This is a genomic window from Rhizobacter sp., assembly GCF_046595475.1.
Classification (GTDB): Bacteria; Pseudomonadota; Gammaproteobacteria; order Burkholderiales; family Burkholderiaceae_C; genus Rhizobacter.
In genome coordinates, this window is the sequence record NZ_JBKJOQ010000010.1 from 1 (window position 1) to 55354 (window position 55354).

53 protein-coding genes (1 of these 53 cut by a window edge) are annotated in these 55354 nt (G+C 65.9%); 30 read left to right on the top strand and 23 right to left on the bottom strand.

What is annotated here, in order from left to right; translation table 11 throughout:
* The 3 genes from AC30QB_RS01880 to purU all read right to left on the bottom strand — a co-directional run.
* The coding region (locus AC30QB_RS01880; protein ID WP_489544490.1) for a YheT family hydrolase at window positions 1-796 on the bottom strand (796 nt) is incomplete at its 3' end.
* 5 nt (window positions 797-801) lie between these two features.
* Entirely contained in the window at window positions 802-1218 is a 417-nt protein-coding gene (locus tag AC30QB_RS01885; RefSeq protein WP_489544491.1) for a YybH family protein, read from the bottom strand.
* Window positions 1219-1261: 43 nt separating this feature from the next.
* The gene (gene purU, locus AC30QB_RS01890) at window positions 1262-2167 is read right to left on the bottom strand and encodes a formyltetrahydrofolate deformylase (RefSeq protein ID WP_489544492.1); all 906 of its coding nucleotides are present in this window, start codon (window positions 2165-2167) and stop codon (window positions 1262-1264) included.
* Between the two features lie 132 nt (window positions 2168-2299).
* Between purU and AC30QB_RS01895 the strand changes: the two genes are divergently transcribed.
* Together AC30QB_RS01895 and AC30QB_RS01900 are read left to right on the top strand one after the other, a co-directional pair.
* Window positions 2300-2929, top strand: coding sequence for a sigma-70 family RNA polymerase sigma factor (locus AC30QB_RS01895; RefSeq protein ID WP_489544493.1), 630 nt, complete (start codon window positions 2300-2302; stop codon window positions 2927-2929).
* A gap of 2 nt (window positions 2930-2931) precedes the next feature.
* On the top strand, window positions 2932-3633 hold the full coding sequence (locus tag AC30QB_RS01900) for an anti-sigma factor (protein WP_489544494.1): 702 nt from the start codon (window positions 2932-2934) through the stop codon (window positions 3631-3633).
* On the opposite strand, the gene waaF is transcribed toward AC30QB_RS01900, so the two are convergent.
* The 7 genes from waaF to AC30QB_RS01935 form a co-directional block, all read right to left on the bottom strand.
* The gene (waaF, locus tag AC30QB_RS01905) at window positions 3609-4661 is read right to left on the bottom strand and encodes a lipopolysaccharide heptosyltransferase II (protein ID WP_489544495.1); all 1053 of its coding nucleotides are present in this window, start codon (window positions 4659-4661) and stop codon (window positions 3609-3611) included. The two genes, AC30QB_RS01900 and waaF, sit on opposite strands and share 25 nt — an antisense overlap.
* 4 nt (window positions 4662-4665) lie before the next feature.
* Window positions 4666-4875 (bottom strand): zinc-finger domain-containing protein, encoded by a 210-nt coding sequence (locus AC30QB_RS01910; protein ID WP_489544496.1) that lies wholly within the window; start codon window positions 4873-4875, stop codon window positions 4666-4668.
* 7 nt (window positions 4876-4882) lie between these two features.
* Window positions 4883-5806 carry a branched-chain amino acid transaminase gene (locus tag AC30QB_RS01915; protein WP_489544497.1) on the bottom strand — a complete coding sequence of 308 codons (924 nt, stop codon included), beginning with the start codon at window positions 5804-5806 and terminating at the stop codon, window positions 4883-4885.
* 67 nt (window positions 5807-5873) lie between these two features.
* On the bottom strand, window positions 5874-6260 hold the full coding sequence (locus AC30QB_RS01920) for a hypothetical protein (RefSeq protein WP_489544498.1): 387 nt from the start codon (window positions 6258-6260) through the stop codon (window positions 5874-5876).
* Window positions 6257-6517, bottom strand: coding sequence for a DUF6587 family protein (locus tag AC30QB_RS01925; protein WP_489544499.1), 261 nt, complete (start codon window positions 6515-6517; stop codon window positions 6257-6259). The genes AC30QB_RS01920 and AC30QB_RS01925 overlap by 4 nt, the downstream gene beginning before the upstream one ends.
* Window positions 6514-8367 carry a ferrous iron transporter B gene (gene feoB, locus AC30QB_RS01930; protein ID WP_489544500.1) on the bottom strand — a complete coding sequence of 618 codons (1854 nt, stop codon included), beginning with the start codon at window positions 8365-8367 and terminating at the stop codon, window positions 6514-6516. The genes AC30QB_RS01925 and feoB overlap by 4 nt, the downstream gene beginning before the upstream one ends.
* A complete protein-coding gene (locus tag AC30QB_RS01935; RefSeq protein WP_489544501.1) occupies window positions 8364-8615 on the bottom strand; it encodes a FeoA family protein in 252 nt (83 codons plus the stop codon). The genes feoB and AC30QB_RS01935 overlap by 4 nt, the downstream gene beginning before the upstream one ends.
* Before the next feature lie 237 nt (window positions 8616-8852).
* Here AC30QB_RS01935 and gntA point away from each other — a divergent pair, with 237 nt between their 5' ends.
* Genes gntA through AC30QB_RS01955 form a run of 4 tightly spaced genes read left to right on the top strand, consistent with a single transcriptional unit; the run spans window position 8853 to window position 12082 of the window.
* Window positions 8853-9545 (top strand): guanitoxin biosynthesis heme-dependent pre-guanitoxin N-hydroxylase GntA, encoded by a 693-nt coding sequence (gene gntA, locus AC30QB_RS01940; protein WP_489544502.1) that lies wholly within the window; start codon window positions 8853-8855, stop codon window positions 9543-9545.
* Window positions 9538-10149 (top strand): DUF1989 domain-containing protein, encoded by a 612-nt coding sequence (locus tag AC30QB_RS01945; protein WP_489544503.1) that lies wholly within the window; start codon window positions 9538-9540, stop codon window positions 10147-10149. The genes gntA and AC30QB_RS01945 overlap by 8 nt, the downstream gene beginning before the upstream one ends.
* Window positions 10140-10967 (top strand): GNAT family N-acetyltransferase, encoded by an 828-nt coding sequence (locus AC30QB_RS01950; RefSeq protein ID WP_489544504.1) that lies wholly within the window; start codon window positions 10140-10142, stop codon window positions 10965-10967. The genes AC30QB_RS01945 and AC30QB_RS01950 overlap by 10 nt, the downstream gene beginning before the upstream one ends.
* A gap of 2 nt (window positions 10968-10969) precedes the next feature.
* Window positions 10970-12082: a hypothetical protein gene (locus AC30QB_RS01955; protein ID WP_489544505.1), complete on the top strand. Its 1113-nt coding sequence runs from the start codon at window positions 10970-10972 to the stop codon at window positions 12080-12082.
* Here AC30QB_RS01955 and AC30QB_RS01960 read toward each other — a convergent pair.
* From AC30QB_RS01960 to AC30QB_RS01970, 3 genes are read right to left on the bottom strand one after another with little or no spacing between them, the layout of a single operon-like run.
* Complete coding sequence (locus AC30QB_RS01960; protein ID WP_489544506.1) at window positions 12064-12972, bottom strand: lysylphosphatidylglycerol synthase domain-containing protein; 909 nt, start codon at window positions 12970-12972, stop codon at window positions 12064-12066. The two genes, AC30QB_RS01955 and AC30QB_RS01960, sit on opposite strands and share 19 nt — an antisense overlap.
* The gene (gene radA, locus AC30QB_RS01965) at window positions 12969-14324 is read right to left on the bottom strand and encodes a DNA repair protein RadA (RefSeq protein WP_489544507.1); all 1356 of its coding nucleotides are present in this window, start codon (window positions 14322-14324) and stop codon (window positions 12969-12971) included. Before radA ends, AC30QB_RS01960 begins: the two co-directional genes overlap by 4 nt.
* Window positions 14321-14632, bottom strand: a complete 312-nt coding sequence (locus AC30QB_RS01970) for a DUF2917 domain-containing protein (RefSeq protein WP_489544508.1) — start codon at window positions 14630-14632, stop codon at window positions 14321-14323. The genes radA and AC30QB_RS01970 overlap by 4 nt, the downstream gene beginning before the upstream one ends.
* A 179-nt stretch (window positions 14633-14811) precedes the next feature.
* Here AC30QB_RS01970 and AC30QB_RS01975 point away from each other — a divergent pair, with 179 nt between their 5' ends.
* The 3 genes from AC30QB_RS01975 (at window position 14812) to AC30QB_RS01985 (ending at window position 18466) form a co-directional block, all read left to right on the top strand.
* Window positions 14812-16311, top strand: coding sequence for an aminotransferase-like domain-containing protein (locus AC30QB_RS01975; protein WP_489544509.1), 1500 nt, complete (start codon window positions 14812-14814; stop codon window positions 16309-16311).
* Between the two features lie 92 nt (window positions 16312-16403).
* The gene (locus tag AC30QB_RS01980; RefSeq protein WP_489544510.1) at window positions 16404-17030 is read left to right on the top strand and encodes a LysE family transporter; all 627 of its coding nucleotides are present in this window, start codon (window positions 16404-16406) and stop codon (window positions 17028-17030) included.
* Between the two features lie 179 nt (window positions 17031-17209).
* Window positions 17210-18466: an HD-GYP domain-containing protein gene (locus tag AC30QB_RS01985; protein WP_489544511.1), complete on the top strand. Its 1257-nt coding sequence runs from the start codon at window positions 17210-17212 to the stop codon at window positions 18464-18466.
* 46 nt (window positions 18467-18512) lie between these two features.
* Here the strand turns inward: AC30QB_RS01985 and arfB are convergent, their stop codons facing one another.
* The 3 genes from arfB to alr are packed head-to-tail and all read right to left on the bottom strand — an operon-like array spanning window position 18513 to window position 20723.
* The gene (gene arfB / locus AC30QB_RS01990) at window positions 18513-18917 is read right to left on the bottom strand and encodes an alternative ribosome rescue aminoacyl-tRNA hydrolase ArfB (RefSeq protein ID WP_489544512.1); all 405 of its coding nucleotides are present in this window, start codon (window positions 18915-18917) and stop codon (window positions 18513-18515) included.
* Window positions 18918-18921: 4 nt separating this feature from the next.
* Window positions 18922-19611 (bottom strand): hypothetical protein, encoded by a 690-nt coding sequence (locus AC30QB_RS01995; RefSeq protein WP_489544513.1) that lies wholly within the window; start codon window positions 19609-19611, stop codon window positions 18922-18924.
* A complete protein-coding gene (alr, locus tag AC30QB_RS02000) occupies window positions 19608-20723 on the bottom strand; it encodes an alanine racemase (RefSeq protein WP_489544514.1) in 1116 nt (371 codons plus the stop codon). The genes AC30QB_RS01995 and alr overlap by 4 nt, the downstream gene beginning before the upstream one ends.
* Window positions 20724-20898: 175 nt before the next feature.
* On the opposite strand from alr, the gene lplT (AC30QB_RS02005) reads away from it, so the two are divergent.
* Window positions 20899-22173 (top strand): lysophospholipid transporter LplT, encoded by a 1275-nt coding sequence (gene lplT / locus AC30QB_RS02005; RefSeq protein ID WP_489544515.1) that lies wholly within the window; start codon window positions 20899-20901, stop codon window positions 22171-22173.
* Between the two features lie 21 nt (window positions 22174-22194).
* Here lplT (AC30QB_RS02005) and AC30QB_RS02010 read toward each other — a convergent pair whose 3' ends face one another.
* Window positions 22195-23379 carry a sensor histidine kinase gene (locus tag AC30QB_RS02010; protein ID WP_489544516.1) on the bottom strand — a complete coding sequence of 395 codons (1185 nt, stop codon included), beginning with the start codon at window positions 23377-23379 and terminating at the stop codon, window positions 22195-22197.
* 164 nt (window positions 23380-23543) lie between these two features.
* On the opposite strand from AC30QB_RS02010, the gene lplT (AC30QB_RS02015) reads away from it, so the two are divergent.
* A complete protein-coding gene (lplT, locus tag AC30QB_RS02015) occupies window positions 23544-24821 on the top strand; it encodes a lysophospholipid transporter LplT (protein ID WP_489544517.1) in 1278 nt (425 codons plus the stop codon).
* A gap of 70 nt (window positions 24822-24891) precedes the next feature.
* Here the strand turns inward: lplT (AC30QB_RS02015) and AC30QB_RS02020 are convergent, their stop codons facing one another.
* Window positions 24892-25767: a hypothetical protein gene (locus tag AC30QB_RS02020; RefSeq protein ID WP_489544518.1), complete on the bottom strand. Its 876-nt coding sequence runs from the start codon at window positions 25765-25767 to the stop codon at window positions 24892-24894.
* 131 nt (window positions 25768-25898) lie between these two features.
* Between AC30QB_RS02020 and AC30QB_RS02025 the strand changes: the two genes are divergently transcribed.
* The 6 genes from AC30QB_RS02025 (at window position 25899) to AC30QB_RS02050 (ending at window position 34348) form a co-directional block, all read left to right on the top strand.
* A complete protein-coding gene (locus tag AC30QB_RS02025) occupies window positions 25899-26789 on the top strand; it encodes an EamA family transporter (protein WP_489544519.1) in 891 nt (296 codons plus the stop codon).
* Window positions 26790-26978: 189 nt separating this feature from the next.
* Window positions 26979-30005 (top strand): type VI secretion system Vgr family protein, encoded by a 3027-nt coding sequence (locus AC30QB_RS02030; protein ID WP_489544520.1) that lies wholly within the window; start codon window positions 26979-26981, stop codon window positions 30003-30005.
* A gap of 5 nt (window positions 30006-30010) precedes the next feature.
* A complete protein-coding gene (locus AC30QB_RS02035; protein WP_489544521.1) occupies window positions 30011-30946 on the top strand; it encodes a DUF4123 domain-containing protein in 936 nt (311 codons plus the stop codon).
* Window positions 30939-31445 (top strand): DUF3304 domain-containing protein, encoded by a 507-nt coding sequence (locus AC30QB_RS02040; RefSeq protein ID WP_489544522.1) that lies wholly within the window; start codon window positions 30939-30941, stop codon window positions 31443-31445. The genes AC30QB_RS02035 and AC30QB_RS02040 overlap by 8 nt, the downstream gene beginning before the upstream one ends.
* Window positions 31438-31980 carry a DUF3304 domain-containing protein gene (locus AC30QB_RS02045; protein WP_489544523.1) on the top strand — a complete coding sequence of 181 codons (543 nt, stop codon included), beginning with the start codon at window positions 31438-31440 and terminating at the stop codon, window positions 31978-31980. The genes AC30QB_RS02040 and AC30QB_RS02045 overlap by 8 nt, the downstream gene beginning before the upstream one ends.
* Window positions 31981-32014: 34 nt before the next feature.
* The gene (locus AC30QB_RS02050) at window positions 32015-34348 is read left to right on the top strand and encodes a T6SS phospholipase effector Tle1-like catalytic domain-containing protein (protein ID WP_489544524.1); all 2334 of its coding nucleotides are present in this window, start codon (window positions 32015-32017) and stop codon (window positions 34346-34348) included.
* Window positions 34349-34364: 16 nt separating this feature from the next.
* On the opposite strand, the gene AC30QB_RS02055 is transcribed toward AC30QB_RS02050, so the two are convergent.
* A complete protein-coding gene (locus AC30QB_RS02055; protein WP_489544525.1) occupies window positions 34365-35165 on the bottom strand; it encodes a response regulator transcription factor in 801 nt (266 codons plus the stop codon).
* Between the two features lie 130 nt (window positions 35166-35295).
* Here AC30QB_RS02055 and AC30QB_RS02060 point away from each other — a divergent pair, with 130 nt between their 5' ends.
* Window positions 35296-35781 (top strand): glutathione peroxidase, encoded by a 486-nt coding sequence (locus AC30QB_RS02060; RefSeq protein WP_489544526.1) that lies wholly within the window; start codon window positions 35296-35298, stop codon window positions 35779-35781.
* Window positions 35781-38618: a GDSL-type esterase/lipase family protein gene (locus tag AC30QB_RS02065; protein ID WP_489544527.1), complete on the top strand. Its 2838-nt coding sequence runs from the start codon at window positions 35781-35783 to the stop codon at window positions 38616-38618. The genes AC30QB_RS02060 and AC30QB_RS02065 overlap by 1 nt, the downstream gene beginning before the upstream one ends.
* A gap of 10 nt (window positions 38619-38628) precedes the next feature.
* Here AC30QB_RS02065 and AC30QB_RS02070 read toward each other — a convergent pair whose 3' ends face one another.
* Window positions 38629-39291, bottom strand: a complete 663-nt coding sequence (locus AC30QB_RS02070; protein ID WP_489544528.1) for a Crp/Fnr family transcriptional regulator — start codon at window positions 39289-39291, stop codon at window positions 38629-38631.
* Window positions 39292-39373: 82 nt separating this feature from the next.
* Here AC30QB_RS02070 and AC30QB_RS02075 point away from each other — a divergent pair, with 82 nt between their 5' ends.
* The 6 genes from AC30QB_RS02075 to AC30QB_RS02100 all read left to right on the top strand — a co-directional run bounded on the left by AC30QB_RS02075 (window position 39374) and on the right by AC30QB_RS02100 (window position 47931).
* Window positions 39374-40468, top strand: coding sequence for a DUF2332 domain-containing protein (locus AC30QB_RS02075; RefSeq protein ID WP_489544529.1), 1095 nt, complete (start codon window positions 39374-39376; stop codon window positions 40466-40468).
* Window positions 40469-40497: 29 nt separating this feature from the next.
* Window positions 40498-41694: an amino acid aminotransferase gene (locus AC30QB_RS02080; RefSeq protein WP_489544530.1), complete on the top strand. Its 1197-nt coding sequence runs from the start codon at window positions 40498-40500 to the stop codon at window positions 41692-41694.
* Entirely contained in the window at window positions 41691-45863 is a 4173-nt protein-coding gene (locus tag AC30QB_RS02085; protein ID WP_489544531.1) for an SNF2-related protein, read from the top strand. Before AC30QB_RS02080 ends, AC30QB_RS02085 begins: the two co-directional genes overlap by 4 nt.
* Before the next feature lie 136 nt (window positions 45864-45999).
* Window positions 46000-46257, top strand: a complete 258-nt coding sequence (gene bufA2, locus AC30QB_RS02090) for a BufA2 family periplasmic bufferin-type metallophore (RefSeq protein WP_489544532.1) — start codon at window positions 46000-46002, stop codon at window positions 46255-46257.
* Window positions 46258-46324: 67 nt separating this feature from the next.
* Window positions 46325-47161: an MNIO family bufferin maturase gene (bufB, locus tag AC30QB_RS02095; protein WP_489544533.1), complete on the top strand. Its 837-nt coding sequence runs from the start codon at window positions 46325-46327 to the stop codon at window positions 47159-47161.
* On the top strand, window positions 47158-47931 hold the full coding sequence (locus tag AC30QB_RS02100) for an HvfC/BufC family peptide modification chaperone (protein WP_489544534.1): 774 nt from the start codon (window positions 47158-47160) through the stop codon (window positions 47929-47931). Before bufB ends, AC30QB_RS02100 begins: the two co-directional genes overlap by 4 nt.
* A gap of 6 nt (window positions 47932-47937) precedes the next feature.
* Here the strand turns inward: AC30QB_RS02100 and AC30QB_RS02105 are convergent, their stop codons facing one another.
* The 3 genes from AC30QB_RS02105 to AC30QB_RS02115 all read right to left on the bottom strand — a co-directional run bounded on the left by AC30QB_RS02105 (window position 47938) and on the right by AC30QB_RS02115 (window position 50801).
* Window positions 47938-49569 carry a POTRA domain-containing protein gene (locus AC30QB_RS02105; protein ID WP_489544535.1) on the bottom strand — a complete coding sequence of 544 codons (1632 nt, stop codon included), beginning with the start codon at window positions 49567-49569 and terminating at the stop codon, window positions 47938-47940.
* A gap of 42 nt (window positions 49570-49611) precedes the next feature.
* A complete protein-coding gene (locus tag AC30QB_RS02110) occupies window positions 49612-50493 on the bottom strand; it encodes an Fpg/Nei family DNA glycosylase (protein ID WP_489544536.1) in 882 nt (293 codons plus the stop codon).
* 98 nt (window positions 50494-50591) lie between these two features.
* Window positions 50592-50801, bottom strand: a complete 210-nt coding sequence (locus tag AC30QB_RS02115; RefSeq protein WP_489544537.1) for a cold-shock protein — start codon at window positions 50799-50801, stop codon at window positions 50592-50594.
* Window positions 50802-51067: 266 nt separating this feature from the next.
* On the opposite strand from AC30QB_RS02115, the gene AC30QB_RS02120 reads away from it, so the two are divergent.
* From AC30QB_RS02120 to AC30QB_RS02140, 5 genes are all read left to right on the top strand, one after another.
* The gene (locus AC30QB_RS02120; RefSeq protein ID WP_489544538.1) at window positions 51068-52693 is read left to right on the top strand and encodes a peptide chain release factor 3; all 1626 of its coding nucleotides are present in this window, start codon (window positions 51068-51070) and stop codon (window positions 52691-52693) included.
* A 150-nt stretch (window positions 52694-52843) separates the two neighbouring features.
* Window positions 52844-53128, top strand: a complete 285-nt coding sequence (locus tag AC30QB_RS02125; protein ID WP_489544539.1) for a helix-turn-helix domain-containing protein — start codon at window positions 52844-52846, stop codon at window positions 53126-53128.
* Entirely contained in the window at window positions 53128-54378 is a 1251-nt protein-coding gene (locus tag AC30QB_RS02130) for a type II toxin-antitoxin system HipA family toxin (protein ID WP_489544540.1), read from the top strand. Before AC30QB_RS02125 ends, AC30QB_RS02130 begins: the two co-directional genes overlap by 1 nt.
* Window positions 54379-54496: 118 nt before the next feature.
* The gene (locus tag AC30QB_RS02135) at window positions 54497-54949 is read left to right on the top strand and encodes a DUF2214 family protein (RefSeq protein ID WP_489544541.1); all 453 of its coding nucleotides are present in this window, start codon (window positions 54497-54499) and stop codon (window positions 54947-54949) included.
* Between the two features lie 71 nt (window positions 54950-55020).
* Window positions 55021-55354, top strand: the start of a protein-coding gene (locus AC30QB_RS02140) for a 5'-methylthioadenosine/S-adenosylhomocysteine nucleosidase (RefSeq protein ID WP_489544542.1). The gene runs 671 nt beyond the window's last position; 334 of the gene's 1005 nt are visible here — the first part of the coding sequence; it begins with the start codon at window positions 55021-55023; its stop codon lies off the right edge, out of view.

A 55354-nucleotide genomic window follows, 5' to 3' on the forward strand; every position in this document is an offset into this window, starting at 1 on the left:
GGATGCGGATGCGATGCAGATGCGGCCTGGCCGAGGCGCGTGCGTAATAGTCGTCGGTGTTCCTGAAACCGTGCAGCGGCGCGGTGAAGACGTTGTCGAAGGCGTACAGGTCGCGCGCGGCCAGCAGCGTCTGGCGGTCGAACAGGCCCGGATGCTGCGCCAGCTTGGCCAGCGCACGCGGCTTCATCGAGCGCAGGAACATGCGCGTGTAGAGCTGCCGGTTCAAGCCGCGGCCGATGGCGTGGCCACCCGCGGCCAGGTCGATCGGCGAACTGACGGCGGCCAATGCGCTGACGGTGCGCGACGCGCTGGCGCCCGCTTCTTCGGCCCAGCGCAGCAGCGCATTGCCGCCGAGCGACACACCCACCGCGACGATGGGGCCGTGGTGTTTCTCGCGCATGCGCTCGAGCACCCAGCCGATCTCTTCATGGTCGCCCGAGTGGTAAGCGCGCGGTGCCAGGTTGAGCTCGCCCGAGCAGCCGCGAAAGTGCGGCACGGCATAGCGCCAGCCGTTCTCGCGCGCCCAGTTGGCAAAGGCGCGGGCGTAGTGGCTGGCGGACGAGCCTTCGAGGCCATGGAACAGCACCAGCAAGGGGCGGCTGATGGTGTCGTCGGAATGCGCCACGCTGAAGTCGACGTCGATGAAGTCTTGGTCGGGTGTGGTCCAACGCTCGCGCCGATACACGGGAGCCGGGCCTTGGTGGCTGCGCGCAAAGAGCGCCGGCCAAATGGTTTGCAGGTTGCCGCCGACCGGGCCATGGCCCAGGAGCCAGCGGGGGGCGCGGTAGTTCTGCATGTCGTCTAGTGCAATACGGAAGGCGTCTCGCCCACCTCTGGTAACTCTTGTGCCGAACCGGGGCTGGCGTGGTGCGCCACGAGGCGCCAGCCCAGCGTAGTTTTGATGTAAACGTTGGTTGCCAGCACATACGCCAGCTGCGGGCCTTCGTCGGTCAGCACCTGGATGCGCTCAACCACGCTGTGCACCGCGCAGGCGTGGGTGACGACGCGGCGCACGCGCTCGGGGTGGGCGTCGATCACACCGTTGGAAAACATGGCGTCGAAGGTAGCGCGTATGGCCGCTGAGCCCACCACGCGCGGGCCGTTGGGGTGCACGCAGCTGATGTCGTCGTCGTCCGACCACACGGCCATGAGCTTCTCGATGTCGCCGCGCTGCAGCGCTTCGTAGAACTGCGCCTCGGTGTCGTCGGATGACGCCATGAGAGCGATGTCAGGGGGTTTGGGCCGGGCCATGGGCAGGGCGTCAGAGGAAGATGACGGTCTTCTGGCCGTTGAGCAGCACGCGGTGCTCCACATGCCAGCGCACGGCGCGAGCCAGCACCATGCACTCCACATCGCGGCCGGCGGCGGTGAAGCCTTCGGCACTGAGCGAGTGGTCTACACGCGCCACGTCTTGCTCGATGATCGGGCCCTCGTCGAGCTCGGCCGTCACGTAGTGGGCGGTGGCGCCGATCAGCTTTACGCCGCGGTCGTGGGCCTGGTAGTAGGGCTTGGCGCCTTTGAAGCTGGGCAGGAAGCTGTGGTGGATGTTGATCGCGCGGCCCTTCAGGAAGCCGCAGAAGGCTGGGCTCAAGATCTGCATGTAGCGGGCCAGCACCACGAGGTCGATCTGGTGCTCGTTGACCAAGGCCTCGACCTGCTCTTCTTGTGCTCGCTTGGCGCTGGCGCTGGCACCCACCGGCAGGGGCAGGTGGTGGAAGGGAATGCCGTAGCGCGACGCCAGGTCGGCGAAGGTCGGGTGGTTGGACACGATGGCCGGTATGTCTACGTTCAGCTGGCCCGAGTGCCAGCGGTAAAGCAAGTCGTTCAGGCAGTGGCCGTGCTGGCTCACCATCAGCAGCAGCCGAGGTTTGCGCAGGCGGTGGTTGAACTGCGCCTGCATGCCGAACTGCTCGCGCACGCTGGTGAAGAGGTTGGTCAGGGTGTCGGTGCTGGCCAAATGCGGCGGCGCCTCGAAGTGCACCCGCATGAAGAAGAGGCCGGTACTGTGCACGCCGGTTTCGTCGGGCAGGTCACCGAACTGCTGTGAATCGAGGATGTTGCAGCCCGCCTGGTACAGCAGCCCAGCGACCGCGAAGACGATGCCCTTGGCGTCGCGGCAAGAAAGTGTGAGCACGAATTCGCGCTGAGGAGACACGGCAGAAGGCATGGGTGGAATTGTACGGAGGGGCTGTGTTGTAAGAAGTCTCATGCCCGAGCTGACCTTCCCGCCATCCCCTTGCTGCACGTTCTTGCCACCTAGAATGCCGCAGCGTGATTTCCATCACACCCCCACCCCGCCATGGCCGTTGATCTGCAAGATTGGAGCGAGCGCAGCCGAGAGCTGTCGCGCCTGCTGGGGCGTGCAGGCTTGGGGGACCGTGTGGCTTTTGCCCGCTTGTACGAGCTGAGCAGCTCGCATCTGTTTGCCGTCGTGCTGCGTATCAACAGAGACAGGGCGCAAGCTGAAGATGTGCTGCAAGAGGTGTATGTCAATGTCTGGCGGGCCGCGCAAAGCTTCGATGCAGCGCAAAGCCAGCCGCTGACCTGGCTCACCAGCGTTGCGCGCAACCGCGCGATCGACAGCCTGCGCCGCAAGGCGGCCGAGCCGCAAACCCAGCCCGCACTCATGAGTGCTAACGATGACGAGGAACGAGACGTGTACGACGACATGGCCGACAACGCACCCGGACCGCTGGCTCTCCTGAGCCAGGCCTCGGATGCGCGCGCGCTGACGCAGTGCATGCAGGGTCTGACGGCGCAACAGCGCCAGAGCGTGGCACTGGCCTTCTATGACGGGCTGAGCCATGCCGAAGTGGCCGAGCAGATGCGCCAGCCGTTGGGCACGGTGAAGTCGTGGGTGCGGCGTGCTTTGCTGTCACTCAAATCGTGCCTCGAAGGCGCTGTCGTGCGCGACATGCAATCTGAATAGCCATGGACTACAGCCGCCCCGAACTCGTTGACCGTCTGGCCGCCGCCTATACGGCCGGCACGCTGCGCGGGCCTGCGCGGCGCCGCCTTGTGTCGCTGATGCGCTCGCATGCGGGGCTGCGCACCGCCGTTCGTGAGTGGGAAGCGAGGCTCATGCCGCTGACCGCCAGCATCGCTCCCGTGCCACCGCCGCCGCGGGTGTGGAAGGCCATTGAGTCGCGCATCGCACCCAATCAGGCGGTCAAGCTTGTCCCCAAGTGGTGGTCGCAGCTGGCCGTGTGGCGGGCCATCTCGGGCGTGGCCACCATGGCCGCGCTGACGCTTGCGGTGCTGCTCGCCATCCCGCAGCCTTCGCAGCCACCAATCATCGTCGTGCTGACGCCCGCGGGTGGTACTGCGCCAGAGGGCGGCGTGGTGCCCGCCTCATTCGTGGCCAGCATCAGCGCCGATGGCCGCGCCATGGTCACCAAGCCGCTCTCCACCGTGTCGCTGCAAGCCGATCGCGCGCTGGAGCTGTGGGCGGTGCCGGCGCAGGGTGCGCCGCGCTCGCTGGGGGTGATCTCGGAGAAGTCGGCCACCGTGGTCAAGCGAGGCCGCGTGCTCGACAACACCGCGGCACTGGCCGTCACCCTGGAGCCACCGGGTGGCTCGCCCACCGGCGCACCCACCGGCCCCATCCTCTACTTGGGCAAGCTGGTGCTGTGAGCGCCTCGCTCGTCAGCTTGTACGGGGCTATGTCCACGCTGCAAGGTGTTGTCTAACGCGGTTTGTACGCGCGTGGCCGACACGCCCGTCAGGCAGCGGGTGTGGCCGAAGCGGCACACGCGGTCGAAGCAGGGAGTGCAGTCGAGCTGCAGCTCTTCTTTCAGCCACAGCACACGTGCCTTGTCGTTCAGAGGTGGCGTGTGCTCTGGGCTGGTGGAGCCGAACACGGCCACTTGCGGGACGCCGAAGGCGGCCGCCACATGCATCAGCCCCGAGTCGTTGCTGACCACACCGCGTGCAGCGGCGATGAGCGCCATGGCGTCGATCAGCGAGGTCTTGCCAGCGAGCACACGGCAGGCACCAGGGGCGGCCTGGGCGATCTCTTCGCACAGCGCGGCTTCCTTGCCGGAGCCCAGCAGCGCGATGGGCAAGCCGTGTGCTGTGTACAGCGAGCGCGCCAGCTCGGCGTAGTGGCTCGCCGGCCAGCACTTGGCCGGGCCGTACTCGGCACCGGGCGCAAATGCAAAGTAGCCACCCGGCGTGAGCGAAGCCGCGGTGGTGGCCTGCCGCAGTCTCGCATCGTCGAATTGCAGCTGTGGTTGCTCGGCCGCAGGCGCTGCACCTGCCAGCGCGCGGTAAAACGCCACCATCGGCGGCCGCCCGCCCGGGTTGGGCAGGCGCTGGTTCAGCAGCAGGTAGCGGCCTTCGCCGTGATAGCCCACGCGTTTCGGGATGCCCGCGAAGAACGGAATCAGCGCCGCCTTCAGCGAGTTGGGCAGCACATAGGCGGTGTCGAATCGGCCACGCAAGGTGGCAGCCATTTGGCGCCGCGCTGACCAGTCGAGCCGGCCATGTGCGAAGGGCAGCTCGATCACCTCTTCGACTTGCGGCATGGCGCGGTAGACCGGTGCGACCCAGGGCAGCGCAGCCACTGCGAGTTGCTCGCCGCGCGCAGCGAGCGCGCGCAGCAAGGGCTCCGACATCACCGCGTCGCCTATCCACTGCGGCGCGATGACCAGGCTCTTCATGGGTTCAGTGCCCGCCGTGGACCTTTTCGCCGGCTTTGAGGCGGTACTCAGTGCCGCAGTATGGGCACTTGCCGCTGCCCGTGGTCACGACGTCGATGAACACCTTGGGGTGGGTGCTCCACAGCGCCATTTTCGGGTTGGGGCAGGCGATGACACCGGGGCCCTGCAAGTCAGCGGCGGCCACTTCGATCACGGCTTGGGGTTGGTTGCTCATGGGGGTGTCAGACAGCGGTGAGCCATTCGGCGTACTTGGGGTTGCGGCCATTCACGATGTCGAAGAAGGCGCTCTGGATCTTCTCGGTGAGGGGCCCGCGCGAGCCCTGGCCGATCTCGATGCGGTCGAGCTCGCGTATGGGCGTCACTTCGGCGGCCGTGCCAGTGAAGAAGGCTTCGTCGCAAATGTAGACCTCGTCGCGCGTGATGCGCTTTTCCTTCAGCTCCAGGCCCAGGTCTTTGCAGATTGCAAACACGGTGTTGCGCGTGATGCCGTTGAGCGCACCAGCCGACAGGTCGGGCGTGTAGACCACGCCGCCCTTGATGACGAAGATGTTCTCGCCCGCGCCTTCGCTCACGAAGCCCGAAGCGTCTAGCAGCAGCGCTTCGTCGTAGCCGTCTTCGGTGGCTTCCATGTTGGCCAGGATGGAGTTGGTGTAGTTGCTCACCGCCTTGGCCTGCGTCATGGTGATGTTGACGTGGTGGCGCGTGTAGCTGCTGGTCTTCACGCGGATGCCGCGCTTGAGGCCTTCTTCACCCAGGTAGGCACCCCACGACCAGGCGGCCACCATCAGGTGGATGGTGTTGCCCTTGGGGCTGACACCGAGTTTTTCGGAGCCTATCCAGGTGAGCGGGCGCAGGTAGCAGCTCTCCAGCTTGTTTTCACGCACCACGGCGCGCTGGGCTTCCATCACTTGCTCCTGGGTGAAGGGGATCTTCATGCGCAGAATCTTTGCGCTGTTGAACAGGCGCTCGGTGTGCTCGCGCAGCCGAAAGATCGCGGTGCCCTTGGCCGTGTTGTAGGCGCGCACGCCTTCGAAAGCGCCACAACCGTAGTGCAGCGTGTGGGAAAGCACATGGATCTTGGCGTCGCGCCACTCCACCATCTCGCCATCCATCCAGATTTTCCCGTCGCGATCGGCCATAGACATGGCTGGCTCCTGTAATTCGTTCAAGAGCGCGATTTTAGGGACTTGGGAAGACGCCCTTGGGCCAGCGTCAGGTGTCGGGTGTTTCGGGTCGGGTGAGCTGCCAGCTTTGCAGCTTGGCACCCTCAAACACCAGCGTCACACGGCTGTGGCCGTCATCGGCCCAGGCCCAGGTCTCAGGCTGCTCGCTTATCTGGTGGCCCAGGCTTTCAGTCAGCGCGATCACCTGCATCAGTGTCATGCCGGTCTTCAGCTTCGCGTTGATCATCACGGCGCTGCCCACGTGGCCCTTGGGGGCCTGGGCGGCATTTTTCATGGCACGCAGCGCGCGGCTGAACTGCAGCAGCAGCCAGAACACGATCACCGACACCGCCATCACCACGCCCTGCCAGCCGTAGGCGCGCCAGCCCGCCGCCACGGCCACCACTGCCAGGCCCCACCCCACGATCGGGTTCATGGCTTGGGCTGGCGGTGGATGCGTATGGGCTGCGCAGCGCCCGCAGCCGGCTTGGGCCTGCCGGCGTCGCAGCCATCACAGCCGCAACCGGTGGGCGCCTTGGCGGCGCGGCGCACACGTGCAGCCAAGGCATCAGGCCAGGGCCAGTGCAGCGCGCGCTGGGCGAGGGCGCGCCGCAGCGCCGAAGGCATCAGCGTCCAAACCGCGTAACTGCTGCACGCGAGCACGATCAGGGCGACGACAAGGTTTTGAATCATGAGCCCAGCCACAAGGTGGTGCGGTAGGTGATGAACGAGGCCAGGTAGGCCAGCGCAAACATGTACGCAGCCATGATCAGCGGGTAGCGCCATGAGTTGGTTTCGCGCTTCACCACCGCCAGCGTCGACAGGCATTGCGGTGCAAACACGTACCAGGCGATGAGCGAGAAGGCGGTGGCCAGTGACCATCCGGCGGCAATCACCGGCGACAGCGCGTCTGCCACTTCACCCGTGGTGGCCGACATGGCGTACACCGTGCCGAGCGCGCCCACCGCCACTTCACGCGCGGCCAAGCCGGGCACCAGCGCGATCGAGATCTGCCAGTTGAAGCCTATGGGCGCAAAGACCACCTGCAAGGCTTGGCCCAGCTGGCCGGCCAGGCTGTATTGAATGGCAGGGCCGGTGGCGCCGTCGGGTGGCCCCGGGTAGCTGGAGAGAAACCACAGCACCACCGTCAGCGAGAAGATGATGGTGCCCACGCGGGTGAGAAAGATGCGCGCCCGCTCTGCCAGCCCGAGCAGCAGGTTGCGTGCATTGGGCCAGCGGTAGGGCGGCAGCTCCAGCATCAGGGGCTGGTAGCTCGACTTGGTCCACACCCGCTTGAGCAGCCAGGCCACGGCCATGGCAGACACCACGCCTGCCACGTACAGCACGAAGAGCGTGATGCCCTGCAAGTTGAAAATGCCCACCTTGCGTGCCGGCACGAAGGCGCCGATGAGCAAGGCATACACCGGCAAACGCGCCGAGCACGTCATCAGTGGCGCCACCATGATGGTGGCCAGGCGGTCGCGCCAGTTGGGGATGGTGCGCGTGGCCATGATGCCGGGGATGGCGCAGGCAAAGCTCGACAGCAGCGGGATGAAGGCTCGGCCCGACAGGCCCACCTTGCCCATTACGTTGTCGAGCAGGAAGGCGGCGCGGGGCAGGTAGCCCGAGTCTTCCATGATCAGGATGAAGAAGAAGAGGATCAGGATCTGCGGCAGGAAGACGATCACGCCGCCTACGCCGGCGATCACGCCGTCGACCAGCAGGCTGCGCAAGGGGCCGTCGGCCATCTGGCTGTTGACCCACCCACCACTGGCGGTCACGCTGTACTTGATGGCGTCCATGGGCAGGTTGGCCCAGGAGAACACCGCCTGGAAGATGAGAAACAGCAGCACCGCCAACATCATCAAGCCCCACACCGGGTGCATCACCGCGGCGTCGAGCTTGTGGTTGAAGCGCTTGAACTGCATGGCGCCGGGCGCCACCAGCGCCAGGATGCGGCGCACCTCGCGCTGCAGCTGGGCTGAGCTGGGGGCGGTGTCTGCGGCCACGGGCGCGGCCGGCCATGACGACTGCAGCTCCAGCTGCGCCAACAGGGCCGCGTGCCCGTGGTGTTGCACCGCCACCGTCTCCACCACCGGCATGCCCAGCTCGGTGCTGAGGCGGGGCACGTCGATCTTCAGGCCATTGGTGCGGGCCACGTCGGCCATGTTGAGCGACAGCAGCATGGGCCGACCCAGGCGCTTGAGCTCCAGCACCAAGCGCAGGTTCATCGGCAGGTTGGTCGCGTCGACCACGGCCACGATGGCGTCGGGCGCCGGCTCGTCGGCGCGCTGGCCCAAGACCACATCGCGCGTCACCATTTCATCAGGGGTCGACGGGGTCAGGCTGTAGGCGCCGGGCAGGTCGATCACTGACACCGTGCGGCCACTCTTGAGCGTGACAGTGCCGACCTTGCGCTCCACCGTCACGCCGGCGTAGTTGGCGACCTTCTGGCGCGCACCGGTGAGCAGGTTGAACAGCGCCGTCTTGCCGCAGTTCGGGTTGCCGACCAGGGCCACCCGCAAAGCCAGGGGGTCGCTCATGGCACCGACACCTCGACACACTGCGCTTCAATCTGACGCAAAGCGAACAAGGTTTCGCCGATCTGCACCGCCAGCGGCTCGCGCCCGCCCGGCCCGCGGCGCAGCACCAGCACCGGTTCGCCGGGCAAGAAGCCCAGCTCGCCCAGGCGATGCAGCATCTGCGCGTCGGCCTGTGGCGAGTGGGCTGTGACGGCCAGCACAGTGCCTTGAGTGCCGTTCGGCAGGTCAGACAAGCGGGGTGAGGGCATGGGCATCTGCGGTGTGCGAGATGCGAATGATAATGAATCTTATCCAACATTGCGCGCTTACCGCGCTTAGCCCCGTTGGCAAGATGTGCCAATCGGCACACAAGGCCCCGCCTCCAAGGGGGCGGGCCACCAGTTCTGCTTGTCCTACAAGCAATGGCGCATCCTGCTGGCAGGGCCGGCTTGCCCTAGCGCTTAACGTGACTTGCCAGTAACCACCGCCGTCTCAGGCTTTGCGCCATGGTGTCACCGCCCGCCTCAAGGCCAGACTCTTCGCTCGACATGCTCACGCGCCGCTTTAAGGCGTATGTGGACAGCGCCGCCTTCCCCTGCGTGGGTGCGCGCTCTGCCGTCCATTGCCAGCGTGCCCGGTTCCAGTACTACGGCCGTTTGGACAAGGAAGAAGGCGTGGCTCGCCTGTGCGACGACTTGGCAGCCTTTTCCCAAGAGTTTCCCGAGCCCGGGGACCAGCCGGCGAGCTTCATTGCCATGTTCGACGAAGGCGTTTCTTCCGAAGCCCAGTTCGAGCGGCTGATGTGGCGGCACCTGCAGCGCCTGCACGACCATGACCGCAAGGCGTTCGCCTGGAACGCCGCGGTGAGCGCCGACCCGGCGTCGCCCGAGTTTTCATTCAGCGTCGCCGGCCGCGCGTTTTTTGTGGTGGGGCTCAGCCCCGTGGCCTCGCGCATCGCCCGCCGCGCGCCCATGCCCTGCCTGGTCTTCAACTTCCACGACCAGTTTGAAAGCCTGCGCGCCAGCGGCAAATACCAAGGCCTGCAGCAGGTCATACGCAAGCGCGACACCGCGCTGCAAGGCGAGATCAACCCCGTGCTCGCGCGTCATGGCGACGCATCCGAGGCCAGGCAGTACTCGGGGCGGGCGACAGAGCCCGGCTGGCGCTGCCCCTTCCAGGCAGGAGCGCGCCATGGGTGAAGCGATCCTGAGCGGCGCGAGGATTGCCCCGCAAAGTGGCGCCTCGTTCAAGATCCGCCGCGGCGAATTGCTGCGGGTGTACGACCCCTGCGGTGAGCAGGTGGCCGACCTGTTTGCCTTCAAAGACGGCGACCTGGCCTGCAGCCTGTCGTCCGGGCGCAGCATTGACTACGCAGGCAAGATTTTTTTGTCGACGGGCGACGTGCTCTATTCCAACGACAGCCGGCCCATGTTCACCATCGTGGCCGACACCGTGGGCCGCCACGACTTTTTGCTCACCCCCTGCAGCCAGGAGATGTTCGAGATCTTGTACGGCTGCAAAGGGCATCACCCGAGTTGCTTTGAAAACCTGTGCCAGGCCTTCGAAGGCCATGGCGTGAAGCGCCAGCAGATTTCGACCACTTTCAACATCTTCATGAACGTCAAGGTGGGCGAAGACGGCAGGGTCAGCGTCGAGCCACCCACTTCCAAGCCGGGCGACTACATAGAGCTGCGCGCCGACATGGACATGGTGTGCGGGCTCACGGCCTGCTCGGCAGAGATGTCGAACAACGGCGCGTTCAAGCCGATCGACTATGAAATCGTGCAGCGGCCATGCAGCTGATATCGCCTTCTGCCGCTGCGCCGACCGTGCTGGCCGACACGATGTGCACAGCTGCACGGGCCGGGCGCCGCGCGGCGCCTACGGCCTCGTTTCGAGTGGGTTGGGCCACCAGCGCAGAAGAGGTGCGCGAGGCGCAGCGCCTGCGCTTTCGCATCTTTGCGACCGAGATGGGGGCTCGCTTGAACCCGACCCCAGGCGCACTCGCGGGTCACGACACCGATCCCTTCGACCCGTTCTGCGAGCACCTGCTGGTGCGCGCCGTGGGCCATGAGCGGCACGGCGAGGTGATTGCCACCTGTCGTGTGCTCACGCCCGCCGCGGCGCAGCGGGCAGGTAGCCGCTACACCGACCGCGAATTCGATCTGCAACCCGTTTGCGACCTGCTGCCTCGGGCGCTGGAGATGGGGCGCGTCTGCGTAGAACCAGCGTGGCGCAACGGGCTTGTGTTGATGGCGCTTTGGCAAGAGCTGGGCGGCCACATGGCCCACCAGGGCCTGGACACCCTGATTGGCTGCGCAAGCGTCAGCTACGCCGATGGCGGCGAGCTTGCTTGCTTCCTTTGGCACGACCTGAAGCAGAACCACCTCGTGCCCCTGGCGCAGCCTGTGCAGCCGCGAACGCCGTTTCGCCTGCGGGCGTGGGACCGCGCCGCACATCCCCCACCCGTGCCGGCGTTGATCAGAGGCTACCTGCGCTGTGGCGCCAAGCTGCTAGGCCCGCCCGCGTTCGACGCGTCATTCAACACGGTCGACTTTCCCATGCTGTTGCGCATCGGCGATCTGCCGCATCGCTACAGCAAGCGCATCTTCGGCAGCTGACCATGCCGCGCACCCTTTCTCCACCAGTCGCTTTGGTCGGCGCAGTCGGCGCTGCGGCAGTGCCTGCTCGCGCACGGCTGGGTACGCTGGAGCGGCTGCCCAAATGGCTCAACCTCGTGCCCATCGTGGCGCAATGGGTGTGGCTGTCACTGCGCCATCGTTCTGTCACGCTGCCTTCATCGGCCAACCCGCAGATCACCACCGGCGGCATGGTGGGTGAAGGCAAGATGGAATACCTGGAAATCATGGGTCAGCGGGCGCTGGCCGCCACGGCGACCACCACCTCGGTGGTGTGCGACGGCGCCGCGAGCCTGGTCGAGGCAGAAGCGGCGATGTCTGCCTGCGGCTTGGCCTACCCGATTGTTGTGAAGCCCGATCTCGGGTGGTGCGGTTTCGGCGTGCGCCGGGTGGACGACAGCGCCGCGCTCGCCCAGTACTTCGCGAGCTTCCCGCGAGGTGAGCGGGTGGTCATCCAGCGTTGGATCGACGAGCCGGGTGAGGCAGGCATCTTCTACATGCGCGACCCCGCAAACCCGGTGGGCCAGGTGATCGGCATGCTGCTGCGCCATTACCCCCGGGTGGTGGGCGATGGCGTGCACACGCTGGCGCAGCTTATTGCGGCCGACCCCCGCGCACGCCGCCTCGGCCGTGATGGCGCGAGCGAGGCCTGCTGTGACCTTGCCCTCGTGCCGCCCGCGGGGCAAGAGACGCGCATCGCCATCGTCGGATCGACGCGCGTGGGCGGTGTGTATGAGAACGGCAGTGGGTTCGTCACGCCCTCGCTGGTCGAGGCGATAGACGCCATTGCCCGCGACATGAAAGACTTTCATGTGGGGCGCTTCGATGTGAAATTCACCAGCCTCGCAGCGCTGGGCGCGGGCACAGGCTTCACCGTCATCGAAGTCAACGGCGCCGGCTCAGAAGCGGTGCATGCATGGGACCCACGCTTGACGCTCGCCCAGGCCTATCAAATCATTTTCGACAAGCAGCGCCGCCTGTTTGCCATTGGCGCCGAGATGCGTCGCCGTGGGCATGCGCCAGTCGGGTGGTTCTCGCTCGCCCGCCATCACCTGAAGCAACAGCGCTTGATCAGCCGCTACCCGCCGTCCAACTGAGCCCTCTGCTGACGGCGAGAGAGCCATGCCAGCGCCACCACAGACAGCAGGAACGGCGCCACGTTGTAGATCAACCGGTACAGCAGCAGCGCCGCCAGAAGGTCGGCGCGGCCCGCGCCTGACAACAGGGCCGTGATGCCCGCTTCGAAAACCCCGATGCCCCCGGGCGCATGCGCCAGCAGCCCCAAGGCCACGGCGGCGATGCACCCCACGGCAAACCAGGTGAACGGTGGCGCGAGGTCGGCGGGCAAGAGCACATACAGCGCGCCGATGGCAGCAGCGCTCTCAATGGCGCCCGTGCCCATGAGCATCAGCGCGATGCGGGCCGACGGCAGCGGTTGGTGAAATGAAAACAAGTTCAGCTGACGGGGGCCACCCGCCAGCCAGCACACGAGCCCGATCAACGCCAACGCAACGCCCAGGCCCGTGAGCAGAGAGCGCCCGGCGTGCAAGCCTTGCATCAGTTCGGCGCCGGCCAGCATGGTCAGGAAGCCGAGGCCCAGGGCCAGCCACGACAAAGACACGATGCGTGCCACTTCGGCGCCCGTGAGGCCCTGGCGCAGATAGATGCGCGCGCGCACCACGCTGCCGGTCAGTGCGTGAAAGCCCAAGGTGTTCGAGACGGCGTTGGCGGTGGCACCCGCCGTCAGCGCCACGCCGGTCGATATGCGCTTGCCGGCGACCACGCGGGCGCCCAGCAGGTCGTACACCGCGAGGCACAGAAAGCTCAGGGCGGTCAAGCTCGCAGCGCCGAACAGATGAGAGGCTGGCTGCGCCCTCACGGCGGCGCGCACGCTGGCCCACGACGTGCCGCCAAACTGCGTCCACAAGCCCCACAGCGCGAGCCCCGCGATCAGCAGCGCCAGGCTCGCAGCACCCACGCGTTTCACAGGCTGCGCGCCAGATCGATTGCTTGTTCGATGCGCTCCACGGCGTGAATGGTCAGCCCCTCGATGGGCTTCTTGGGCGCATTGGCCTTGGGCACCACGGCCACACTGAAGCCCAGCTTGGCGGCTTCTTTCAAGCGCTCTTGCCCGCGCGGCGCAGGCCGCACTTCGCCGGCCAGGCCCACTTCGCCAAAGGCGATGAAGCCGCGCGGCAGTGGCTTGCCGCGCAGCGAGCTTTGGATGGCCAGCATCACCGCCAGATCGGCCGCCGGCTCGCTGATGCGCACGCCGCCCACGGCGTTGACGAACACGTCTTGGTCCATGCACACAATGCCGGCGTGGCGGTGCATCACGGCCAGCATCATGGCCAGGCGGTCGCGGTCCAGGCCCACGCTCAGGCGGCGCGGGCTGGGGCCGCCGCTGTCCACCAACGCCTGTATTTCCACCAGCAGCGGCCGCGTGCCTTCCAGCGTGACCAGCACGCAAGAGCCTGCCACCGGGTCACCATGCGTCGACAAGAAAATAGCGCTCGGGTTGGCCACGCCTTTCAGGCCCTTTTCGGTCATGGCAAACACGCCGATCTCGTTGACGGCGCCAAAGCGGTTTTTGATCGCGCGCACCAGGCGGAAGCTGCTGTGCGTGTCGCCTTCGAAGTACAGCACCGTGTCGACGATGTGCTCCAGCACGCGCGGGCCCGCCAGTGCGCCGTCTTTCGTCACGTGGCCCACGAGGATGATGGCCGTGCCGCTGCTCTTGGCAATGCGGGTGAGCTGCGCCGCGCACTCGCGCACCTGCGCCACCGAGCCAGGGGCTGAGGTGAGCTGGTCGCTGTAGACAGTTTGGATGGAGTCGATCACGCACACCGCCGGCCGCTCGGCCTCGATGGTGGCGCTGATCTTCTCCAACTGAATCTCGGCGATCACGCGCACTTGCGAGCCGTCCAGCCCGAGGCGGCGCGAGCGCAGCGCCACCTGTGCGCCCGACTCTTCACCCGTCACATACAGCGTGCGCAGGTTGCGCGACAGCGAGTCGAGCGCCTGCAGCAGCAGCGTCGACTTGCCGATGCCAGGGTCACCGCCGATCAGCACCACGCCACCGGCGACGATGCCGCCGCCCAGCACGCGGTCGAGCTCGTCAAGGCCGGTGGGTTGGCGGTCGACATCAGAGGCTTCGATCTCGCTCAGCGTGGCGACCGGTTGCGCCGCGGCGAGTGCCTGGTAGCGGTGCTTGGATGGCGCATCGGCCACCGACTCGATCAGCGTGTTCCAGGCGTTGCAGTGGGGGCACTTGCCCAGCCATTTCGGGCTGGTGCCGCCGCATTCATTGCAGGTATAGACAGATTTGGGTTTGCTCACCCGGCGACTGTAGCGGCCGGGGTGGCTCGCCCGGTGAGCCTGCGACCCACGCGGCGCAAGAGCGTGCCGAACCAGCTGCCGTCGCGCTCGAAGCGCAGCCACACATCTTGCTCAGCCTCGATCAGCGTGCCCTGGCTGCGCCGCAGCTCGAAGCACTGGCCGTGATGCAAGAAGTGATCGACCAGATCATTGCGCCGCGTCAGCCAGATGCGCCCCGACACCACGCGCACGCGCACCGCCGCCTGGTCCCAAGCGAGCACCTCGCCCTGGCTGAGCTTGAGCGTGACGGGGGGTGTGAAGCGAACCATGATGGCCTCCGCGGGCGTCTGTTTCTGGGGGTTCAGTGTTCCGCGCCGCCCCTTTTGCCGCCATATCCAGCACCCGCTTATCTGCACCAGCACAGATGTGTGTGCCGCGCTCTGTGCTGGTGACAACTGACGACTTCTGTACCTGTCACATCCAGCCTCCGGCGCCCACAATCCATGGCATGAACACCCCCATCGACGCCGGCTTTCCGCTGTACCACCGCGTCGCGGGCGAACTGGCCCAGGCCATCCAGAGTGGCAGCCTGCGCACCGGCGACCGCCTGCCCTCGGTACGCCAGCTGTGCCAGCAACACGGGGTGAGCGCTTCCACGGTCACGCTGGCTTACCGCTGGCTGGAGAACCAGGCCCTGGTCGAAGCGCGGCCGAAATCGGGCCACTTCGTCGCCCAGCGCCACCAGCCGCTGCCCGAGCCCGAGATCGACACGCGCATGGAGCGCCCGGGCTTTGTGACGGCCGACGACCTGACGCGCGAGTTCCTTTACGGCAACGACGACCCGCTCGCCGCTCCCTCGTTCTGCCCCATGCCGGCGCGCGCGCTGCTGCCCGAAGCCAAGCTGCGCCACCTCACCGCGCGGCTGAACCGCCTGCACCCGGAATACGCCTCGCGCTACGCGATCAACGGCAGCGCGGCGTTGCGGCAAGAGATTGCGCGTCGCACGGTCAGCGGCGGCGTGCGGCTGCGGCCTGAAGAGATCATCCTGACCAATGGCGGCACCGAGGCGGTGCTGCTGGCCTTGCGCTCGGCCGCGCAGGCGGGCGACACCATCGCGGTGGAGTCGCCTTGCTACTGGATGCTGCTGGAGATCATCCGCAGCCTGGGCATGCGCTCGATCGAGATCCCCACCCACCCGCGCGAGGGCATCTCGGTCGAAGCGCTGGACCTGGCCACGCAGACGCCGGGCGTCATCAAGGCCTGCGTGGTCATCCCCAACTTCAACAACCCGCTGGGCAGCCTGATGCCGCTGGCCAGCAAGCGCCGCCTGGTAGCGCTGGGCGCCGAGCGCGGCTTCACGCTGATAGAGACCGACATCTATGGCGAGACCTATTTCGGCGACGAGCGCCCGCCGGTGCTCAAGAGCTTAGACACGCAAGACGACGTGATCCTCTGCTCGGCCTTCACCAAGACGGTGGCGCCCGGCTACCGCGTGGGCTGGATGGCGCCGGGCCGGCACTTCAAGGCCGCGCAGTCGCACAAGTTTCACACCTCCATCACCGGGGGCATGCTGCCGCAAGAGGTGCTGGCCGAGTTCATACGCGACGGTGGCTACGACCACCACATGCGCCGCCTGCGCGCAGCGCTCAAGCTGCAAGCGCAACAGATGGCCGATGCGGTGGCGCGGCATTTCCCCGCGGGCTGCAAGCTGAGTCTTCCGCAAGGCGGCTTCATGCTGTGGATCGAGCTGCCGCCGCAGGTCGATTCGCGCAAGGTCTTCGAGCGGGCGCGCCACGAGCACATAGGCTGCGCACCGGGCGCCACCTTCAGCTGCAGCTCGCGTTTCGACCACTTCCTTCGCATCCACTATGGCGACCCGTGGTCAGCCAAGCTTGATGAGCACATCCGCCGGCTGGGGCAGATCGTGGCGGAAGAGGCGGTGGAGCGGGGCCACATTTCTTTTGGACGCAAAGACGCGAAGCAAGACGCAAAGGTCGCAAAGAAATAAGAAGATCTTTCTTTGCGTTCTTGCTATTTCCCTTCCTCCTCTGCGTCTTGGCGACAACTCTTTTATTCCTTGCAGAACGGCACGCACACATCATGGAATTCACCACCTGGCTCGCCTTCTTCGCCGCCTCCTGGGCCATCAGCATCTCGCCAGGCGCGGGCGCGGTGGCCGCCATGAGCTCGGGCTTGAACCACGGCTTTGCGCGTGGCTACTTCATGACCTTCGGCCTGGTGCTGGGCATCTGGACACAGGTGATCGTGGTCGGCCTCGGTCTGGGCGCGCTGATCGCCACGTCGAGCCTCGGCTTTGCCATCGTCAAGTGGCTGGGCGTCGCCTACTTGGTGTGGTTGGGCGTCAAGCAGTGGCGAGCGCCTGCCGTGCCGATGGTGGCCGAGACGGGCAACGCGGCCACCACGAAACGGCGCACGCTGGTGCTGCGGGGCTGGATGGTCAACGCCGTGAACCCCAAGGGCACCGTTTTTCTGCTGGCTGTGGTGCCCCAGTTTCTCAATCTGGCCCACCCACTCGCACCGCAATACACGGTGATCGCCGCCACGCTGGGCTTCACCGACCTGGTGGTGATGGCGGGCTACACGGCGCTCGCCTCCAAGGTGCTGCGCCTGCTCACCTCAGCCCGCCAGATCCGCATCCTCAACCGCACCTTCGGCGGCTTGTTCGTGGCGGCCGGTGGTTTGCTCGCCATGTTCAAGCGGGGGTGATGTGAGCTCCTCGCCCGACGAGTACATCGGGCGATCCCGCGGGGGAATGCGGGTCGGCTTGGGAGCGGCCCGGCGCTCGGCCCGCCGACACCGCGACGGAAACGTGTTGTCACAACCCCGCCCTTGAGTGCGGTGGGTAGGTGTCGAAAACAAGGCGTCACGGCCCGTTGGAGACACACATGACGACGCAAACCCAGCCCCAGAGCTTCACGACCGCCAACCCGCACGCGTTGGCCACCATTCTTGAGGCGAGCCAGACCAAATCGATCATCGCGTCGCGCGACATCTTCGACATCTCGGGCACCAAGCTGTGGGCGCGTGACCAACCTGTCTCGCAGTCGCTGCAACGCAAGCTGCTGGACCGCCAGCTGCGCCAGCCGCTCGAATCCTGTTTGCTCGCCGAAGACGGCGTGACCGCGCACTCGGTGGTGCAAGCGCTAGAGCGATTGATCGAGCGCGACACGCCGCTCGCGCCGCTGCTGCGACCGCATGCCGCCAAGCTGCTGCGCGAGGCGCCGCAGCTGCCGCTGCACCCGGTGGTGCAACTGCTGCTCACCGCGGGCCAAGCCTCGCGGCCCGAGACCTTCGACCATGCGCTGCAGGCGATGGCCTTGAACGGCGCCCTCACCATTGCGCATGGCGGCAGCGCGCAAGACCTGCGGCTGGCCATGCTGAGCGGCCTGCTGCACGACCTGGGCGAGATGTACATCGCGCCCGAGCACGGTGAAGCCGATGCCGGGCACATGCATGACTTCCAGAGCTACAAACATCTGGTGGTGCACCCGCACGTGGGCCAGATGCTGCTGCAGCAGCTCACCGACTACCCGGCCGCGGTAGCGCGCGCCGTGGCCGAGCACCACGAGCGCTTGGATGGTTCGGGCTACCCGCATTGCCTGCAGCGCGACCAGATCTCGCCGCAAGGGCGCCAGCTTGCCGTCACCGAGACGGTGCTCGGTGTGCTGCGCGGTGATTGCCCGTTGCTCGCGCGCGCCAGCGTGGCGCTGCGTGTGGTGCCGGGCGAGTTCGAGCTGGGTTGGGTAGGCGCGATCTCTTATGCAAGCCGGCTCGAACCGGCCCTGCAAACCAGCGTGAGCCGCGACGAAATCAAGGTGCGGCTTGCGCTGCTCGACGCGGCCTTGCAGACCGCACATGTGGGCATCGTGGCGCTCGCATCCACCGCCCAATCGCAGGCCTTGATGGATGCACTGGGCCTGGCTCAGCACCTGTTGGGCCGCCTGCGCAAGGGCTGGAACACCAGCGGCCTGTGGAGCGAAGAAGAGCTCGACGTACAAGACGCCGGCGAGATCGAAGCCGTGGAGCAGGAGCTGTTGTTCCGCCTGCGCGGCGTCCACAGCGCAACCTTGTTGCGTGCCGGCAAGCTGCCGGCCGGCGACTTGCAAAGCTTGAAGCTGCTGGGCGAACAGCTCGGCGGTTGACGATCAGGGCTGAGCGCTCCAGGGTGCTGGCGGCGGGGATCGGACATTACTCGCCACCGCGCACCTTGGAGCGCCCGGCCTTGGTCTCACCGCGCTGGCTCTTGCCCGCCAGCCGACGCTGCTTGGCGCCGTAAGTGGGCCGCGTGGCCTTGCGCACGCGCGGCGGTGTGGCCACGCTGTTCACCAGCTCTTGCAGGCGTGCCAGCGCGTCTTGCTTGTTCATGTCTTGGCTGCGCGAGGTCTGGGCCTTGATCACCACCACGCCATCGGCCGTGATGCGTTGATCGGACATGGCCAGCAGCCGCTCTTTCACCGGCTCGGGCAGCGACGAGGCGCGGATGTCAAAGCGCAGGTGCACGGCGCTCGACACCTTGTTGACGTTTTGCCCGCCCGCGCCTTGCGCGCGGATGGCGTTGAACTCCACCTCGTCGGGGTTGATCTCGGCGGCCATGTCGTCAGCGAAACAGGTCACCAATGGACACGGCGCTGGGCTGCAGGTAGCGCAGGCACCCGCCCAGCACGGCGCTCACCAGCACCAGCAGCAGGCCGGCGATCCAGGTTTTGCCAACGATGTGCAGGAAAGCGTCGTCTTGCGATCGCGGGCGCAGCAGGCGGCGTGCAATCAAGGCACCGAAGACGAACTGCACCGCCACTTCGGCGAGCAAGCCGGCGAGGCCATCGACCAGCATCACCGGCAACAAGCCGGTGAGCATCAAGAGACCAAAAAGCAGCAGCAACAGCGCTGGGATGAGCAGCAGGAGTGCGGCTTCGTCGAAGCTGAAGAGATCGGCCGCGGTGCCAAGCACGTCGCCCCAGTCGAAAGACTTGCCGGCCACTTTCCCCCGGTCTTCGCGCTCGCGATCAAATGCGATGCGTTCGGCTGTTGTGGCCGGCTCGCGCAGCTCGGCCTCGTCGCGCGCCGATGCGGCGAAGTGGCGCAGCCACACCCGCACGCCAAACACCAGGCCCACCGAATACATCACCACTGCGCTCATCGCATAGCGCACAGCAGGCGTGCTCACGTCGAGCCGCCGCAACAGCAACCAGTTGGTGATGCCGCCGACCGCCAGGCACCACAGCGTCAGCACCCAGCCATGAAAGCGCAGCCGCCGCCGCGTGCGCGCGTTGAGCTCGCGCAGGCTCATGACGAGGTGGTGACGACCGGCACCCGCGGCGCCAAGGCACACATCAGCTCGTAGCCCACCGTGCCGGCCGCGCGCGCCACCTCGTCGACGGGCAGCGCGGTGCCCTGCGGCCCGCGGCCCCACAACGTGACCTCGGTGCCCACCACCGCATACGGCACCGGGCTCAGGTCGACGGTGATCATGTCCATCGACACCCGGCCGACCATCTTCGTGCTGACGCCGTTGACCAGCACCGGTGTGCCGGTACTGGCCGAGCGCGGGTAGCCATCGGCATAGCCACAGGCCACGATGCCGATGCGCATGGCGCGGTCGGCGGTGTAGCTGCTGCCGTAGCCCACGGTGTCGCCCACCTGCAGCAGCTGCGTGCTGATCAGGCGCGAGCGCAGCGTCATGGTGGGCTGCAGGCTCCACTGCGCACTGCTGTTCAGTGGGAAGTCAGGCGATGAGCCGTACAACATGATGCCCGGGCGCACCCAGTCGCCGCGCACTTGGGCCTGCTTGGGCGCGTAGCGCAGCGTGGCGGCGCTGTTGCTGATGGAACGCTCGCCGGGCAGGTCGTGTGTGGCCGCGTTGAAAGCCTCCAGCTGGTGCGCGATGCCGCGCGCAGCCTTGGGGTCGCCATCGGCGTCAGACAAGTGCGTCATCAGCGTGATCTGGTCGACTTGCGTGAGACCCGACAGCCGCTGCCAGGCCGATCTGAAGGCAGAGGGCGTGAAGCCCAGGCGGTTCATGCCGCTGTTCATCTTCAGGTACACGTGGTGCGGCCAGGTGGTCTTGTGCGTGGCCAGCCAGTCGATCTGCATCTCGTGGTGCACCACATGCCAGAGGTTCAGACGCGAGCAGCGCTCCAGGTCACGCGCTTCGAAGCAGCCTTCGAGCAAGAGGATGGGCCCGCGCCAGCCGAGCGCTCGCACGCGCTCGGCTTCGGCCAGGTCGAGCAGCGCAAAACCATCGGCGCCCTGCAGGCCGGCATAGGCCCGTTCGATGCCGTGGCCGTAGGCATTGGCCTTGACCACCGCCCACACCTTGGCGTCGGGCGCGTGGTCACGCGCGCACTTGAGGTTGTGCGCAAGCGCGTCGGGGTGAACTTGGGCTTCGATCGGGCGCGGCATGAGCCCGATTCTGCCGGATGACAGCCCCTCGATCGACGGGTACACCGACCGATCCCCCGAGGGGATGCGGGCCGGCTTCGGAGCGGCCCGGTGCTAGGCCCGCCAGCGGCGTGGATAGTCTTTCTTGCGTGCTATAACGGCGCAGCCCCAGCAACGACGCCACTGTGGCGAGTGAATGAAAAAAGGTTTCTACACCATCCTGGCGGCGCAGTTCTTCAGCTCGCTGGCCGACAGCGCGTTGTTCGTCGCTGCGATAGAGATGATTCGCCAATCGGGTGGCGCCGAGTGGCAACGCGCCGCGCTGATCCCGATGTTTGCGCTCTTCTACGTGCTGCTGGCGCCGCTGGTGGGTGCCTTTGCCGACGCGCGGCCCAAGGGCCAGGTGATGTTCGTGTCGAACATGATCAAGGTGGTGGGCTGCTTGATGATGCTGTTCGGCAGCCACCCGCTGCTCGCCTATGCGGTGGTGGGCCTGGGCGCTGCGGCCTACTCGCCCGCGAAATACGGCATCTTGACCGAGCTGCTGCCGCCCTCGCAGCTCGTCAAGGCCAACGGCTGGATGGAAGGCTCGACCATCGCCTCCATCATCCTGGGCACCCTGCTTGGCGGGCAGCTCGTGGGCCGCGTGATCTCGACCAAGTTGCTGAGCTTCGACATCCCGCACCTCACCACCGGCATCAACACCGCGCCCGAAGCCGCCGTGGCCTTGCTGATCGGGCTCTATGCACTGGCCGCGTTGTTCAACCTCGGCATTCCGCGTACCGACGCGCCGCTGCAACCATTGGCCCATGGCGTAAAGGGTCTGGTGCGCGACTTCACCCGCTGCAATGCGCGACTGTGGGGCGACAAGCTGGGCCAGATCTCATTGGCCACCACGACGCTGATCTGGGGCGTGTCTGGCAACCTCAAATACATCGTGTTGGCCTGGGCTGCGGCGGCGCTGGGCTACGACATCACCCAGTCGTCGGCGCTGGTGGGCGTGGTCGCCGTGGGCATGGCGGTGGGCGCGCTGGTGGCCTCGGTCACCACGCGGCTCGACCAGGCGCCGCGTGTCATACCGCTGGGCATTTTGATGGGCCTGCTGGTGATCGCGATGAACGTGATCGACCAGGTGTGGGTGGCCGCGCCCTTCCTGTTGGTGCTGGGTGCGCTCGGTGGCTACATGGTGGTGCCGATGAATGCGCTGCTGCAGCACCGCGGCCACAACCTGATGGGCGCGGGCCGCTCGATCGCCGTTCAAAACTTCAACGAGCAGTTTTGCATCCTGGTGCTGGGCGCGTTTTACTCCGGGCTCAGCCGGTTCGGGCTGTCTGCGTTTGGCGCGATCACCATCTTCGGCCTGCTGGTGGCCGGCGCGATGTGGTTCGTCAGGGGCTGGCACCTGCGCAACTGCGGCAAGCACGCCGATGAGGTCAAGCACCTGCTCCACCTGGCACGCAGCCAGCACTGATATGCGTGGTGCGAACCGGCCCTAGGCGCTGTTGCGCGGCAGCTGCAAACTGAACGCGGTGCCATCGGCCTCAGACGAGGTGACGGTGATCGACCCGTTGTGGCCGTTGATGATTTCGCGCGCGATGTACAGCCCGAGCCCCAGGCTGGTGCTGGGCGGTTCGGGGCTTTCGGCGTCCTCCGGGCTCAGCTGGACCAGCGGGTCGAAGATCACCTGCAAAGCCTCGGGCGCTATCGGCTTGCCGTAGTTGACGATGACCGCGCTGACGTGTTCGCCTTCGTCGGACACGTGCAGCATGACTGGCAAGTCGACGCTGCCGTGTTGAACCGCATTTCTCAGCAGATTGCCAAGTACCTGCCGCATGCGCGGCGCATCGAAGTCGGCGTGCAGGTCATTGCCAGACACCTGCCATCTCAGGTCGCACGCGGGGTGGGTTGCGCGGACTTCTTCAAAGGCTTCGTAGCACAGCGCCCCGAAATCACCGCGGCGAGGCGTCACCTCGATGCCGCGGCCGAGCCGTGTGCGGGTGTACTCGAGCAGGTCACGGATCATCTCGTCGATGGACGAGATGCTGCGCTTGGCGATGTGCAGGCTACGCGCCCTGCGCTCGGCGGTGGTGTCTGCCGTTTCGAGCACTTGCAGGCATCCACGCAAGGCCCCCAAGGGGTTGCGCAGGTCGTGCCCGAGGATCGCCAGAAAGGTGTCTCGCGAGTTGCCCATGCGCTCTGAGTAGCTCGCGATCGATTCGGCCATCGCCTGGTCGATACCTTCGTTGAACCGGTTTACCTCTTCCAGCATTTGGGTGGTGGGGGCAGTGGTGATACGGGCCATCCACATGCGCAGCACCGTGGCGCGCAAGGCGCGGAACTCTGCGCCAAGCTGGTTCAGATCAAAGCCCACCTTCTGGCGCAACCCGCCGTGCACCGCAGCCGGTGTATTTTCGAGCGGGACGGGGGCGAGCCCTTCGGACTTGTCTTGCCGTTCTGCTTCAGTTTGCGCCGTGGTCATGTCGTGCGCGATGTCGAGCAGGATCGCCTGCGCATGGTCTCTGATCGCGACCACCGACATGGTTTGCGCTGGCGCCATCGTTCGCGCAAAGGCTACCCATTCCACCAAGATCGGCTCGACGTTTTGCTGGATAAACTGGCTCAAACGCATGTCGGTGTAGGTGCGCAGCGTGATGGTGATGGGCGCAGTATGCGCCACCGGCGAGGCCGGCTTGCCGCACCGGCAAAGCCGCTTTTCACCTCTAGGTAGTGACCCTCGAACCCTTCGACTTGCGGGGTCGCCGGCGCCAACCTGCGTGCTATAAACGCCGCCGCAGGCCCGTCCCCAGGGGCATGCGAAACGACGGATCCCCCCGCGGGCGAATGAAAAAAGGTTTCTACACCATCATGTCAGCGCAGTTCTTCAGCTCGCTGGCTGATAACGCGTTGTTCGTTGCTGCGGTCGAACTGCTCAAGACGTCGGGTCAGCCTGAGTGGCAGCGAGCGGCCCTGGTGCCCATGTTCGCGCTGTTCTACGTGATCCTCGCTCCGCTGGTGGGCGCCTTTGCCGACGCCGTGCCCAAGGGCAAAGTCATGTTCTTCTCGAACCTGATCAAGGTGGTGGGCTGTCTGATGATGCTGTTTGGCACCCACCCCTTGTTGTCGTACGCCATCGTGGGCCTCGGGGCTGCGGCCTACTCGCCGGCCAAGTACGGCATTTTGACCGAGCTCTTGCCCAACTCGCAGCTCGTGAAGGCCAACGGCTGGATCGAAGGGCTCACCATCGGCTCGATCATCCTCGGCGTGCTGCTGGGCGGCCAACTGGTGGGCCACACGATCTCGAAGTACCTGCTGCAGTTCGACATGCCTTTCATCGACACCGGTGTCGACACCCCGCCCGAGGCGGCCATTGCATCAATGATCTTGCTGTACATCATCGCGGCGCTGTTCAACCTGAAGATTCCGCGCACCGAAGCGCCCTTGCAGCCCATTGCCCACAGCGTGACGGCCCTGGTGCGTGACTTCTCCAACTGCAATGCACGCCTGTGGGATGACAAGCTGGGCCAGATCTCGCTGGCCACCACCACCTTGTTCTGGGGCGTGTCGGGCAACTTGCGCTACATCGTGCTGGCCTGGGCCAGCGTGGCGCTGGGCTACGGCACCACGCAAGCCTCGGCACTGGTGGGCGTTGTGGCCTTGGGCACGGCGGTGGGCGCGGTGGTGGCGTCGATGCGCATGCGGCTCGACCAGGCCACCAATGTCATTCCGCTGGGCATTGTCATGGGCCTGCTGGTGATCGCAATGAACGCCATCACGAACGTGGCGGTGGCGGCGCCCTTTCTGATCGTGCTGGGCGCCATCGGGGGCTACCTGGTGGTGCCGATGAATGCGCTGCTGCAGCACCGAGGCCACAACCTGATGGGCGCGGGTCGCTCCATTGCCGTGCAAAACTTCAATGAGCAGGCCTGCATCCTGGCGCTGGGCGCGTTCTACACCGGCATGACGAAGTTCGGCCTTTCGGCCTTCGGCGCCATCACCATTTTCGGGCTGGTGGTTGCCGCCACCATGTGGTTGATCCGCCGCTGGCACGCCACCAACTGCGTGCGCCACCGCGACGAAGTGCAGCGCCTGCTGGCGCTGGCACGCAGCGACAAGCACTGAGCGCGCAGCGTTCGGTGTGGTGCGGCGTGGTGTGAGAGGCTGGTTTTCAACCGCGCTTCTGGCCCCGCCACTAGCCGCGCATCACCTGCTCGATTGCCACGCCCCATGGCGCGGTGAGCTTTGCGTAACCACCGCGTGTGAGGTGGATCTCATTCACCCAGTCGCCGCTTTCACCTTCGGCATCGAGCGTTGCCGCGTCGAGGGCGATCTCGCAGGTGTCGAAGAAATGCAGGTTGGGGAAGCGCTCGCCGTCGGCCGCGATGGCTGCCAGCTTCGCGCCCAGCTTGCGCATCAGCAAGGCAGAAAGCGCTTGCCAGTTTTCCGGCGGAATGCCGTGCGCCTGCAGCGAGGGCAGCAACCACGGCCCGAGGCCCAGGCCGGCGCCGGCCTTGCGCGGCGTGGGGCAGGCGTAGCCGTGCATGAAGGCCGGGCAACCGGCTGATGGGCCCGCGTCACGCAGGGCCAGCAGGTGCGCGAAGTTGGCCTGCAGATAGGTGTCGAAGGTCTGCCAGCCTTCGGGGCTGAGGTAGCGCGCCGGGCCGTCGCTTGCCGGCCCCCACTCGTCGGCTTCGAGCAGCAGGCGCTGCGCGCGCGGCACGCTGGGGCCGACGGCCTTCAGCGCGTCGATCAGGTCGTTGCCGCCGCAGGAGAGCAACAGGCCGTCCCACACCAGAGCGCGGCGGCCGCACAGCAGCTGCACGAACACCGGGTCGCTGTTCATCTGCGCCATGTGGGCCAGCGTGTCGCCGGGCGTGGCGCAGTTCACCGCGCAGGCGAACTGGTCGAACTGCATTGCAAACAGCAGATTGGAGTTGCGCAGTGGGTTCAGCCCGCTCAGCGTGAACCACGAATCGCCTTCGGCCAGGAAGCGGTAGGCCGCAAAGCTCAGATCGGGCGGCTCGCTCGACGAGACCTGGTCAGGCGTGTAGACGGTCAAGGGCTTCATGCGCGGCTCCGGTAGAGGCGAAGAGTGCTGAGCCTGACCTTAGGCGGTTGGGGGTCGCTGCGCAATCCAACGAACTTGGGGTGCCAGTGCAGAAAACTGGAGTGCTGTCGTACGCAGCGACAATCGCGCCCGTGCCTACATCCCGACCCTTGCTGCCCGCGCTGGCGCTGATGCTCAATGCCTTTGTGTGGGGCGTGTCGTGGTGGCCGTTTCGGCTGCTGCAGTCGCAGGGCCTGCACCCGCTGTGGGCCACGGTGCTGGTGTACCTGGTGGCGGTGGCGGTGATTGCAGCGGTGCGCCCGCGGGCCTTTGGCCAGGTGCTGCGCACGCCCGCGCTGTGGGTGCTGGTGCTCGCCTCGGGCAGCACCAACGCCGCCTTCAATTGGGCAGTTTCTATTGGCGACGTGGTGCGCGTCGTGCTGCTGTTCTACCTGATGCCGCTGTGGGTGGTGTTCCTCGCCCGCGTGCTGCTCAAAGAAGCGCTGACCGCCATCGCCGCCGCACGGGTGCTGCTGGCCTTGGCTGGTGCGTGCATCGTGTTGTGGCCGGAGGGCGGGCAAGGGCTGCCGCTGCCGCAATCGCTGCCCGACTGGTTGGGCGTGCTCGGGGGCTTCTCGTTTGCGCTCAACAACGTGATGTTGAGGCGCGAAGCCCAACGGCCCGAAGAAAGCCGCGCGCTCGCCATGTTCATAGGCGGGGTGCTGGTGGCAGGGGGCCTGGCCACGGTGCTCGTGCTGCGCGGCCAGATGGCTTGGCCGCCTGCGCCCAGCATGACCTGGTTGCCGCTGGCGGCAGTGCTGAGCGTGTGCTTCCTGGCCAGCAACGCGGCGCTTCAGTACGGTGCCGCGCGGCTGCCGGCCAACGTCTCATCGGTGGTCATGTTGACCGAGGTGCTGTTTGCTTCGGTCTCGGCCCTGATGCTGGGCGGCGGGGTGATGACGACCGGGCTGGCACTGGGCGGCGGGCTGATCTTGCTGGCGGCCCTGCTGTCGACCTTGCAGCGCCCGGCGCAGAGCCATTGAGCTTTTTAAAACTCGCGACATCAACCTTCGTTCGGGCTGAGCTTGTCGGCCCAGGCAACCCCTCCGAAGGGGGGCGTAACAGATGTGTGCCGAGCCCTCTCGCGCAGATGACACTGACACAATAAATCTGCCTCGAACCGCAAAAGAAACGCGCGCGTTAAACCGCTGCGCCCTCAGGGAATTTCGAACATGATCGACCGGCTGAGCGACGCCATTTCAAACACGCCGTTGTCACAGCTGCAAGGTCTGCTTGCCGGCTGGATGCAAAGCAAGAGGCTCTACAACATTGAAGGTGACGGCCCAGTGGCCGACCTGCTGGTCGAGAAGTTCATCTCCATCGACAGCATCAGCGAGCCCTTTGCCGTTCAGCTGACCGCCCTCACACTGAACGCGCACATCGCGATCAAAGCCCTGCTGGGCAAGCGCATCACGCTCAGCGCGGCGCTGTCAGACGGCAGCATCAAGAAACACACCGGCATCATCTTCGCTGCCAAATATCTGGAGTCCGACGGCGGCTTCGTGCGCCTGCAAGTCACCTTCAAGCCCTGGGTGGAAATGCTCCGCTTTGGCAGCCACAGCCGCGTCTGGCAAGGCAAGAGCGTGGCCGAAATCATCGACTCTGTCTTGAGCGACGCGGCCTACAGCGGCTATGCGGCCTGGCGCTGGGGCGAAGAGTCCGACAGCGGCAAAGAAGACATCCAGGACTTCCTTGCCCAAGGCCCGAATGCAGGTGTGCGCGCCTATTGCACCCAGTACCGCGAAACCGACCTGGCCTTCCTGAGCCGCCTGCTGGCCAGCGAAGGCCTGGGCTACCGCGTCGAAGAGACTGGCGACGCCCCCGCAGGCCACTGCATCGTCTTATTCGCCGACAGTGAGCGCTGGCCCCAAAACCAAACATCGCACAGCGCCGTAGGTGGCTCCGGCATCAAATTCCAGCGCAGTGGCGCCACCGAAGCGCAAGACGCCATTCAAAGCTTCGGCGGCATGCGCCGCCTCAACCCGGCGCGCACCGCAGTCCTGCAATGGGACTACCAGGCCAAGCGCGCGGTGGCGGCAGACGTGCCCACCCATCACCCGTTCGGCGCACCGGCCTTACAAGACATGGCCGGCTGGCTGGAGAGCTACCAATCGGCGGGTGCCACAGCCGACACAGGCAGCTGCACGACAGAACAGCTTCAACACCTCGCCACTCTCGGCCAGCAAGCCCACGAGTTCCGCAACAAAACCTGGCTCGCCAGAAGCTCAGTGCGCAGCTTGCGCGCCGGCCAGTGGTTCACCCTCAAGCAAAGCACGCTCGATGCGCTGAGCGGCTTTGCGCTGGGACACGACGAAGCCGGCCTCGAATTCACCGTGCACAGCGTGCATGCCCTGGGCATCAACAACCTGCCCAAAGAGCTGAGTGATCGAATCGCCCATGCCATGGCCAACGCACCGGCGAGCTTCGACTTCTTCGCTGATGAATCCGGGCCCGACCCCCTGGCCGAGCTGTTGCAATCGCTGGCCGACGACCCCGAGTTGGCCGCCAAGGCTGCCGAAACCGGCTACGCCAACCGTTTCGAGGCCTGCCGCCGCACCATTCCCTGGCGGCCGGTCTACGCTCGAAAGCCCACCGCCCTGGGCATGCAAACGGCCATCGTCGTCGGCCCGACCGGCAACACCCGCGCAGAAGGCGCCGACGAGCTCTACATGGACGCTCTGGGCCGCATCAAGGTGCAATTCCACTGGCAGAGCAGCCCTCACGCTGACCCACGAACAGACAACCGCAGCAGCTGCTGGGTGCGCGTGTTACAGCGCTGGGCTGGGCCGGGCATGGGGCATCAGTTCATCCCACGCATAGGGCAAGAAGTGCTGCTGCACTTCATCGAGGGCGACATCGACCGCCCCATCTGCACGGGCTCCGTCTACAACGGCAAGGGCGAAGGCGGCCTCGTGCGCACCCCGGGCGGGCAGCCGGGCCAGGGTGACGCCAGCGACGCCCGCGTCTTCAGCCAGAGCAGCGACCACACCCCGAGCGGCCAAGGCAACCTGATCGGCTCGGGCCCAGGTGGCAACAGCCCGGCCTGGCACGGCGGCGCGCCAGGGCCTGCCACACCTGGGGCCAACGCGCAGAACAACGCGGCGGCGATGAGCGGCGTCAAAAGCAAAGAGATGGGCGCTGCGGGCAGTAACAGTTTGGTGTTTGATGACACGCCCGGGCAACTCAGAGTGCAGCTCGCCACGACCCAACACGCGACCCAATTGAGCCTCGGTTACCTCGTGCACCAAGCTGACAACACGCGAGGCTCGTTCAGAGGAACGGGTTTCGAGTTGCGCACCGACGCCTATGGCGCCATTCGCGCCACGCAGGGGCTGCTGATCACCAGTTACGGCGCCAACCCGTCCGACCCGGCCGGCGACAACGCGGCGGGCATGGCCTTGCTCAAGCAGGCTCTCACCTTGGCCGACACCTTCAGCAAGGCCACACACACGCACCAGACCACAGCGCTGGCGACGGCACTGGGCACCATCAAGGCCAACCAGAGCAACCTGAGCGACAAGCTCGCGCCGATGAAGGCGCTGCACCAGACGGCAAGCGGCATGGTGAGCCAGGCAAGCATGGATGCGGCACTCAACGACGCAGGCAACAAGAGCACGCAAGCGACAAGCGGCAAGCTGCCGCACACCACCGACCCCATCGTGGCGATCACCGCCAAGGCCGGGCTCGCGGTGGTGGCGGGGCAGGACATTCAGTTCGCCAGTGGCGAGGCCATCAGCTGGCAGGCTGGGCAAGACATCCACATCGCGGGCGGCAACCAGCTCAGAGTGAACACTGGGCAGAGCATCGGCATCTTGGCCGGAGCGGTGCAAGCGGGTGACGGCGCCAAGGGCACGGGGCTGACGATGATCGCGGGCCAGGGGCCGGTGCAGATGCAGGCGCAGGCCGGCCAAGCTCAGGTGGCAGCCAAGGGCTTGATCAACGTTCAGTCGGCCGTGGGTGCGGTGGAATGGGCCTCGGCCAAGAAGATCACGTTGCAAACATCGGGCGGGGCGCAGATCGTGATTCAAGGCTCGGGCATCACCGTGCAGTGCCCGGGGAAGATCACCGTGCATGCGGCGATCAAGAGCATGGTGGGGCCGGAGCGTGAAAGCCATGCCATGCCCACATTGCCGCGTGCTGCGTGCAAGGCTTGCCTGCTCAATGCAATGAAGCAGGGCGCGCCGGGGGTGCTGGTCTGATGCACGTGGCCTACGCCCTACAGCAAGATTTCGAGGCCGCCCAAACGCGGCAGCGTTCTTTGCTGCTCATTCTTGACACGGCGCCCGCCGAGAACAGCCATCAAATGCTGGGCCGCTTGGGGGTGCCCTACCTCTCCTTGTTCGACGGCACGCCAGAAGAAAGCCTGCTAGAGATTGCGCCCTTGTTGATTCCTGTGGGCGGCCTTGATGCAGATGTGCGCCACCGCGTGTTCGATTGGGCCGAGAAGCTTGCCTATGCGGCGCCTTGCCTCACGTGGTTTGAAACAGATGCGACGCCGCGAGACGTGGCGAAGCACCTGCGCCAGTTTCACGTGGTGGGCCTGACTGAAGGCCAGGCGATGCTGATGCGGTGGTACGACACCAGAATCTTGCCGGTATGGCTCGCCTGCTTGACACCCGAACAGGCGCAGGCGTTTGCGGCACGCACCTCCCACTGGGCCTGCGTGGATCGCTTCGGCGAGGTCTCTGTGCTCGCCGTTGAGTTACCTGCAGCAAGCTTCCCCTCGGCCACGCAGTTTGGCGAGCCATCAATCAAGCTGACCGACACCCAATACGGCATGCTGGTCGACGCCACCGAGCTAGACGTGTTGATCAAGCACCTGCGTCAGATCATTCCCGACGAGACCCAACGCGTACCCAGCCGCGTGCTCACCGAGTTCGTGTCCAAGCACCAGCAAGCGGCGATGGCCGCTGGGTTTGACGACATCGACCGACAAGCGCAGTACGTGTTGCTGGCGCTTTACACCTCGGGCGCGTGCATCGACTCTCCAGAATTCAAAGGTCTGCTGACGGCCCCGCCGCTGAGCTTCGATGAGCTGGCCAAGGGCATTCAGGCCTTGCCTGACGAGGTATCAAACTCGGGTGCGCCGTTGTGGGATGAGGCGGCCAAGCCGTCAGAAGAGAGGGTACTGAATGCGTGATTTCATCGTGATGTGGGTCGCCGCGTGTGCCTTGTGGGGGTGCAAGCCCGACACAGGCGCCGGGCCTTCGAGCACGTCTGCAACGGCGTCTCAACCTGCGAAGCCAGGCAAGACGGTTGGCGCTGAGTTGACGGGCTACAACCATACCGATCAGTACATCAGCGCCTTCTACGTGAATGGTGAATGGGGCGGCAACATCTTTGCAGGTACGGGCGGCGGCAAGTTTGTCTGCTGCGTCCAATTGCCAGTACCTTGGTATCCCGGTTTGAAGGTCAAGGTGACGTGGGATGACCACGAAGGCAAGACCCATTCTCGCGAAGTGGCAGTTCCCCAGTACGACCCGAAGACGCTCAGTGGCTTCAACGTCCATTTCTTGCGTACCGGCGAGATCAAGGTATTCGCGAATCGCTTGAGCCTGTGGCACCCCGACTACCCCCTCAAGGGAAAGGAAGCCGAACTCAAGCCCGGGGTTCCGATCGCGACGTTGCCGCGTGAGTGAGCACGTGAAAGAACAAAGATGCACGAGCGTTGGAATGCGTGACCTTCTGGTGGTGCTGGTCGCCTTGTTTGCCATGGTGGGGTGCACGCCAGACACAGGCGCCGGCTCTGTCGCCACGGCCACTGCCGCGTCGCGGCCCGCCAAACCAGGCAAGACGGTTGGCGCTGAGTTGACGGGCTACAACCATACGGATCAGTACATCAGCGCCTTCTACGTGAACGGCGAATGGGGCGGCAACATCTTTGCAGGCACCGGAGGAGGTTCCTTTATCTGTTGCGTTGAATTGCCAGCGCATTGGTACTCTGGATTGAAGGTCAAGGTGACTTGGACTGACCATGAAGGAAAGGCGCACTCGCGTGATGTGGTGGTTCCAGAGTACGACCCGAAAACGCTGGCCATCTTCAATGTTCATTTCTTGCGAAGTGGGGAGATCAAGGTCTTCGCTTTGCGCATGACATTGAGGCACCGCGACTACCCCTTGACGGGGCCAGAGGCTGAGCTGAAGCCCGGCGTGCCGATCGACAAGGTGTATTGAGCTGCTGCAGCGGCTCGCCTCTGAGGAAAGCGAAATGACGATCATCTATACAGGCCGCCCCGCTCCGTTGAACGGCGAACGCAAGCTCAACGCCAAAGAGGCGACCCAACGCGCCAAGGCAATGAAGTGCGTTCGCTCGAAGTCATCTGAGTGCCAAGGCCAGGTCTATGTAGGCCTGTTCTTTGATGGCACGGGCAACAACGACCGATGGGTGGAGGAGGGCTATGCCCAGACTCAGCGCGCCCGCAACAAGCACAGCAATGTCGCTCGGCTTTTCGATGCGCACGTTATCGAGCCAGAGAACGGTATGTTTGCGTACTACATGCCAGGCGTTGGGACTCCCTTCCAGGAAGTCGGCGACGTGACGAAGTGGGAGTATGAAAAGGGGGGCATGGGCTTTGGCTTCATGGGAGCTGACCGCATCAACTGGGGAATCACCTCGATCTTTAATGCGGTAAATCGGTATCTGCTTGGTAGTAATCTGCTCAGCCCGGGCGAACAGCGCGCCTTGGTCAACACCATCAGCAGAGACGTTGCCGGCCCGATCTCGGTGGAGGGTACCTTGCGCTGGGCGGGGCTCACCGCAGTCGAGGAGCGGCTTGCCTCGGTGGTCAAAGCACACCAGCGCAAGGTTCTGCAAATCAACGTCTCCATCTTCGGTTTCTCTCGCGGCGCAGCGCAGGCGCGCGCTTGTGCTTACTGGCTGAGCCAGATCTGCGAGCGCAAGGGTGGCGGCATGACCCTGGCGGGGGTGCCCCTGCGCATAGGCTTCATGGGCCTCTTCGACACGGTGGCGTCGGTGGGCTTGGGGGATGTCACACCGTTCACCGACGGCCACATGGCCTGGGCCAAAGGCACGCAAGCCGTGCACCCCGCGGTGGAAGACTGTGCGCACTTCATCGCGCTGCACGAGCAGCGCGCCTTCTTCCCACTGGAAGCCGCTGTGGGGCGCGGCAATGTGGGCTACCCCGGCATGCACTCTGATGTGGGCGGTGGTTACTGGCCCGGCGAGCAAGGCAAGGCCATGCCCGAGTGGGGCGCCTCGCCTCACCTCTCGCAAATACCGCTGATCGACATGCACTTTGCTGCCATCAAAGGCGGCGTGCCGATGAAGACGATTCAGGAAATCAAGGCCATTCCTGAGCTTGCCAAATCATTTGCCACCGATGAGCGCCTGATCAAAACCTACAACACCTGGCTCACGCACCAAGGCGTGAAGGGCGGTGACATACGCGCCTTCACCGAGGGTCACGCTCGCCACTACATACGTTGGCGTGCCTCATTGCATTTTGCAGAGTCTCACGAGCGAGCCTTGGCGCAAGACGAGAAGAAGCTGGACGCTGAGATTGCCCGGCTGAAAGCCGAACAGCAATCGCTGGAGCAGCACCGGGTCAACGAGCAGTGGGCACTGTCGCGCGACGGCGTAAGTGTCAACCCGACAACCTTGCTGCCCACGGCCGAAGGCCAGCGCGCGGCTGCCGCAATCAACGCGAAGTACGCCCCGAAGGCCAGAAGCGTTCAAAGCCAGATTGCCGAGCTTGAAGCGCGCAAGCTAGCGCTGGCGAATCAAGAGTCGATGGAGGGAAAGCGCTTGCGCTCCAGTCTTGAGCGCGAGGGTGGGGGCGTTGCAGCTTGTGATTTTTTCAAGCGCGCAACACTCACGCTAGACCCAAAGAAAGACCAGACCGATCTGGGCGAAGCCGACAGGTTGTTCCGGCTGCAGCTTCTTTGGTTGCTGGAGCGTCGGCAGGCCAATGCGACGGTGGGCGGGTTTTTAAAGGAGCGGCTCAAAGACAGCTTTCGCTTGATCTCGCCGCTGCTGGGCACCCTGGTGATTGAACCCGGCAAAGCACCCTTGACCGATTACGAGAAAAAGTTTGTCGAGATTGCGGTCGATGCGCCGCTGCCGCCGCCGGGGTGCGCCGAGTTGTTTGCCGACTACGTGCACGACTCAAGAGCCGGCTTTCGCCCCGTTGCGCAGAAGCAGGAATTCATTCTGCTCACGGGGGGCTACTTGAGGTTTCGCCACGTCTTCAAAGAAGAGATTTTGGGCGATTCGCGGGTCTATGGCTGGGCGAACCAAGGGCTCTCTACTGCCAAAGCCACGGCAAACGCGGTCGCCCAGTTTTACTCCGACCTGTGGGACGCCACTGTCGCTGCCTATGCACGAGCGCGGCGCCAGATCGCGGGGGCAGGCGCTGCCGCCATTCAGGCGGCATCTGCGGCCTATCTCAATGCACAGAGCGCCGTGGCACGCCGCTATCACGATGCAGAAGAAGAGCTGTATCGCCAGCTCACCGAGCGCTATGCCCAGATGGACGGCGCGATCAATGAAATGCACCGGCCTGACCTGATGCGGCGCAGGTAGTTTGCGGACGCCCCCTTCAGGCCGCCACCGGGTCGAGCACGCCCAGTGCCGCCATGAACTCAGCTTCCATCAGCGGCTTGGTGAGGTAGGCGTCGCAGCCGGCGAGGTCGCCGCGCACGCGGTCCATCGCGCTGGTGCGGCCGGTCACCATCAGCACGGCGGGGGCGATGCCACCGGGGTGCACTTGTCGGCGTTTGATGTGCTGGCACACGGCGAGGCCGTCCATGCTGCCTTCAGGGCCCAGTGTCACGTCGAGGAACACGAGCGAGAAGGCTTGTGTGGCCAGCCGCTCCAGCGCCTGCGTGGCGTCGTGCGCCAAGTGCACGCGGTAACCCAGGCCTTGCAGGCGGGTCTGCAAGAACTTGAGTGCGATGCGGCTGTCGTCAACCACCAGCACGTCTTTGGCGGGGCGGCCATCGGCGGCCATCAGGTCGCTGGGGCCTGAGCTGACCCAATCGCTGTCTTGTTCCTGGGGCGGCTCGTCGAGGCTGGCCAGGCGCAGCTCCAGCAGCAGGTCGAGCTCGCGCACGATGCGGGTCGGCTCGATGGGCCGTGCCAGCCAGGCCACGGCGCCGGCGGGTGCTCGGGCGCCGATGAAGATGGTGTCTTGCAGGCGCCGCGTGTCGCGCACCGCGGCCACGTCGACTGGGTGGTCGGCGTCGGCAATGATGAAGTCGCTCTCGGCGGCGGTTGCGGCTCGGTCGTAGGCTGGTGCGCGCTCTTGCGCAAGGCGGAAAAACGAGTTCAGGGCGCTGCGCTCGAAGTCACTGAAGCCTTGCAGCGCAACGGTATAGCGCATGGGGATGCGCTCAGGCATTGGTGTCTTCCGGTGAGTGGGGTGAGCGATGTTCGATCGCTGGCGCAGCGGCGTCAACCCTTCCTCACGTGGGGTGGCATGCGGCGCTACGATGAGCTCCCACTTATTTCACACCCCGAGGAGCTTTCACATGGCCAGTGTTTACGATTTCGAAGCCACGTCCATTGATGGCAAGCCGGCGCATTTGTCCACCCAAAAGGGCAAAGTGCTGCTGATCGTGAACACCGCCAGCGCCTGTGGCTTCACGCCGCAGTTTGCAGGCCTCGAAAAGCTGTGGGAAACCTACGCCGACAAGGGGCTGGTGGTGGTGGGTTTCCCGAGCAACGAGTTTGGCGAACAAGACCCGGGCAGTGATGGCGAGATTGCCTCGTTTTGTCAGCTCAACTATGGCGTGAAATTCCCCATGATGAGCAAGGTGCAGGTCAATGGCCCCGAGGCCCACCCGCTGTGGAAGTGGCTCACCCATGAAGCCCCGGGCATTCTGGGCACCAAGGGCATCAAGTGGAACTTCACCAAGTTTCTCGTGGGCAAAGATGGGCAGGTGATCAAGCGCTATGCGTCCAACGATGCGCCTGAGTCGATCGCCAAAGACATCGAAGCGGCGCTTGCAGCGTGATGTGGGCCGCCCAAACCCTGACACCCCGGGCTGCAGCAGCCTTGGCACTGCTGTGCAGCCTGTGGGGTGCGAGCCCTCAGGCGCACGCCGCCGTCACGCTGGGCGAGGGCATCAAGGGGATGGCCTGCGTCGTCAACACCATCTTTTCCGTGCTGCCGATTTTCTCGTTGACGGAAACGGCGGTCGTCACCGCCACCACGACCGTGTTGGGCGTGGCCGTATGCCCTGAGAACCCCCACGTCGACGACTACGTCCGAGGCTGCTACCCGCAATTGGGCTACTACAGCAGCTGCCAGTGGGCCGCGGGCAATGCGACACAGGAGGCGCGCAATGTGCAAGCGTGGCTGAGCAGCGGCCGAGCCGCCAACGGCACGCAGTTCAGCACGCTGCACCCCGGCCTCATCACCGACGGCGAGGCACGGCTCACCTGTGTCTTCATCGTCGCCCAGCAAGGCATGGACTCGCCCCTGGCGTCCTGGGGCCAGGGCAACTGCGTTACCACGGTGGGCCCGCCACCGCCCCCGCCGCCTGGGGACCGCAATGTCTTGCTCGACCCACCGCACACCGGGCCGCCGCGCCTCATGGTCGTGGGCGACTCCATCAGCCATGGCAAGAGTGGCGACTACACCTGGCGCTACCGCCTGCATGAGCACTTGCGCAAGAAGCAGGCGCCTTTTGATTTCGTCGGCCCCTTCAAGGGCCCGATGAACCCCAACACGCCCGACGACGTGCGCGACCCCGGCCTCTACAAGGTGCAAGGCTGGGACGACGACCACGACGCCACCTGGGGCCGCCCGCTGGGCTTCGAGAAAGACACGATCGAAGGCTACGTGCGCACCTACCAGCCCGACCTGGTGATCGTCGATCTCGGCACCAACGACCTCACCTGGTTCTGGGATGGCAGCAAGAGCATTGCCGCCAACTCGGCACGCGTGGCCGGCTACATGCGCGAGTTCATCCAGAACGCGCGCCGTGCTCGCAGCGACGTCAACTTCCTGCTGGTGCAAACCGGCGCCACCGGGCCGCTCGAAGCGCACGGCGAGCCCCGGCCTTACAACGACATGCTGGCCGCGCTGGCCAGCGAGCTGCACACGCCCTCGTCGCGTATCCACATCGCCAACGTCGCTGAGCGCTGGAGCTGGCAAACCGACACCTACGACCAGACGCATCCCAATGTGCGTGGCGAGCACGTCATCGCCCAGACCGTCGCCGACACGCTGTGGAACATGTGGAAGTACGGCGGCCTGTACGGCAACATCCCGAGCGAAGCCAGCGCACCGCCCAAGCCGCAGCACGTGCTGCTCTCGCCCGACAAGATCAAGCGCAACGCACCCTTCACCGTGAGCTGGGACCGGGTGCAAAACCCGGGTGTGTGGACGGAGTACAAGGTTCAGGTGCGCTACCACCAGGCCTATGGCTTCGGGCTGGTGTGGGAGTCGCCCACCACTACTTCCAACCTGTCGATGGTTTATGGCGGGCCCACGCTGCCGCAGATCGGGGTGTTCCATGTGGTGGTGGTAGCGGTCGATCAGTACGGCCAGCAAACCATGAGCGACCCGGTGCCGCTCACCGTGGCCGACTTGCCGGTGGCGCCGCCCAAGGTGGCCAACCTGCACCTGGCTCCGCAGCTCATCGGCAAGGAAGGCGGCTTCGTGGCCAGCTGGGACCGCGTGTTCAACCCTGGCGTGTGGACCGAATACAAACTGCAGCTGCGTAACCACCATGACTTTGGCTTCGCGCTGGTGTGGCAATCGACAGGCACCACCCCCAACCTGAGCCTCACCTACGACGGGCCGCGCCTGCCGCAAAGTGGTGTCTACGACGTGGTGGTCATCGCGCGCGACATCTACGGCCAGGAAACCATGAGTGAGCCGGTGCCGCTCAGCGTGCAAGACCAGATCCCGCCGCCCTTGCCGGTGAACAACTTGCGCGTGCAGCCCAACGCCATGTTGCGCAACGGCAGCTTCACCGCCACCTGGGACCGTGTGCCCAACCCCAAGGTCTGGACGCAATACAAGCTGCAGTTGCGCACCCACCAGAGCTACGGTTTCAAGCTGCTGTGGGAGTCGGCTACGACCGCCGATCTTTCGGTCACCTACAACGGCCCGGTGTTGCCGCAGACTGGAACTTACGCGCTGGTCGTGGTCGCCCGCGACGCTTTCGGCCAGGAGACCATCAGCGCGCCGGTCTCGCTCAACGTGCAAGCCGACCCGCCCGCGCCGCCGCCGGCCACCAACATCCGCGTGCTCCCCAACCCCATGACGCGCAGCGGCAAGTTCACCGTCGCCTGGGACCGCGTGGTCAACCCCGGCATCTGGACCACCTACAAGATCCAGCTGCGCAACCACTTCAACTATGGCTTCGGGCTGCTGTGGGAGTCGCCCGCCACGGCCAACCTCTCGCTCACCTACACCGGCCCGGCCTTGGCGAACAACGGCGTCTACAACGTCGTGGTGGTCTCACAAGACACGGTGTTCGGCGGCCAGACGATGAGCGAGCCCATCCCGCTCTCGGTGATGGACGTGCCCGCGCCGCCGGCCGCGCCCGCCCATCTGCGCTTGCTGCCCGACACCATCAGCCGCAGCGGCCCGTTCTCGGCCGTTTGGGATCGCGTCAACAACCCTGGCATCTGGACCACCTACAAGCTGCAGCTTCGCTATCACCAAGCCTATGGTTTCGGGCTGATATGGGAGTCAGCGCTGACGCCCGACCTTCAGTTGAAATACACCGGGCCAGCCTTGCCCCAGGCCGGTGTTTTCCAGGTCGTGGTCGTGGCGCACGACACCTTTGGCCAAGAGAAGATGAGCGCACCGGTGGCGTTGACGGTGAGCCCGTAGCGGCGCTGTATCAGGCGGGCACCCACAGCCCGCCGTAGGCTGGGCGCAGCCGCTGGTGCGTGGCCAGTTGGCTGATCAAAACGTTGACGGTTTGGCGCGACAGGCCGGCCAGCGCGGCCAGCTCGGCCTGCGTGGTGCGCACGAAGCGCCAGCCTTGCCCGTCGGCTGCGCCCGCGCGGCCGGTGCGCACCAGCTGTTCCAGCGCGAGGCTCAGCCGCTCCATTGCGCTGCGGTGGCGCGAGGCTTCGAGCATGCGCAGTGCACCGTCGTGGCGTTGTGCAAACTCGCGCATCAGCGCACGCGCAAAGCCGGGCACTTCATCCATCAAATGGGCATAGGCGGCCGGCCCGAAGGCCACCACCCGCGTCGGCCGCGTGGCCAGCGCCTCGAAGGTCGAAGGCCGGCCGCTGGCGAACGACGACAGACCGAACAGCCGGCCGGGCGACACGTGCTCGACCACTGAAACATCGCCATCGACCGTGCTGAATCGGATCGCGATTTCGCCCGCCAGCAGGCCGAACAAGGCGGGGGTCTTCTGGCCTTGCGCGAGCAGCACGCCGCCTTGTGGCAGGCGCCGCACCCGGCACAGCGGCAGCAGGCCGCGCCAATGCGCGTCGTTCAGTGTGAGCTCGGGCAGGGTGGCGGCCAGCAGGGATGCAATGTCGTCGCGCATGGGCTGCAATTGTCGGCTACCCGACAAAGATGGCCGCAACCCGGGGCTAAGCTCATGCGCACTGAACGCCTGGAGCCTTGCAATGCCCACCGACCTGCCCCGCCTGGCCAAGCTCTTCCGTTGGTTTGCCGACCACGAATGCGCTGACGAGCCGCTGTACGAAGCCATCTGCCGCTTCCTGGCAGAGCAGCCCGCCTCGCTCGAATTGCTCGCCGATGCCGATTTCGAGCAGCGCCGGCCGAACTTGTGGCTGGCCGCGGTTCACGACTTGCTGCTCACTGGGGTGGCCCACCCGCTGCGCGCCTACTACGCCAGCCTGGGTGGCACGCGGGTGGCTGATGCCGAGCTTGGCGCCTGCCTCACCGATTTCGTGGGCCAGCACAGCGCCGCGCTGCGCGAGCGCATGGCCACGCGCACCACCCAGACCAACGAAATCGGCCGTTGTGCCGTGCTGTGGCTGGCCCTGCAAGACATCGCCCGGCGCAGTGGCCAACCCCGGCTGGCGCTGCTTGATCTGGGGTGCAGTGCGGGCTTGAACCTTGGCGTGGACGACTACCGCTACGACTACGGCGGCGAGTTCCAAGGCGCTGAAGCGCGACCCGAAGTGCCGGTGCTGGACTGCCGCCTGGTCGGCCCGCGCCGGCCAGCGCCTGCGGCCTTTCAGATCGTGCAGCGGCTCGGCATCGACCCGGCACCGGTGGCTGTGAACGACACCGAGGCCGTGCGCTGGTTGCGTGCCTGCCTGTGGCCCAGCAATGTGGCGCGCGTGAAGCGCTTCGACCAGGCCATGGCGCTGGCCTGGCGCCGGGCCTGGCCGGTGCAGCGCGAGGCCGATTGCACGGCGGGCGTTGCACGCTGGCTCGACACGTTGCCTAGCGACGTACAGCCGGTGCTGTTCAACAGCTGGGTGCTCACCTATTTCGACCCCGAGGCCTTGCAGAGGCACGTCGCCGCCATGACGGCACTGGTACACGAGCGCAGCCTGATGTGGTTGTCGGCCGAAGGGCCCGAACTGCGCATAGCCCCGGTGCAGCCGCCTGCGCCATTCGAAGACAGCGCGCAGGCCCAGCGCGGCAGCTTGTGGACGCTGTGCCACCGCGTCGAAGGCGAAGTGCGCTTCGACTTGCTGGCGCGCTCGCACCCCCACGGCCGCTGGATGGAGTGGCTCGACGCTTGATAATTGGCGCTCCCCTACAGGAGCCCCACATGTTCGAGCACGTCGATGCCTACGCTGGCGACCCGATTCTTACCCTCAACGAAGCCTTCGGCAAAGACCCTCGCCCGAACAAAATCAACCTGAGCATCGGCATCTACTTTGACGACGCCGGCAAGCTCCCGGTGATGGGCGCGGTGCGTACCGCCGAAGCCGCCATGCTGCAAACCATAGGCGCGCGGCCCTACCAGCCGATGGAAGGCGCGGTCAACTACCGGCAAGCGGTGCAACACCTGTTGTTCGGTGCCGAGCACGAGGCCGTGAAGAGTGGGCGCATCGCCACCCTCCAGACGGTGGGCGGCTCGGGTGGCCTGAAGGTGGGCGGTGATTTTCTCAAGCGCTACTTTCCAAAGTCCAACGTCTGGGTCAGCGACCCGACCTGGGACAACCACCGCGCGATGTTCGAAGGCGCAGGTTTCGAGGTCAACACCTACCCGTACTACGACGCCCAGACCGGTGGCGTGAAGTTCCCCGAGATGCTGGCAGCGCTCAAGGCGCTGCCCGAGCAAAGCATCGTGCTGCTGCACGCCTGCTGCCACAACCCGACCGGTGTCGATCTCACGGCCGCGCAGTGGAAAGAGCTGATCCCGGTGATTCAGCAACGCAAGCTGCTGCCGTATGTCGACATCGCCTACCAAGGTTTTGGTGACGGCATTGCCGAAGACGCGTTTGCCGTGCGTGCCCTCGCCGATGCGGGCGTGAGCTTCTTCTGCGCCAGCTCTTTTTCCAAAAGTTTCTCGCTCTACGGCGAGCGCTGCGGGGGCTTGAGCATCGTGTGCCCCAACAAGGCCGAGGCCGAGCTCGTGCTGGGCCAGATGAAGGCCACCGTGCGCAAGAATTACAGCAGCCCGCCCACCCACGGCGGCCAGATCGTGGCGCGCGTGTTGCAAACACCGGCGCTGTACGACCAATGGGCCAGCGAGCTCAATGCCATGCGCGTGCGCATCAAGGCCATGCGCGAGAAGCTGCATGCGGTGCTCAGCACCAAGCTGCCGGGGCGCGATTTCAGCTACTTTCTTACCCAGCGCGGCATGTTCAGCTACACCGGCCTGAGCGCCGAGCAGGTTGACTGCTTGCGTGAAGAGCACGCGGTGTACCTGGTGCGCTCGGGGCGCATGTGCGTGGCGGGTTTGAACTCGTCCAACGTCGGGGCCACCGCGGTTGCCATGGCGGCCGTGCTCTCGCGTTGAGCGCGAGCGCGACGCTGGCCGGGCTCAGCCCCCAGCAACTGGACGTGCTCGACGCGGTCGCGTTGGGCGGTCGCTTTCGCACCCGCAACTGGGTGCTGGAGATGCTGGCCTGCATGGAGGCCAAGAACGCGCAAGGCAAGCGTTACACCGGTGATGAAGTCAAAGACTTGATCAAGAGCTTGGCCGAGGCTCACTGCCTGGTCGAAGACCGTTATCGGCCGGGCTACTGGGAGGTGAGCAGAGAGGTGTTCAGCACCATCTACCTGGGCCTGATCGACAGCGGCAACCTGCCCGCATTGCACAGCGCCCTCGCGCGTGCCATGCACTTCAACGAAGGCGTACGCGGCGCCTACTTTCGCGACGTGTTTGAGGCCACCGCCATCGTGCGGCTGGAGTTGTTCTCAGGCGTGCCTTTCTCGGAGATCGAGCGATTGCGCCTGGCCTGCGGCTGGAGCGCGCCCTGGGCAGACGTCGTGCAGCACGCGATGTTCGAAATGCTCGATGCGGCCCTGTTCGAGCGCTTGTCGCCGGGGCAGCAGAACGACGTGATGTTCAATGGCCTGTCGCGCCTGATGGCGCTGTGGGGCACGCCCGAGTTGCCATTGGTTGAGCTGGCCCAACGCTACCTGGCCGATTACCGCGGAGAAGAGAGTTTTGCGCTGCGCATGGTGCTGTGTGAACACCTGCTGTGGTCGGGCCAGCTGGAGGGCCTAGACGCGGTGTTGGCGCCCATGCGCGAAGCCTCGTCGCCCTTTCCTTTTTGGCGCGCCATGGCCGAGGCCGGCGGTGCAGCGCTGTTGGCACTGCAAGGCCGCTGGGCGCAGGCTGAGGCCGCCTACGACGCTGTATTCGCCGCACTGAAGACCGAAACCAAGGCGCGCAAGGGCCTGCTGCCCGTCATGCTGGCGGCACCGTATGCGCTGTCGCTGCTGGCGCAGCAGACCCCGGCGCATCTGCGCAAGGCGCTCAAGTACTGCCTGGCCGAAGGTGGCAAACGCACGCCGGCCCCCAACCACTGGAGTGGCATCGTCGCCTTGGCCATTCAAATGCGCCTGGGGGATGAGCGGCTCGACACCCACCACTTCCGTCCGGTGTCGAACGAGCAATACCTCGACCGCCTCGACCCTTGGCGCTGGTTGATGGCGGCGTGGTTGAAGCAAGGCCATCAGGCGCAGCCTGTGAGCAAGCGGGATCAGGCCTCGCTCGCGCTGTTGCGCAAACAGATAGCGGCAGCGGGCCTGCCCGTGTTGGTGGCGCAGATTGACGCTGCGGTGCAGGTGCTGGCCGGCGAGCCGGCGCCAGAGAGCTTCTTCGTGCCCCCACCGCAAGAGGCGTGGCGCGTGGCCTTGGCCGCGCTGATGTCGGTGGCCGCGCCCGAAGCCGCTGTGGTGGCGGACACGGGCGGCGACACCCGCTTGCTGTGGCAGCTGCGCGTGTTCCCTTCTGGTGAGGTGGACGACGTGGCGCCGCTTGAGCAAAAGCGTGGCCCCCGCGGCTGGGGCAAGCCCAAGCCGCTGTCGCTCAGCAAGCTGGCCAAGGCTGACAACCTGCTGCCGGCCGACGTGGCGGTGGCCCGCACCGTGCGGCAAGGGTTGTATGAGCGTGACCTGCGGCTCGACCTTGCGGCTGCCGTGACGGCCTTGATCGGCCACCCACATGTGGAGTTTGAAGACGCTCCCGGCCTCAGCGTCACCCTGGTCGAAGCCAGCCCCGAGATCGACGTGGTGACGCTGGGCGGGGAGCAACGTGTACGCATGTTGCCGGCGCTGCACCCGCGGCCCGAGCGGCTGACCTACCAGACCCCCAGTGCCGCCGAGGTGAAAGAAATCGAAGCCCTGCAAGCCCTTAGCGTGCTGCGCGACTCACCGCAGCGCGCGCGGGTGATTCGCCTCACGCCGGCCCACAGGCGCGTGGCCCAGCTGCTAGGCCAGGGCCTGGTGGTGCCGGCCGACGGAGCAGCCCAGCTGCAGCAGGTGCTGCAAGGCCTGGGCGCGCATTTCCAGGTGCACGCCGACGAGGTGCAGGCTGCGCGCGAGGTCGAGCCCGATGCGCGCTTGCGCGCCGAGCTCGCGCCGCGTGGCGATGGTGTGTCGCTGCGCCTGGTGGTGGCGCCGCTGGGTGTCGATGGCCCACGCCTGACCCCGGGCAGCGGCCGCGCGCGCCTGGTCGCGGCGCTGGCGGGCGAAACCGTGGGCGCACAGCGCGACCTGGCCCAGGAGCGAGCCCACCTTGACGCTGTGCTCGATGCTTGCCCTCAGCTTGAGCCGCAAGCTGGCGCCGAGTGGCTCATCGACGGCGCCGACGAAGCGCTGGCCGTGATTGAGCAACTGCACACCCTGGCTGCTGCCGGCCTCGCCATTGCGGCGCTCGATTGGCCAGCGGGCAAGACGGTGCGCGTCGACACCGCGGCCTTGCCACAGCTGCAGGTGAACGTGCGCAGCGCCACCGACTGGCTGGCCCTGCAGGGTGGTGTGCAGGTGGACGAGCGCCTGCTCTTCAGCTTGCAACAGATGCTCGACTGGAGCCGCACCGGCACTGGCCGTTTCATCCCCCTGGGCGAAGGCCGCTACCTGGCGTTGACGCAAGAGCTGCGCACCCGGCTCGACGAACTGGCGGCCGTGGTCGACGTGCAGCGCGGCGAGGCTCGCGTGCCGGTGGTGGCGGCGGCCTGGCTCGACGCGGTGATGGACGGCGCGCAGCTGCAAGGCGATGCCGGGTTTGCTCGCCGCATCGAGAGCCTGGCCGCCGGCCAGCAAGCAGCGGTGGCGTTGCCGGCCGGCTTGCAGGCCCAGCTGCGCCCGTACCAGGAAGAAGGCTACCAATGGGCCATGCGCCTGGCAAAGGCCGGGCTGGGCGCCTGCCTGGCCGACGACATGGGCCTGGGCAAGACCTTGCAAGCCCTGGCCGTGCTGCTCGCGCGTGCCGCCGGTGGCCCGGCGCTGCTGCTCGCCCCCACCTCGCTGATGGGCAACTGGCTGGCCGAGGCGCGCCGCTTCGCCCCCAGCCTGCAGATGCATCTGTTCAGCGAGTCCGACCGCGACAGCCTGGTGGCCGGGCTGGGCCCGCAAGACGTGGTGCTGGTGTCCTACCAGATGCACCAGCAGAACCTGGTTCTGTTTGCAGCGCGCGAGTGGCATACCCTGGTGCTCGACGAAGCCCAAGCCATCAAGAACGCGGCGGCCAAGCGCGCGCAGGCGGCGCACGAGATGCGCGCTGACTTCCGCCTGGCCTTGTCGGGCACGCCCATCGAAAACCGGCTGTCCGAGCTGTGGTCGGTGATGCGGGTGTGCAACCCCGGCTTGCTGGGCAGCCTGGCGCGCTTCAACGAGCGCTTCGCCGGCCCCATCGAGCGCGACCGCAACCGCCAGGCGCAGCGCAGCCTGCGCCGGCTGATTGCACCCTTTGTCTTGCGCCGCACCAAGGCCCAGGTGCTCGACGACCTGCCCCCGCGCACCGAGCTCACGCTCACCGTGGAGCCCGATGCCGCGGAGCGGGCGCACTACGAAGCACTGCGCCGCCAGGCGCTGGAGGCCGCCGAGCAGAGCCTCGCAGGTGACAGCGCGGGCCACGCACAAATGAACATCCTGGCGCAGCTCACCCGGCTGCGCCGCGCCGCCTGTGACCCGCGCTTGGTCAGCCCCCAGCTCGGGCTGGTGGGGGCCAAGGTGCAGGCCTTCAGCGAGCTGGCGGCCGAGCTTTCGGCCAACGGGCACAAGGCGCTGGTGTTCAGCCAGTTCGTCGACTTTCTCTCGCTGTTGCGCGAGCCGCTCGATGCGGCCGGCATTGCTTACCAGTACCTCGACGGCGCCACGCCCACCGCCGAGCGCACCCGGCGCGTGGCTGCCTTCCAGGCCGGTGAAGGTGACCTCTTTCTCATCAGCCTCAAGGCGGGCGGCTTCGGCCTGAACCTGACCATGGCCGATTACGTGGTGATCGCCGACCCGTGGTGGAACCCCGCAGCCGAAGACCAGGCCAGCGGCCGCGCCCACCGCATCGGCCAACAGCGGCCCGTGACGGTGTACCGCCTGGTCAACCGCGGCACGCTCGAAGAGCGCATCGTGGCCTTGCACAGCGCCAAGCGCGAGCTGGCCGACAGCGTGCTCGAAGGGGGCGACGTGAAAGGGGCGCTCAAGGCCGAGGAGCTGGTGGCCTTGATCCAGGGCGATTGAGTTTTTGTTTGCTTGGCGAGGCTGGCCTGTAAGAAGCGCTGGGCCGGCCCGACAGAGCCTCGCAAGCGCGGTGATTCGGCATGGTGCCGGTCCCTTGCTGCACTTCCACCCACCCTTTGCATCAAGGAAACACATCATGCTGAACCTCAAATCTGGCCTCGCCCTGGCCGCCACCGCTGCCGCTCTGTTCTCTACCGGCCTCGTCACCACCACCGTGTACGCCTCCGACGACGGCATGGTGAAGTGCGCAGGCGTCAACACCTGCAAGGGCACCTCCGATTGCAAGACCGCCAAGAGCGAGTGCAAGGGCCAAAACGGCTGCAAGGGCCAAGGCTGGGTCGGCAAGAAGACGGCCGCCGAATGCACCTCCGCCGGCGGCATGGTGCTCAAGTAAGAAGTCTCCTCCTGTAACGACCAGGAATTCCGGCGCGCGTGCCTGACACCCGTGCCGGTTTTTTGACATGACTTCACCCATCACCGGCTTTGGCCTCGGCCTGCGCACCGAGCACTATGCGGCGTTTGCGCAAGCGCAGCAGGGGGTCGACTGGCTCGAAGTCATCTCAGAGAACTACCTGGTGCCGGGCGGCAAGCCGCTGCACCACCTGGAGCGCATTCGACGCGATGTGCCCATGGTGATGCACGGCGTGGCGATGTCCATCGGCAGCACCGACCCGCTAAACCTCGCCTACCTGGGTGAGCTGAAGGCGCTGGCGCAACGCATCGAGCCGGCCTGGGTCTCAGACCACCTGTGCTGGACAGGCGTCGACCACCACAACCTGCACGACCTGCTGCCGCTGCCTTACACCGAAGCGGCGCTGCGCCATGTGGTGCAACGCGTGCAGCAGGTGCAAGAAGTGCTCGGCCGCCGCTTGCTGCTTGAAAACGTCTCCAGCTACGTGAGCTTTGCCGGTGACGAGATGAGCGAGTGGGAGTTCGTCGCCGAGCTCTTGCAGCGCGCCGACTGCGAGCTGCTGCTTGACGTGAACAACGTCTACGTGAGCAGCGTGAACCACGGCTTCGACCCCAAGACCTACATCGACGCGATGCCGCGCGAGCGCGTGCGCCAGATCCACCTGGCCGGGCACGAAGACCACGGCAGCTACCTCGTCGACACCCACGACCACCCGGTGGGTGAAGCCGTGTGGTCGCTCTACGCCCACACGGTGCAGCGCATGGGCGCGGTGCCGACCATGATTGAGCGCGACGACCACATCCCACCGCTGGCCGAGCTGCTCGACGAGCTTGCCCACGCACGCGCCGTGCAGGCGCAGGCCCTGCGTCAGCCGGAGGCGGCATGAACGCGCTGGCGCAACAGCAGCGACAGCTGCGCGCCGCCATCGCCAATGAGACACCGGCGCACGGCCTGTTGCGCGGCCGCGAGCCCCTGCTGCACATCTACCAGCACGCCTACAGCGCGCGCCTGCTGGCGGCGCTGCGCGACAACTTCGGCGTGCTGCCGCAGGCCATGGGCGACGAGGCTTTCGATGCGCTGGGCCGCGCCTATCTGCAGGCGCACCCGTCGAGCCACCCGTCCATCCGTTGGTTCGGCCACCAGCTTGCCGACTTCATGACGCAGCAGCCCGAGCGTGTGCCGCACCCGGCCTTTGTCGACCTGGCACGCATGGAGTGGGCCTTGCGCAGTGCCTTCGACGCGGCAGACGCCCCCACCTTGTCGGCCGCCTCGGTGGTCAGTCGCTCGCCCGAGCAATGGGCGACCTGGGTGCTGCGCTTCCAGCCCAGCGCGCAGCTGCTGCCGCTGCAATGGCGTGTCGAGCCGGCATGGCGTGCTTTGCAATCTGCGGAAGACGAAGAGCCGGAACTGGAAGAACCCGAACCCGGCGAGCACCTGCTGCTCGTGTGGCGCCCGCAGCTTGAGACGCGCTGGCGCTCAGTGGTCGACGCGCTCGAAGCCTTGCTGCTGCCGGCGGCGATGCAAGGCATGGCGTTTGCGTCGCTCTGCGAGTTGGCCGCGGAGCATACCGGTGAGGCACAAGCCGCTGCGGCGGTGGTGGCCCGTTTGCAGCAGTGGGTGGGTGAGGGCCTGCTGGCGGAAGACGCCGCGGGCTGAGCCTGCTCAAAAACTGCGTTTGGCTTCGACCAGCAGCTGCACCTTGCGTATCGACGCGTCGCCGTCAAGCGGAAACGCCAGGTCGATGTGCACCACATTGCCGATGGCCGAGCGGCTGTTGCCCAGGCGCAAGCCGAAGCCGATGTCGCGCAGCAGGCCTTGCGGGATCGGCGTGCGCGCGTCTTGGTCCCAGGTGCGGCCCATGTCGTAGAACACCGCCCCGCCCACGTTGAACAAGCGCCACGGGTACCACTCGCTGAAATAACGCTGCTCAGCGGTGAGCAGCCAGCGCCCCCTGCCGCTCTGGTAGCGCAGTGGGTAGCCGCGCAGGCCCGAGTCGCCGCCCAGCAGCACTTGCTGATCGGGGTCGGGGTTCACGGCGCGGTCGGCGGCGAGGGTCAGGTAGAGGCTGCGCCGGGGCGATTGCCGCAAGTAGTAGCGCGCGCTGGCACTGAGCAGAGTGCCCGCCAGGCCTTCGTCTTCCGTGCGGCCTTCCGCGCTCGCGTCGAAGAGAAAGGTGTGGCCCGGCCATGGCTGCAAGCCTTTTGACAGGTGTGTGTTGAAGACCGCGGCGCGGCGGTCAGCGCCGAAGCGAGGGTTGGCCAGCCCTAGCAGCGCGGTGACGTGCCAGCCCAGTGCCACGTCTTCGGTCTTGCCGATCTGGTCCTGGTTGCGCGTTTCCTCGAACGCGTCTTCCACAAGCTCGAAGCCCAGCCAGGGGTAGACGAGCTTGCGGCTGGCCGGCGCACTCACCGTTTGCGTCGTGGCGTTGACGATGGGGTCGGCCTGGTGCTCGTCGTGCGTCCAGCCAGCGGTCCAGCGCGTCACCCAGCCTGCGTTCAGGCCCTGCGACAGGCCGCCATACAGCTTGGCAAAGCGCTCCGTGGTCTGGTATTGGCCCACCACCTGGCCTTGCTCGTAGACCGAGTCCACACGCGTCTCGCGGCGCCATGAGACGCCCACGGCATTGCGTGTGTCCAATGCGTAGAAAGGGCGCTCCAGCGCCAGCGAGCGCGCACCGCCATCGCTGTTGCGGGCGTACTGGCCCGCCAGGTCCCAGCGGCTACCGCCAACTTGCGGGTCACGGTAGAACAGCGTGCGGGTGTGGCGGTCCACACCCGACTTGATGTCCAGGCCCAGTTGCGTGCCCCAGCCCAGCAGGTTGGCTTCTTGCAGCCCCAGGCTGCTGCTGTTCTTGCCGCCCTTGCGGCCGAAGGACAGGCCGGGTTTGAGCGTCCACACGTCTTGTGTCACCACCTCGATCTCGGCCTCGCCATCGGGGCAGGCCAGCGGGCGAATGGTGGCGTCGCGCAGGTAGCCGGTGCTGCGCAGCAAGCGCTCCGACTCTTGCAGGAGACGCGCGTCGTAGGGGTCGCCAGGTTTGAACAGCAGCAACTGCCGGATGGTCGACGCTCGCGTCTGGATGTGCAAGGCGTTGGCCAGACGGTACAAAGCCTTGTCTTCATCCGGAATGCGGGTGTCGAAGATGTCCAGGCGCACCAGGGTCACGCTGCCGATGCGGCTGCACGAGAGGTCGGCGGGCTGGGCCAGCGCCAGCGCGGGCCAGCACGATGCGGTGAACAACGCGGCCCGCCACCCCTTGCCGCTTGCACGAGCGGATCCTTGCGATCGGGTCATGGGCGCACTGTGCCGCGGCTGGCTTAAGTGCGGCTGAAGTCATCAGCCCAGCTCGTCGATGTTCTTCGGCCAGCTCTTGTGCAGCAGCGTCGAGAGCGCGCGGTCGGCCAGCAGCTTGCCGCCGGTCTGGCAGCGGGCGCAATAGTGGGTCTCGTTGCTGGCGTAGACGATGCGTTGCACCGGCGTGTGGCACACCAGGCAGGGCTGGTTGTAGCGCCCGTGCACGGCCATCTGCGGGTGGAAGGCCGTCACCTTCTCTGGCCAGTCGCCGGCCTCGGTGCGCAGCAGGCTCGTCCATTCCTGCAACACCGCCTTGGTGGCCTCGAACAGCCGCGTGACCTGCTCGGGCTCCAGCTTCTGCGACAGCAAGATCGGCGAAAGCTTCGCGCGAAACAGGATCTCGTCGGAATAGGTGTTGCCGATGCCACTGAAGAGCCGCGGGTCGGTCAACACCTTCTTCATCGTGTGGTTCTCGCGCTGCAGGCGCTCGGTGAACGCTTGCAGCGACGCACTCATCACGTCGATGCCGCCCGGGTCCATGGCTTGCAGCGCCGCGCGGTCGGCTAGCATATGCAGTGATGCGCGTCGCTTGCTGCCGGCTTCGGTGAGCACCACGCTACCGTGCTCAAACTCGAACGCGGCCAGCGAGATCTTCCCCGGCGGCTTGCCGCCTGGCAGCAACCAGCGCAACCGGCCGGCGATCATCAGGTGAATGACGAGGAAGAGGCCGTTCGAAAGCGCCAGCACCACGCGCTTGCCGAGCCGCTCGACGCCGATGACGCGTTGGCCGTCAGCGTGCGCGAGCGGTGGCAGCGCGGTGCGCAGCAAGAAAGGGTTGAGCACCCGTACCCGCTTGAGCACCTGACCCTGCACCTTGTCGGCCAAGCGTTCGACGTAAACCGTGATGTCTGGCAGCTCTGGCATAGGCGGCAGTGTGCCAGCGGCTGCGCAAAGGCATAAAAAAACGCGGCCGAGGCCGCGTTTTTGGGTGGCGACGTGTCGCCACCGGCATCAACCAGGTCTTAGACCGGGCGGATGTTGGCTGCTTGCAGGCCTTTTTCGCCTTGCTTGACTTCGAATTCGACCTTCTGGTTTTCAACCAGGGTCTTGAAGCCGCTGCCGGCGATGTCACGGAAGTGAGCGAACAGGTCTGCGCCGCCTGCGTCTTGAGCAATGAAGCCGTAGCCCTTGCTCTCGTTGAACCATTTCACGGTACCGGTTTGCGTCGTCATGATGCGTTTTCCTAAACAAAAGATGGTGAGGAGCACATGCTCCGCACGCAGCGACACTCAAGAACGATCAAGGGATTTCTAACGAACACCACACCGGAACCGGGCAGCACGAACGAGATCACTAACACCACTGTCTTGCGTAACTGTGGGGCGAATGTACCCGACACCGGCCGTTCCAGCTAGTCGGTGTGTGCGCCGGGGTGGGCCATGCCGCCGATAATGGCCGGTTTCCACGAGGCGGCGCGCACCCTTTGCGCCGCAGGCCCATGTCAGATCTGACCCCTCAGGTGCGCCGCCGCCGCACCTTCGCCATCATTTCCCACCCCGACGCGGGCAAGACCACGCTGACCGAAAAGCTGCTGCTGTTCTCGGGCGCGATCCAGATCGCGGGCAGCGTGAAGGCGCGCAAGGCCTCGCGCCACGCCACGTCGGACTGGATGGAAATTGAAAAGCAACGCGGCATCTCGGTCGCGTCCAGCGTGATGCAGATGGAATACCGCGACTGCGTCATCAACCTGCTAGACACCCCAGGCCACCAAGACTTCTCGGAGGACACCTACCGTGTGCTGACCGCGGTAGACGCGGCACTGATGGTGATCGACGCCGCCAACGGTGTGGAGCCGCAGACGCGCCGCCTGCTGCAGGTGTGCCGCGCGCGCAACACACCCATCCTCACCTTCGTCAACAAGATGGACCGCGAGGTGCAGGAGCCGCTCACGCTGATGGACGAGATCGAGCGCGAGCTGGGCATGGGCGTGGTGCCCTTTACCTGGCCGGTGGGCATGGGCAAGCAGTTTCACGGCGTGATGGATTTGCGCGAGGAGCAGATGCGCGTGTTCAGCCCCGGCGAAGACCGCCACCACAATGACGACGAAATTCTGTTGGGCCTGAACAACCCGGCCTACGCTGAGCGCTTTGGCATGCAGTACGAGCAGGCGCGAGGCGAGATCGAGCTGGTGCGCGAGGCCGCGCCGCAGTTCGACCGTGAGGCGTTTTTGGCCGGCCACCAAACGCCAATGTTCTTCGGCTCGGCGGTCAACAACTTCGGTGTGCGCGAGGTGCTCGACGCGCTGGTCGACCTGGCGCCATCGCCCGGCCCGCGCGCGGCGGTGCAGCGCCTGGTGCAGCCCGACGAGCCCAAGTTCACCGGCGTGGTCTTCAAGATCCAAGCCAACATGGACCCGGCCCATCGCGACCGCATTGCCTTCGTGCGCGTGGCCAGTGGCCACTTCGAGCGTGGCATGCGGCTGAAGGTGGGCCGCTCGGGCAAAGAGCTGCGGCCTAACACTGTGGTGAGTTTCTTGAGCCAGCGCCGTGAGTTACTCGACGAGGCCTTTGCCGGCGACATCATCGGCATCCCCAACCACGGTGTGTTGCAGCTGGGCGACACACTGACCGAAGGCGAGCCGCTGCTCTACACCGGCTTGCCCTTTTTTGCGCCCGAGATGTTTCGCAGTGTTGAAGTGGCCGACCCGCTGCGCACCAAGCAACTGCGTGCTGGCCTCACGCAGCTGGGCGAAGAAGGGGCGATTCAGGTGTTTCGCCCCTTGGCGGGCTCGGTGCTGCTGCTCGGCGCGGTCGGCCAGCTGCAGTTCGAGGTGGTCGCCCATCGGCTGGAGTACGAGTACGGTGTAAAGGCGCGCATCATGCCCAGCCGCTTCCAGGTGGCGCGCTGGGTGACGTGCGATGAGGCCGATGGCGGCGCGCGCGAACTCAAGCGCTTCATCGACGCCAACGACCACCGCGTGGCCTACGACGCCGTCGACGCACCCACCGTGCTGGTGGAATATGCGCCCGAGCTGCGCGCCATCGAGACCAACTGGCCCAAGATCAAGTTCCATGCGCTGCGTGAGCACGCGGGCCTGGTGTTCCAGAAGCAGCTCGACGGCTGAGGGTGCGGGGGCTCCTCAAAATTACCGGACGGTAATTTTTAGGAGGAATCATAGGCACCTTGCAAAGAAAATTACCCAACGGTAATTTCTGATTGCTTTTTGGGCCTCAGACGCCGTAAAGTTACCGATAGGTAATTTTATGGGCCTACCATGCCAGCCAACACTGAAAAATTCCCGCTCGGTAACGAGCACGCGCCCGCTTTGCCCGAGACAGTGGTCCGTTCCACCGAGGCCCTGGGTGAATTGGTGCGGCGGCAGCGCAAGCAGCTCGCGCTGAACCAGCTGGACGTGGCCGGTCTGGGCAACACCGGCAACCGCTTCATCGTGGAGCTGGAACGCGGTAAGCCCACGGTGCAACTGCAGAAGGTGCTGCAGGTGATGGACCTGCTGGGCCTGGAAATGGTAGTGCGGGCCAAGTCCGCACGGGGGCTGTGATGGCCCGGCCACCGCACCTCGAGGTCTATTTCGGCGACGAGCAGGTGGGTTCGCTGTACGACGAATCGCCGCCGGCTTTCGAATACACGCCGGCGTGGCTGGCGCGCACCGAATCCATGCCGCTGTCCGCCATCGCCTTGGCGCCGGGGCGCACCCACGCCGCGGCCGTACAGGCCTTCTTCGAGAACCTGCTGCCCGAAGGCGAGTTGCGCACCTACATCGCAGAGCAGAAGAAGGCCTCGACCCTGTTTTCCCTGCTGCTCGAAGTGGCAGGCGACACCGCGGGCGGCTTCGTCATCCTGCCCGCGGGCCAGCGCCCGCAGCCGCCGTCGTACAAGCCCACCACCTGGGCCGAGCTGCACGCCAGGCTGGACAAGGCGTCGGCCGCGGCCATCGACATCAAGAGCGAAGGTGCGCGCATCTCGCTGGCCGGGGCACAAGACAAGGCGTCGATCGCGCTCTTCGACGATGGGCCGCCCCAGTTGCCGCAAGGCACCTCGCCCTCCACCCACATCCTCAAGCCCGACATCAAACGCCTGGCCAAGGTGTGGGACTCGGCCGCCAACGAGACGCTAATCATGCTGACGGCCGAGCGGTGCGGGCTGCCCACCGCCCAGGTGTTCTACGAGCCGACCACCCACGCCTGCATCGTCAAGCGCTTCGACCGCCGTGCGCAGGCCAACGGCCGGCTGGCGCGGCTGGTGCAGTACGACCTGTGCCAGCTGAGCGGCACGCTGTCAGAGAAAAAGTACGAGAAGGAAGGAGGCCCCGGCATCGCGGCCTGTGCGGCATTGATCCGCAGCTACAGCACCCAACCGGCCGTCGACCTGCGCCACTTTCTGTTGTGGATCTTCTTCAACCTCTACACCGGCAACAACGACAGCCACGCCAAGAACCTGTCGATGTACTCGGTGCCGGGCCGGGGTGTGTTGCTCACGCCCTTCTATGACCTGATGTGCACCCGCATCTACCCCGCCTTGTCACAAGAGTTCGCCTTCAGCATCGGCGGGGAGGTGAGGCCTGGCAGAGTGACGCAAGAGCATGTGCGCGAGATGGCCCGCCTGACGGGGGTGGGGCCGGCCTTCGTGTTGCGGCTGGCGCAAGAGCTGGCCCGCAAGATGCCCCAGGCACTGGATGAAGCCCTGCAAGCGCTGCAGCCAACCCTGCCGCGCAGCGCCGCGGTGCTGGCACAACGGGTGCAACGTTTCGTGTTGTCGACGACGCGCAAGACCGCAGCACGGCTGCAATGACCTGTGGCGCCACGGGCCGGGCGCTTCACGCCAGGGTGCGGCGGTTTCATCGCACGGCGGTTGCGGCCCGTGGCGCTTGCCGGCACATTCGAGTCAGACCCCTCTCACGGAGACCACCATGCTGGTGAAAGCCCTTTTTGCCTATGCTCACTTCGTGGCCGCCTTCGGCATCGTGGCCACCTTGTTCTTCGAGTGGTTCACCTACAGCCAGACGCCCACTGCCCCCGAGGCCCGGCGCCTGGCGCTGGCCGACCGCTGGTATGGCATCTTTGCCGTGGTGCTGCTGGTGGCCGGCTTCACCCGCGCGTACCACTATGAAAAAGGCTGGGCCTACTACCAGGCCAGCCCCTTCTTCCGCGTCAAGCTCACGCTCTTCCTGCTGATAGGCCTGCTGTCCATCTACCCGACCATCCGCTTCCTCCGCTGGCGGCCGGACATCCGCGCTGGCCGTGCGCCCACGGTGACCGACGCCCAGCACAAGATCATCGTGCGCTGCCTGGGCATCCAGATGCTGATGCTGGTCGTGCTGCTGCTGTCGGCTTCGCTGATGGCCAACGGGGTGGGCCTCTAGGCGGCGCGCAGGCACACTCGGGTGGAGCACTTCTTGCTCCGCCCGATCACTCCGTTGCTGTGAGGTGTGCCTTGCCTGTCATCTTGTTTCTTGCCCGGCAGCGACTGCGCGCTGCCTTCGTTCTGGTGCTGGGTCTGGCGTGCGCGGGCGCAGCCCTGGCCGCACCACCGAGCCGTTGCCTCAGCGAGTGCACCCCGCGCATCGGCATCGTCTCGGCCTTCGGCGCCGAGGCCGACATCCTGCTCGCCCAGACCACCGCCAAGCGCAGCTGGGTCATCAATGGCAAGCGCTACACCACCGGCCGCCTGCGCGGCAACAAGGTGGTGATCGTGCTCAGCGGCGTGAGCATGGTCAACGCCACACTGGTCACGCAGCAGCTGCTCGATCACTTTCGCATCGAGCGCC

Coding starts and splice junctions, on each gene's coding strand:
- AC30QB_RS02110 (WP_489544536.1), bottom strand. CDS start 50,493: ATGCCAGAGCTGCCAGACATCACGGTTTACGTCGAACGCTTGGCCGAC.
- purU (WP_489544492.1), bottom strand. CDS start 2,167: ATGCCTTCTGCCGTGTCTCCTCAGCGCGAATTCGTGCTCACACTTTCT.
- AC30QB_RS02125 (WP_489544539.1), top strand. CDS start 52,844: ATGCCAGCCAACACTGAAAAATTCCCGCTCGGTAACGAGCACGCGCCC.
- AC30QB_RS02065 (WP_489544527.1), top strand. CDS start 35,781: ATGTGGGCCGCCCAAACCCTGACACCCCGGGCTGCAGCAGCCTTGGCA.
- AC30QB_RS02130 (WP_489544540.1), top strand. CDS start 53,128: ATGGCCCGGCCACCGCACCTCGAGGTCTATTTCGGCGACGAGCAGGTG.
- AC30QB_RS01900 (WP_489544494.1), top strand. CDS start 2,932: ATGGACTACAGCCGCCCCGAACTCGTTGACCGTCTGGCCGCCGCCTAT.
- AC30QB_RS01915 (WP_489544497.1), bottom strand. CDS start 5,806: ATGTCTATGGCCGATCGCGACGGGAAAATCTGGATGGATGGCGAGATG.
- feoB (WP_489544500.1), bottom strand. CDS start 8,367: ATGAGCGACCCCCTGGCTTTGCGGGTGGCCCTGGTCGGCAACCCGAAC.
- AC30QB_RS02040 (WP_489544522.1), top strand. CDS start 30,939: ATGCGTGATTTCATCGTGATGTGGGTCGCCGCGTGTGCCTTGTGGGGG.
- AC30QB_RS01985 (WP_489544511.1), top strand. CDS start 17,210: ATGACGACGCAAACCCAGCCCCAGAGCTTCACGACCGCCAACCCGCAC.
- AC30QB_RS02115 (WP_489544537.1), bottom strand. CDS start 50,801: ATGACGACGCAAACCGGTACCGTGAAATGGTTCAACGAGAGCAAGGGC.
- AC30QB_RS02100 (WP_489544534.1), top strand. CDS start 47,158: ATGAACGCGCTGGCGCAACAGCAGCGACAGCTGCGCGCCGCCATCGCC.
- AC30QB_RS01970 (WP_489544508.1), bottom strand. CDS start 14,632: ATGGTTCGCTTCACACCCCCCGTCACGCTCAAGCTCAGCCAGGGCGAG.
- AC30QB_RS01955 (WP_489544505.1), top strand. CDS start 10,970: ATGCCGCGCACCCTTTCTCCACCAGTCGCTTTGGTCGGCGCAGTCGGC.
- AC30QB_RS02020 (WP_489544518.1), bottom strand. CDS start 25,767: ATGAAGCCCTTGACCGTCTACACGCCTGACCAGGTCTCGTCGAGCGAG.
- AC30QB_RS01980 (WP_489544510.1), top strand. CDS start 16,404: ATGGAATTCACCACCTGGCTCGCCTTCTTCGCCGCCTCCTGGGCCATC.
- AC30QB_RS02105 (WP_489544535.1), bottom strand. CDS start 49,569: ATGACCCGATCGCAAGGATCCGCTCGTGCAAGCGGCAAGGGGTGGCGG.
- AC30QB_RS02070 (WP_489544528.1), bottom strand. CDS start 39,291: ATGCGCGACGACATTGCATCCCTGCTGGCCGCCACCCTGCCCGAGCTC.
- AC30QB_RS01945 (WP_489544503.1), top strand. CDS start 9,538: ATGGGTGAAGCGATCCTGAGCGGCGCGAGGATTGCCCCGCAAAGTGGC.
- AC30QB_RS01995 (WP_489544513.1), bottom strand. CDS start 19,611: ATGAGCCTGCGCGAGCTCAACGCGCGCACGCGGCGGCGGCTGCGCTTT.
- alr (WP_489544514.1), bottom strand. CDS start 20,723: ATGCCGCGCCCGATCGAAGCCCAAGTTCACCCCGACGCGCTTGCGCAC.
- arfB (WP_489544512.1), bottom strand. CDS start 18,917: ATGGCCGCCGAGATCAACCCCGACGAGGTGGAGTTCAACGCCATCCGC.
- AC30QB_RS02075 (WP_489544529.1), top strand. CDS start 39,374: ATGCCCACCGACCTGCCCCGCCTGGCCAAGCTCTTCCGTTGGTTTGCC.
- AC30QB_RS02055 (WP_489544525.1), bottom strand. CDS start 35,165: ATGCCTGAGCGCATCCCCATGCGCTATACCGTTGCGCTGCAAGGCTTC.
- lplT (WP_489544517.1), top strand. CDS start 23,544: ATGAAAAAAGGTTTCTACACCATCATGTCAGCGCAGTTCTTCAGCTCG.
- gntA (WP_489544502.1), top strand. CDS start 8,853: ATGGTGTCACCGCCCGCCTCAAGGCCAGACTCTTCGCTCGACATGCTC.
- AC30QB_RS01910 (WP_489544496.1), bottom strand. CDS start 4,875: ATGAGCAACCAACCCCAAGCCGTGATCGAAGTGGCCGCCGCTGACTTG.
- AC30QB_RS01895 (WP_489544493.1), top strand. CDS start 2,300: ATGGCCGTTGATCTGCAAGATTGGAGCGAGCGCAGCCGAGAGCTGTCG.
- AC30QB_RS01885 (WP_489544491.1), bottom strand. CDS start 1,218: ATGGCGTCATCCGACGACACCGAGGCGCAGTTCTACGAAGCGCTGCAG.
- AC30QB_RS01935 (WP_489544501.1), bottom strand. CDS start 8,615: ATGCCCTCACCCCGCTTGTCTGACCTGCCGAACGGCACTCAAGGCACT.
- AC30QB_RS02060 (WP_489544526.1), top strand. CDS start 35,296: ATGGCCAGTGTTTACGATTTCGAAGCCACGTCCATTGATGGCAAGCCG.
- AC30QB_RS01925 (WP_489544499.1), bottom strand. CDS start 6,517: ATGATTCAAAACCTTGTCGTCGCCCTGATCGTGCTCGCGTGCAGCAGT.
- AC30QB_RS02135 (WP_489544541.1), top strand. CDS start 54,497: ATGCTGGTGAAAGCCCTTTTTGCCTATGCTCACTTCGTGGCCGCCTTC.
- lplT (WP_489544515.1), top strand. CDS start 20,899: ATGAAAAAAGGTTTCTACACCATCCTGGCGGCGCAGTTCTTCAGCTCG.
- bufA2 (WP_489544532.1), top strand. CDS start 46,000: ATGCTGAACCTCAAATCTGGCCTCGCCCTGGCCGCCACCGCTGCCGCT.
- AC30QB_RS01950 (WP_489544504.1), top strand. CDS start 10,140: ATGCAGCTGATATCGCCTTCTGCCGCTGCGCCGACCGTGCTGGCCGAC.
- AC30QB_RS01920 (WP_489544498.1), bottom strand. CDS start 6,260: ATGAACCCGATCGTGGGGTGGGGCCTGGCAGTGGTGGCCGTGGCGGCG.
- AC30QB_RS02120 (WP_489544538.1), top strand. CDS start 51,068: ATGTCAGATCTGACCCCTCAGGTGCGCCGCCGCCGCACCTTCGCCATC.
- AC30QB_RS02050 (WP_489544524.1), top strand. CDS start 32,015: ATGACGATCATCTATACAGGCCGCCCCGCTCCGTTGAACGGCGAACGC.
- AC30QB_RS02080 (WP_489544530.1), top strand. CDS start 40,498: ATGTTCGAGCACGTCGATGCCTACGCTGGCGACCCGATTCTTACCCTC.
- waaF (WP_489544495.1), bottom strand. CDS start 4,661: ATGAAGAGCCTGGTCATCGCGCCGCAGTGGATAGGCGACGCGGTGATG.
- bufB (WP_489544533.1), top strand. CDS start 46,325: ATGACTTCACCCATCACCGGCTTTGGCCTCGGCCTGCGCACCGAGCAC.
- AC30QB_RS01975 (WP_489544509.1), top strand. CDS start 14,812: ATGAACACCCCCATCGACGCCGGCTTTCCGCTGTACCACCGCGTCGCG.
- AC30QB_RS02030 (WP_489544520.1), top strand. CDS start 26,979: ATGATCGACCGGCTGAGCGACGCCATTTCAAACACGCCGTTGTCACAG.